Consider the following 57,671-nt stretch of genomic DNA (forward strand, 5'->3'; position numbering starts at 1 on the left):
TTCCGTTTCGACTGCGCCGGAAGTGGGGCGAATTATAGACTTCTAAAATTCGCCGTCAACCCCTACTTGAAAATTTATTCAGATTTCAACGCGATACGCGCAAATGCCTTCTTGCCCGCCTGACAAACGTGAGTCGTGCCCAGTACATATATAAAGGAACGATCAACCACTTCACCATCAACTCGCACACCACCAGAAGCCAACAGGTCGCGTGCAGCCGCCGAGTTCTTCACCAGGCCTGCCTTATTAAGGACAGCAGCAATCGGCATATCCTCAGCGGAAGTCAGCTCGATCTCTGGCAGATCATCCGGCAGCTCACCATCCTTCATACGGTTACCCGCAGCGCGATGAGCATTGGCTGCCGCTTCCTCACCATGGAAGCGCGCAACAATCTCTTCCGCCAACTTGATCTTGATGTCGCGCGGGTTAGCACCTGCCTTTACATCTGCACGGAAAGCATTGATCTCATCCATTGACCGAAAGCTGAGCAGTTCGAAGTAACGCCACATCAATGCATCCGGGATCGAAACCAGCTTGCCGTACATGACACCTGGCGCTTCCTGGATACCGACGTAGTTGCCCAACGATTTGGACATCTTCTTCACACCATCCAGACCTTCAAGCAACGGCATGGTCAGAATGCACTGCGCCTCCTGACCATAACCACGCTGCAGTTCACGCCCCATCAGCAGGTTGAACTTCTGATCAGTACCACCCAACTCGACATCCGCGCGCAAAGCAACCGAGTCATAACCCTGAACCAGCGGATAGAGGAACTCATGGATAGCGATTGGCTGATTGGTGGTATAGCGCTTGTCGAAGTCATCGCGCTCGAGCATGCGAGCGACGGTGTATTGCGAAGTCAGGCGAATGAAGTCCGCAGGCCCCATCTGATCCATCCAGGTGGAGTTGAACGCAACTTCGGTTTTGGCCGGATCAAGAATTTTGAATACCTGAGACTTATAAGTCTCGGCATTTTCCAGAACCTGCTCACGAGTCAAAGGTGGACGCGTGGCGCTCTTGCCGCTCGGATCACCGATCATCCCGGTGAAGTCACCTATAAGGAAGATCACCTGATGCCCCAGCTCCTGGAACTGACGCAGCTTATTAATAAGCACGGTATGACCCAGGTGCAGGTCCGGAGCGGTTGGATCGAAACCAGCCTTGATACGCAGCGGCTGGCCGCGCTTGAGCTTCTCGATCAGCTCGGACTCGACCAACAGTTCTTCCGCACCACGTTTAATCAGCGCTAGCTGCTCTTCAACCGACTTCATAACAGACCCGCAAGGCTCAGATTCAAAGGGAACCAACCATACAAGATCGCGCACCAATTACAAGTTTTGCCCGGCGCACGGACACCAATCTACAGACAGGGCGTCTGTAGACTTGCTTCGGGGATGATTTGGTTATATTTTATACAGTTATTTCATCTTCATCATGTCATTCATCTTTTCCAATTCATCTTTTTTCAAAGTCAAAATTACTTATGACCACTGAACCGTCTAAAGCGCCACCGCTTTACCCGAAGACCCACCTGCTCGCAGCAAGTGGAATCGCCGCCCTTCTCAGCCTGGCGCTCCTGGTATTCCCTTCCAGTGATGTTGAAGCCAAAAAGACGACCCTGAGCCTTGAACTGGAAAATCCTGCTGAACAACTGACACAAGATCAAGACGCTGCTGATGCGGCTCAAGCCACAAGTGAGCCAGTCGCTTCGCCATTTGCCCAGATCGAAAACGCTGAAGAAAACACGCCGAAAACCGCTGAAGCCGCACCCGCGCCGGCTCCAGTCGCCGAAAAACCAAAGGCTCCCGGCCATCGGGAAGTGATCGTTGCCAAGGGCGACACGCTGTCCACCCTGTTTGAAAAGGTTGGTCTGCCATCTGCTGCTGTGCATGAGGTACTGGCCAGTGACAAACAAGCCAAGCAGTTCAGCCAGCTCAAGCACGGCCAGAAACTTGAATTCGAAGTGAACCCACAAGGCCAACTGACCAGCCTGCACAGCAAGGTCAGTGATGTAGAAACCATCACCCTGACCAAGAATGACAAGGGTTATGCGTTCAACCGGGCCACCGCAAAACCTACCGTTCGCACCGCTTATGTACACGGCGTCATCAATAGCTCGCTGTCACAATCCGCCGCTCGCGCCGGTCTCTCCCACAGCATGACCATGGATATGGCCAGCGTCTTCGGCTACGACGTTGATTTCGCCCAGGACATCCGCCAGGGTGACGAATTCGATGTGATCTACGAGCAGAAGGTAGTCAACGGCAAGGCAGTCGGCACTGGTCCTATTCTTTCCGCGCGCTTCACCAACCGCGGCAAGACCTACACAGCCGTGCGTTACACCAACAAGCAAGGCAACAGCAGCTATTACACTGCCGATGGCAACAGCATGCGCAAGGCGTTCATCCGGACTCCGGTGGACTTTGCCCGCATCAGCTCGAAGTTCTCCATGGGCCGCAAACACCCGATCCTCAACAAGATCCGCGCCCATAAAGGCGTCGATTACGCAGCGCCGCGCGGTACGCCAATCAAGGCCGCCGGTGACGGTAAAGTACTGCTGGCCGGTCGCCGCGGCGGCTACGGCAACACCGTGATCATTCAGCACGGCAACACCTACCGTACGCTCTACGGCCACATGCAGGGCTTCGCCAAAGGCGTGAAGACCGGCGGTACCGTCAAACAGGGTCAAGTGATCGGTTATATCGGCACTACCGGCCTGTCCACCGGTCCGCACTTGCACTATGAGTTCCAGGTCAACGGCGTTCACGTCGACCCTCTGGGCCAGAAGCTGCCTATGGCCGACCCGATTGCCAAGTCCGAACGTGCCCGCTTCCTTGCACAGAGCCAGCCGCTGATGGCGCGCATGGACCAAGAGAAGGCCACCATGCTGGCTTCGAGCAAGCGTTAAGCCATGGCCCTCTATATCGGTGTGATGTCCGGCACCAGCCTCGATGGACTGGACATCGCGCTGATCGAACAGACCCCGGCGATCAAGCTGATCGCCACACACTACATTCCCATGCCTGACTCCCTGCGCACTGAGCTCTTGAGCTTGTGCGCCAGCGGCCCTGACGAGATTGCCCGCTCGGCGATTGCCCAGCAACATTGGGTGAGACTCGCGGCGCAGGGTATCCACACCCTGCTCGACCAACAGCGACTCAAGCCTGAAGCCATTCGCGCCATCGGCAGCCATGGCCAAACCATTCGTCATGAGCCCGCCCGTGGCTTCACCGTGCAGATCGGCAACCCTGCGCTGCTTACGGAGCTGACCGGTATCACTGTCGTCAGTGATTTCCGTAGCCGCGATGTCGCAGCCGGCGGCCAAGGTGCCCCGTTAGTGCCTGCCTTCCACGAGGCTTTGTTCGAAGAGCGTACCGGTAACCGTGCGGTCTTGAATGTCGGCGGTTTCAGCAATCTCAGTCTGATTGAGCCGACCAGGCCTGTAGCCGGTTTCGACTGCGGCCCAGGGAATGTGCTGATGGATGCCTGGATTCACCAGCAACGTGGCGAGAACTATGATCGCAACGGCCAATGGGCAGCCACTGGCAATGTCGAACCCGCGCTGTTGAAAGCCATGATCAGAGACCCGTTCTTCGTGACAAAAGGCCCGAAGAGCACTGGGCGCGAAGTGTTCAACCTGCCTTGGCTGGAACACCACCTATCAAAGTTACCGGTTTTTGCGGCTGAAAACGTCCAGGCTACGCTGCTGGAGTTGACGGTACTGACCATCGTCGAGTCGCTGCAAAGTGCTCAAGCCGATACCCAGGAAATGTTGGTCTGTGGTGGTGGCGCGCACAATGCCACACTGATGAAACGCCTGGCAGATCTACTGCCAAACGCAGTCGTTGCCAGCACTGCCAGCCATGGCGTTGATCCAGACTGGGTCGAGGCCATGGCCTTCGCCTGGCTGGCACATTGCTGCCTCGAAGGCATAGCCGCGAACCGTCCAAGTGTCACCGGCGCCAAAGGCCTGCGCGTACTCGGCGCGATCTACCCTAACTAAGCAAAACGCAGACAACAAAAAACGCCGTAGAACCGTAAGGCTCTGCGGCGTTTTGTTGTGTGCAGCGCGGTGCGATCAGATCGAGAACGAAGAGCCGCAACCACAGGTCGTGGTGGCGTTCGGGTTCTTGATCACGAAGCGCGAACCTTCCAGACCTTCCTGGTAGTCGACTTCGGCACCGGCCAGGTACTGGAAGCTCATCGGATCAACCACCAGACTCACGCCTTCGCGCTCGACGATGGTGTCGTCTTCGGCTACATCTTCATCGAAGGTGAAACCGTACTGAAACCCTGAACAACCGCCGCCCGTAACGAATACGCGCAGCTTCAAGCGATCATTCCCCTCTTCATCGACCAGGCTCTTCACCTTGTGCGCAGCACCTTGGGTGAATTGCAAAGCCGTGGGGGTGAAGGATTCGACGCTCATGCTGACTATCTCCCGGCGTTACGCCGCCATAATGCGTGATGACGCGCATTATCCGCTTGTCCTAGAAAATCGGTCAACTATTGTTACGGTATATCAATAAACCGACCAACTGCCCAGAATGCAAAAAGGCCCGTCTGACGGGCCTTTTTGCTGTGTTGCCGAAAGTGTTACGGCAGCATACCGGCGTGGGACAAACCGAAGCGCTCGTCCAGTCCGAACAGGATGTTCATGTTCTGCACCGCCTGGCCCGACGCCCCCTTGACCAAATTGTCGATCACCGACAACACCACCACCAGATCGCCATCCTGCGGACGGTGAACCGCAATGCGGCAGACGTTGGCGCCGCGAACACTGCGGGTTTCCGGATGGCTGCCGGCCGGCATCACATCGACGAACGGCTCGTTGGCATAACGCTTTTCGAACAGCGCCTGCAGATCCACCGAGCGATCAACCACGGTCGCGTAGAGCGTGGAGTGAATGCCACGGATCATTGGCGTCAGGTGTGGAACGAAGGTCAGGCCGACGTCCTTACCGGCGGCGCGACGCAGGCCCTGGCGAATTTCCGGCAGGTGACGATGACCTTTCACCGCGTAAGCCTTCATGCTTTCCGATGTCTCGGAGTACAGCGAGCCTACCGCTGCGCCACGACCGGCACCGCTGACACCGGATTTGCAGTCGGCGATCAGACGCGAAGTATCGGCCAGACCCGCTTCCAGAAGCGGCAGGAAACCCAGTTGCGTAGCGGTTGGATAGCAACCCGGAACGGCAATCAGGCGTGCCTTCTTGATCTGCTCGCGATTGACTTCGGGCAAACCGTAGACCGCTTCGTCCAGCAGCGCGGGGGCGCCGTGCGACTGACCGTACCACTTGGCCCACTCTTCAGCGTCCTGCAGACGAAAATCCGCCGACAGGTCGATGACCTTGGTGCCCGCCGCCAGCAGTTCGCCGGCCAGAGCATGAGCTACGCCGTGCGGGGTGGCGAAAAACACCACGTCGCAAGCACCCAGGGTCTTGATGTCCGGCATGCTGAATGCCAGGCCATCGTAGTGGCCGCGCAGGTTCGGATACATGTCAGCCACGGCCAGACCGGCCTCGGATCGAGAAGTGATCACAACCACTTCTGCCTGCGGATGCTGTGCCAACAGACGCAGCAGTTCGACACCGGTGTAACCCGTGCCGCCGACGATACCGACCTTGACCATAAACCTGCCCTCAACGAACCCACTGGAAAGCCGTCGATAATAGGGGCCGCGCGCGCCTGCGACAACCGTCAAGGTGACGTGCGGACGCTCAAGCCTCTACTATCCCGGCTACCGTGAACCTGGGAATAACCAAAAATGCTCTATCTATGGATCAAAGCGTTTCATATCGTCAGCGTCGTGTGCTGGTTTGCCGGGCTGTTCTACCTGCCGCGGCTGTTCGTTTATCACGCGCAAAGTGAAGACGCGATCAGCAAGGAACGCTTCAGCCTCATGGAACGCAAGCTGTATCGCGGCATCATGGGCCCGGCGATGATCGCTACGCTGATCTTCGGCGGCTGGCTGATCTACCTCAATCCGGGCATCTTCAGCATGGGCGGCTGGATTCACGCCAAGCTGACCCTGGTGGTCTTGCTGATCGGCTATCACCACATGTGCGGCGCGCAGGTAAAACGTTTCGCCCGTGGCGAGAACACCCGCAGCCATGTCTTTTATCGCTGGTTCAATGAAGTGCCGGTTCTGATATTGCTGGCTATCGTAATTCTGGTCGTGGTCAAGCCGTTCTAACTTCAACAGGCACCACACTTCGGGGGATTTCCAATGTCGCTGCCCGCTCTGCTCGAACAACGTCTGCGTCTGCCCGTCGTGGCGGCGCCGATGTTCCTGATTTCCAACCCGGAGCTGGTGCTAGCCTGCTGCCGCAACGGCGTGGTCGGCAGCTTTCCAGCCCTGAACCAGCGTGAAAGCAGCGGCTTCAAAGCCTGGCTGGAACAGATCGAGGCCGAACTGGCGACACTCGACAATCCGGCACCGTATGCGGTGAACCTGATCGTCCACAGCAGCAACCCGCGCCTGCAGGCGGACTTGAACATCTGCGTCGAACACAAGGTGCCGATTGTCATCACCAGCCTCGGCGCGGTGAAGGAACTGGTCGACGCGGTTCACAGTTATGGCGGCCTGGTTTTCCACGATGTGACCACGCGCCGCCATGCCGAGAAAGCCGCCGAAGCCGGGGTCGACGGTTTGATCGCGGTTGCGGCCGGCGCTGGCGGCCACGCCGGCACCTGGAGCCCGTTTGCACTGATCGCCGAGATCCGCGAATTCTTCGATAAAACCCTGCTGCTTGCAGGATGCCTTAACCACGGCCATGAAATTCTTGCCGCACAGTTGCTCGGTGCCGATCTGGCCTACTTCGGCACGCGATTTATCGGCACCACCGAAAGCCATGCGCCTGACGCCTACAAGCAGATGCTGCTGACTGCCAAAGCGACGGACATCATTCATACTCCTGCGGTCTCAGGCGTACCGGCCAGCTTCATGCGCCAGAGTCTGGAGGCAGCGGGTTTCGACATGGCCGCGCTGCAAGGCAAGGGCGAAGTCAATTTCGGCGACAAGCTCAAGCCGATCAACGATGAAGCCAAAGCCTGGAAAACCGTGTGGTCCGCCGGTCAGGGCGTAGGGCAAATCGACGACCTGCCGAGTGTGGATCAGTTGATCGCCCGGCTCGACGCGCAATACCGTCAGGCACTGGAACGCGCAGCGCAGTTGCAGAAACGCTGGCCACGCTGAGAAAAACCAGGCCAGTCGCCGACCGACTGGCCTTACAATTCGACCTTCAATTCATTCGCGACAAGGATGCCTCGGCCATGAGCGAACCCCGTTACAAGATTGTTTTCGACGGTGCTCTACAGCCCGGTGTCGATATCAACACTGCCAAGCTCAATCTGGCAGCCCTGTTCAAAAGCGATGTGGCCGCCATCGAACGCCTGTTCAATGGCAACACCATCGCCCTCAAGCACGACCTGTCCCACAGTGACGCCCAGACCTATCTGCAAGCACTGAGCAAGACCGGGATCGACGCGCGGATCGAAAGCGAAACGGCGATCGAGCTGAACCTGGCGGACGTGCACGAACATCCGTCCGCTGCTGCCGAACCGGACTCCCCCTACGCACCACCGCGCGCCAACGTTGGCGAGCACCTGCCGGCGTTCGCTGCGCTCAAGCCATTCAGTGTCGAAGGACGGATCGGTCGCCTGCGCTTCCTCGCATGGACGATGGTGCTGAGCCTGGTGACCCTGCCGATCGTTGGCGTATTCGCACTGATCGCCTTGGGACTTGTCAGCGGCGACTCCACCAGCGGCCTGATCATCGGCGGGATTTTTGCGGTCTTCCTGTTCCTCGGTTTCATCATTGTCAGCATCCTGTTCAGCGTGCAGCGCCTGCACGACATCGGCTGGTCCGGCTGGTTATGGCTGCTGAACCTGGTGCCCTTCGTGGGCAGCTTCTTCCCGCTGGTGATCATGGTCGTACCCGGCAACACCGGCGCCAACCGCTACGGCCCGCCACCGCCCCCCAACAGCACCGCGGTCAAGGTGCTGTGCTCGCTGTGGATCGTGTTCTTCGCGCTGGTATTTGCCGGCGGCATGCTGGGCGGCATCTCGGCCATTCAGCAGGAATATGAGACCAACCTTGAGAGCAGCTATGAAAGCGGTTCGGTCACCACCGATGAAGTCGAGATCGAGACCACACCCGCGGCGAATTCGGTGGACGATGCAGCCGAAGCGGCTCCGGCCCCTGTAGACTCTGCGAAAGAATGAACAACGTTCCCCGCCGTGACACCTGCGTCGCTGGCGCGGAGCTGTTGCGATGGAGAATTGCATGACCCGTTACGCTCTGATCACTGGCGCCTCCAGCGGCATCGGCCTGGCCATGGCCGAAGCCCTGGCCCGGCGCGGCCGCAGCCTGATTCTGGTGGCCCGACAGCGTGATCAGCTGGAAAGTATCGCAATCGAACTGACCCAGCGCTTTGGCGTGGAGGTCTTGTTCCGTGCCTGCGACCTCGGCGAGCCTTTGCGCCTGTCCGGCTTCCTGCTGGAACTGGAAGAAGGCGACCGACAGATCGATCTGTTGGTCAACTGCGCCGGCATCGGCACCTGCGGCCCGTTTCTGGCGCAGGACTGGATGACCGAGCAGGACCTGATCGAAGTGAACATCCTCGCCCTCACCCGCCTGTGCCACGCCATTGGCAACAGCATGGCGTTGCAGGGCGGTGGGCAGATTCTCAACGTCGCCTCGATGGCGGCGTTCAATCCCGGTCCGTGGATGAGCACCTACTACGCCAGCAAGGCTTACGTATTGCACTTCTCCGAAGCGCTGCGGGTTGAGCTCAAACAGAGCGCGGTCAAGGTCTCGGTGCTCTGCCCCGGCCCGACCCGCACCGCGTTTTTCCGCACCGCGCAGCTCAACAGCGACAAATTCAAGGACAGCAAGCTACTGATGAGTCCTGAGGAAGTCGCGCTGTACACCGTGCGCGCACTGGAGAAAAACCGCGCAATCATCATTCCGGGACGCCGCAACCGCTGGCTCGCCTTCCTGCCGCGCCTCGGTTCACGCTGGCTCAATCGCACCATCGTCGGCATGGTCAACAAGGCTTACTGCCCGCGCTGAACTGTCCTACGGCAAAACACTGGGCGGGGTCATTTCCCATGAGTACACTCAGGCCAGCCCACACAACGGAGAAAACAGCAGTGGATACTCTGTTCACCAAGATCATCAACCGGGAGATCCCGGCCAAGATCATCTACGAGGACGACCAGGTTCTGGCGTTCCACGACATCGCCCCACAGGCACCGGTGCATTTTCTGGTGATCCCGAAGAAACCGGTGCGCACCCTCAATGACCTGACCGAGGACGACAAGGCACTGGCCGGGCACATTCTGTTCACTGCTCAGCGCCTGGCGCTGGAACTGGGCTGCGAGGAAGGTTTCCGGGTGGTAATGAACTGCAATGAAAAAGGTGGGCAGACCGTCTATCACATTCATATGCACGTACTGGGTCAGCGCCAGATGAACTGGCCACCGGGCTGATTCAGCGGAAATCCTGTGGGAGCGGGCTTGCTCGCGAAGCGGATTGTCTGGCAATGAGATTTTGAATGTGCCGGCGTCTTCGCGAGCAAGCCCACTCCCACCCAGAGCATGAACGCACGCCCCCCTATACCGTGCGGCAAATGACCCAGCGCAAACCTTCCCCGGCCGATTCGGTTAAACTGGCGGTCGAGATTTTTCCCGGAGGTCAGCATGACTACCCAACGTCACTACTCGCCGATTGACCGTCTTCTGCTGCAAGCCGATGCCGCGATGCGTACCCTGCTGCCCTTCAGCGGCCAGCCTTACCGCCCGTCGCCAGCGATCGTGCAGCCTGAAGTGCAAATGAGCGACGAGGACACCCGTCACGTTGCCGGCCTGATGCGCATCAACCATACCGGTGAAGTCTGCGCCCAGGCGCTGTACCAAGGGCAGGCGCTGACCGCCAAGTTGCCGCAGGTGCGTGCCGCCATGGAGCACGCTGCCGAAGAAGAAATTGATCACTTGGTGTGGTGCGAACAGCGCATCCATCAACTGGGCAGCCACACCAGCGTGCTCAACCCACTGTTCTACGGCATGTCGTTCGGCATTGGCGCGGTGGCCGGCCTGATCAGCGACAAGGTCAGCCTCGGTTTCGTCGCGGCCACCGAGCATCAGGTGTGCAAGCACTTGAACGAGCACCTTGAGCAATTGCCGGCCGAAGACGAGAAGTCCCGGGCGATTCTGCAGCAGATGCGCATCGATGAAGAACATCATGCGGAGAGTGCGCTGGATGCCGGTGGTTTCCGTTTTCCGGCGCCGGTGAAATTCGGGATGAGTCTGTTGGCCAAGGTGATGACCAAGAGCACCTACAGGATCTGAATTTGGCGCTGTCTGGCGCAACCCCTACAGGTTCTGCATTTCGGCAATAAAAAAGGCGACTACCGCAAAGTAGTCGCCTTTTTTGTGCGTTGAAAGCTTACGCCGGCATATTGCGTGCGTAGAAGATTTCGAGCATTTCGTGCTTCACCCGCTCGGTCACCTGAGCGCGTTGCTCAGGGGACAGGTTGCTGGTGGCGTCGCCGAACAGGTAGTTATCCAGTTCGAAGTTCTTCAGCAGCATTTTGGTGTGGAACAGGTTTTCCTGGTACACGTTCACGTCGGTCATCTGGTACGCGTCGCGGGTGTCTTCGGAAAGGTAGTTCTGGATCGAGTTGATCTCGTGATCGATGAAGTGCTTGTTGCCTTCAACGTCACGGGTGAAGCCGCGCACACGGTAGTCCACAGTCACGATGTCCGAATCGAACTGGTGAATGAGGAAGTTGAGCGCTTTAAGCGGTGAAATGACACCACAGGTCGACACGTCAATGTCCACACGGAACGTCGCAATACCGGCGTCCGGATGGATTTCCGGGTAGGTGTGCACCGTGATGTGGCTCTTGTCGAGGTGGGCAAGGATGATTTCGGGCAATGGACCCGGGGACTCTTCGATCTGGCTGTCAGTCGGGGTCACCGGCTCTTCCGAGATCAGAATCGTGACGCTGGCACCCTGAGGCTCATAGTTCTGACTGGCAATGTTCAGAATGTTGGCACCAATGATTTCGACAACTTCCGTGAGGATCTGCGTCAGGCGTTCGGCGTTGTACTCTTGATTGATGTACTCGACGTAAGCCTGCTGGTCTTGCGGGGTTTCCGCGTAGCAGATGTCATAGATGTTGAAGCTCAAGGTCTTTGTCAGGTTATTGAACCCGTGGAGCTTGAGTTTGCTTTTCACCGTTAAAAACTCTCTATGTATGCGGCGCAGCCGCGTGATCAAGCATGCCCGTCAAGTGCGAACAACGCACCTGCGTAGGACGGTTAACACCTCTTCGCGATGGCGATTTTGGTTATCTGTTCAGGCGGATGACCCGTCGGTTGACCGATCACTGCCCTGAAAAAAGTGGCGCATTATGCAGACGTCAGCGAGGGATCGCCAGAGTCTGCACTGCTTTTATGATAGTTGAATGTCGGTTCAACCGAGTTCGACGATTTCATAATCGTGAGTGATCGCCACGCCGGCCGCGCCGAGCATGATCGAGGCCGAGCAATACTTCTCTGCAGACAGTTCGATGGCGCGTTTGACCTGGGCTTCCTTCAGGCCACGACCCTTGACCACGAAGTGCATGTGGATCTTGGTAAACACCTTCGGATCTTCGGTTGCACGCTCGGCTTCGAGGAAGGCTTCGCAGCTCTCAACCGCCTGACGCGACTTCTTGAGGATGCTGACCACGTCGAAGTTGCTGCAACCGCCAACGCCCAACAGGAGCATTTCCATCGGGCGAACCCCTAGATTACGACCACCGGCGTCCGGCGGACCGTCCATGACCACGACATGACCGCTACCGGATTCGCCGAGGAACATGGCTTCGCCAGCCCATTGGATGCGTGCCTTCATCGCCAAGACTCCACTGTAGAAAAAAGGGTCGCCAGCTTAGCACAGGCCTTTGCTTTGACAGCGCACGCCGCTCTTAGGACGGAGGCCTTTGCAACGTAGGTAATTTCTCGAATTTTCGACGAAGTGTCTGGTAAGCTGGCGCCAATTCGCTGGCGCCAATTGTCAGCCTGTGTAGCGACCACCTTCAGCGCCTCATAAAAAAATCAAACATCACCGTGCAGTCTTTTCGGGATACAACCATGGTTGCTATTACCCCCACACCCAAAATCAAGAACCTCGACAAGCTGTTGTTGCATTGCCAGCGCCGTCGCCATGCGGCCAAGAGCAACATCATCTGCGCCGGCGATCGCTCGGACACGCTGTACTTCATCATCAAGGGTTCGGTCACCATCCTGATTGAGGACGACGACGGTCGCGAAATGATCATCGCCTACCTCAATGCCGGAGATTTCTTCGGTGAGCTGGGCCTGTTCGAACAAGCTGGCCAGGAACAGGAGCGCAGTGCCTGGGTGCGGGCCAAGGTCGAATGCGAAATCGCTGAAATCAGTTATGTGAAGTTCCGCGAATTGTCGCAGCAGGATCCAGACATTCTTTACGTCCTCAGCGGACAAATCGCACAACGTCTGCGCAATACCACGCGCAAAGTGGGCGACCTGGCGTTCTTCGACGTCACCGGTCGCGTGGCTCGCTGCCTGCTGGAACTGTGCAAACAACCCGACGCTATGACCCACCCGGACGGCATGCAGATCAAGGTAACCCGTCAGGAAATCGGGCGGATTGTCGGTTGTTCGCGGGAGATGGTCGGTCGCGTGCTCAAGGATCTGGAAGAACGCAACCTGGTCGATGTGAAAGGCAAGACCATGGTGGTCTTCGGTACCCGCTAAGCGCGCACCGTCAGGCGCTGTAGACCTGCGCCAGCATCAAACGAAACAGCTCAGCAAGACGCGCCAGTGCATTTGGCGCGGCGAACTTCTCGTGCAGGGCGATATGGCTTTCGGCACGCACTCGCTGCTCCAGTCCGCAAGCCTCATTGAAGCGATTGACCGCTGCGACCATCGACTCGCGCTCGTTAGCCACCAGCATCGCCCCGTGCACCAGACCCACCGGGCGCTGACCGCCCTGACTCTGGCGCCAGCGCTGGGCCGTACCGACCATCTTGCGCCCGTCGAGGTTGACGTTGAAACGACCGTCGCAGAATGCACCGTCGATTTCACCCAAGGACGACGTGCCGCCCAGTTCATCCAGCAACTCGCGGATCGGATCACACAGACGCCGGTAACCGGTTTCGATGCGGTTCAGATCGCCTTCGCTGCGAGGCGGAGCATAGACCAGAGCGATGTTGATGGTTGAAGCCGATTGCGGGACCGGTTCGCCGCCTGTTTCACGCAACAGCACCGGCCAGCCGGCAGCGGCGGAGACTTCGCAGGCATGCTCAAAACCGGGCAGGCGGTTGAGGCGGCGCGGCATGACCAGCGCGCGATCGCTGGGTTGCCAGAACAGCAGGTCGAATTCGGCGTTACCAGCGCAGACCGAGGCCAGCAAATCCTGTTCGGCTTGCAGGCCGGCTTCGATGGTGAGGGAGGCAGGGATCATAAGGTTTCCGTAGGACGTTCAGTCTGAGGTGAATCTTATGTCGTCATCGCGAGCAGGCTCACTCCTACAGGGGGAACGCATTCCAAGTGTAGGAGTGAGCCTGCTCGCAATGGCGTCTACTCGGTCTGACCGAGTCAGTCGAGGGTCGAACCGCTGACCGGAACGCCACGCTCCGGGAAGAACAGGCGTTGCAGCTCGGTGCCCGGGCTTTCGGCACGCATGAACGCCTCGCCCACCAGGAACGCGTAGACGTCGCTGATTTCCATCAGTTCGACATCGGCGCGGTTGAGGATGCCGCTCTCGGTGATCACCAGACGATCGCGCGGGATGCGCGGCAGCAGGTCGAGGGTGGTTTCCAGGCTGACGTCGAAGGTGTGCAGATTGCGGTTGTTGACCCCGACCAGTGGCGTGTCGAGGGTTTTCAGCGCACGCTCCAGCTCATCACCGTCGTGCACTTCCACCAGCACGTCAAGACCGACGCCTTTGGCGACCGAAGCCAGCTCGGCCATTTTCACGTCATCCAGTGCGGAGACGATCAACAGCACGCAGTCGGCGCCCAGCGCGCGGGCTTCGACGATCTGGTACGGATCGATCATGAAGTCCTTGCGGATCACCGGCAACTTGCACGCGGCGCGGGCCTGTTGCAGGTAAGCATCAGCGCCCTGGAAGTAATCGATGTCGGTCAGCACCGACAGGCAGGTCGCCCCGCCCTTCTCGTAGCTCCTGGCGATGTCGGCGGGCACGAAGTTCTCGCGGATCACACCTTTGCTCGGCGAAGCCTTCTTGATTTCAGCGATCACCGCCGGTTGTTTCTTCTTGGCCTGCGCCAGCAATGCCTGGGCAAAACCACGGGGTGCATCGGCCGCCTTGGCCAGACTTTCCAGCTCGCTCAGGCTGACGCGAGCGCTACGTTCGGCGACCTCCTGGACTTTGCGCGCCAGAATGTTTTCCAGAACCGTCGGTACACTCATCCCTCATTCTCCACTTTGAATACCGCGGTAAAGGCACCCAACTCTTCGAGTTTCTCCCGAGCGAGACCGGTGTGCAGGGCGTCGTGCGCAAGCGCCACGCCTTCTTTCAAACTTGAGGCCAGGTCGGCAGCGTACAGTGCGGCACCGGCATTGAGCACAATCATTTCAGCAGCTTTCTGGCCGTTTTCGGTTTTGCGCTTGCCCAGTGCATCGCGGATCAGCGCCAGCGACGCTTCCGGACCGTCAACCGACAGGCCATGCAGGCTCTGGCTCTTCATGCCCAGATCTTCCGGCTCGACCCAATACTCAGTGATCTCGTTGTTCTTCAGCTCGGCGACATACGTCGGCGCGGCCAGGCTGAACTCGTCCAGACCGTCTTTGGAATGCACCACCAGCACGTGTTTGCTGCCCAGGCGCTGCAAGACTTCGGCCAATGGCCGGCACAAGGCCTGGGTGAACACGCCCACCACCTGATGTTTCACACCGGCCGGATTCGTAAGCGGGCCGAGCATGTTGAACAGCGTACGCAGGCCGAGATCGCGGCGCGGGCCGGCGGCGTACTTCATGGCTTTGTGATGGGTCTGGGCAAACATGAAACCGATGCCGACGTTGTCGATGCAACGGGCAACCTGCACCGGCGTCAGGTTCAGGTAGATGCCGGCGGCTTCCAGCAAGTCGGCGCTGCCGCTCTTGCCCGATACCGCGCGGTTGCCGTGCTTGGCCACTGTGCAACCGGCGGCTGCGACAACAAAGGAAGAAGCGGTCGACACGTTGAAGATGTTCGCGCCGTCACCGCCGGTGCCGACCACGTCGACTACGCCGTCGAGAGTTTTGAGTTCGACCTGATCTGCCAGCTCACGCATCACCGACACGGCGCCGACGATTTCGTCGATGCTCTCGCTCTTCATGCGCATGGCCATCATGAACGCGCCAATCTGCGCGTCGGTGCATTGGCCCGTCATGATTTCGCGCATCACGTCGCGCATTTCTTCGGTGCTGAGGTCGAGGTGTTCGACGATACGGCTCAGGGCTGTCTTGATATTCATGGAAAGTCCTTAGCACGTGCCGCCGGTTTGTTTGAGGAAGTTGGCAAACAGTTCATGGCCCTGCTCAGTCAGGATCGACTCGGGGTGGAACTGTACGCCCTCAATGTTCAGGGTCTTGTGACGCAGGCCCATGATTTCGTCGACGCTGCCGTCATCGTGCTGGGTCCACGCCGTTAGCTCCAGGCAATCGGGCAAAGTATCGTGTTTGACGATCAGCGAGTGGTAGCGGGTAACCGTCAGCGGATGATTCAGACCGGCAAAAACGCCCTTGTCCTCGTGGAATACCGGACTAGTCTTACCGTGCATCACCTGACGGGCACGCACCACATCGCCGCCGAAGGCCTGACCGATGGACTGATGGCCCAGGCAAACGCCGAGGATCGGCAGTTTGCCGGCGAAGTGCTTGATGGCTTCGATGGAGATGCCGGCTTCGGTCGGTGTGCACGGACCTGGGGAAACCACGATGCGCTCCGGGTTGAGCGCTTCGATTTCGGCGATGGTCAATTCGTCGTTGCGCACGACTTTGACCTCGGCACCCAGCTCGCCGAGGTATTGCACAACGTTGTAAGTAAAGGAGTCGTAGTTGTCGATCATCAGCAACATGGCGTTTCGAACCTCTTGAATTCTGACTTGAAGACAGCCTTCAGATGACTTGCCCGCAGGGCGCTGCACGATGTCGGACGCGGGGATGCGCGTCGGCACAGCGGGATATCAAACGGGCAAGGAAGGCAAAGCGATACAGATCCGGCGGGGCCGGCAGAAAAGATTCAGGCGCGCCAACGCCAGCGGGCGTGTGCCTTGATGACTTGATCCAGAAGTTTGCTGGTGATCAACACGGGGAAGGTCTCGTTCATACGTTCCAGCACAGTAACTTAGCTGGGCAGAGCGTGCAATATGGCGGGGTCGGCAGGGGGTCAAACTTTAGGAGGGTTCACGACCGATGGCAAAAGGCCGGAAGTTTTTGGTACTGTCGTTTCGTTCACCTACAACAATAAATAAACGGACTTGCTCATGATCAAACAGACGTTGTTTGTACCGCTTGCCGGATGCCTGCTCGCCATTGCATGCGCCCAGGCCTACGCAGCACCCGCGCCCTATTCCAATTTCATCGTCTTCGGCGACAGCCTGAATGATGCCGGGACCTTCAAGGACACTGGCGGCCCGGCCGGCGCCACGCAGCGCTACACCAACCGCACCGGCCCGCTGTACAAGGATGGCACTGGCGAAAACCGCGACCTCAACGCCACGCAGATTATCGGCGGCAAACTGGGTTTCAGCCCGGATCAGACGGCGTCCTCGTCCTCGGCCGTGCGTGCCGGTGAGGGTCTGGCGGATGGCAACAACTGGGCGGTGGGTGGCTACCGCACTGACCAGATTCTCGACTCGATCACCACGCAATCGGCCACCGGTGAGCGCACCCGCAGCGGTTACCTGCCCTCGAATGGCTTGCGCGCCGATCCGAATGCGCTGTATTACCTGTCCGGTGGCGGTAACGACTTCCTCCAGGGCCGCGTGCTCAGCCTCGATCAGGCCAGCGCGGCGGCAGATCGCCTGGCCGACAGCGTCCGTACGCTGCAAGGTGCCGGCGCCAAATACATCATGGTCTGGCTGCTGCCGGACATCGGGCTGACCCCGGCGATCAACGGCTCGCCGCTGCAGGGCTTCACCTCGCAGCTCAGCGCCCAGTTCAACACTGAGCTGGTCAGTCAGTTGCAAGGCATCAGCGCCGAAATCATTCCGCTGAACATTCCGGTGTTGCTCAAAGAGGCCTTCGCCAACCCGGCGCAATTCGGCCTCGCGGCAGACCAGAACCTCACGGCCACCTGCTTCAGCGGCGACAGTTGCACGGAGAACGCCAAATACGGCATCAACAGCGCCACTCCCGATCCGACCAAGCTGATCTACAACGATGCGGTGCACCCGACCGAAGCCGGCCAGCGCTTGATTGCCGACTACGCCTATTCGCTGCTGGCGGCACCGTGGGAACTGACCCTGCTGCCGGAAATGGCCCAGGGTTCGTTACGCGCGCATCAGGATGAACTGCGCAACCAATGGCTCGCCGACTGGGAAAACTGGCAAGGCATCGGCCAATGGCGGGCGATTGTCGCCGGGGGCGGCCAACATCAGGATTTCGACGGTCAACACAGCGCAGCCAGTGCCGACGGCAACGGCTATAACCTGAACATCGGCGGCAGCTATCGCGTCAACGAAGCCTGGCGTGTCGGTTTGGCCGCAGGTTTCTATAACCAGAAACTCGAAGCCGGCGACGCCGACTCGGAATACAAACTCAACTCTTACATGGGCACTGCGTTCGCCCAGTATCAGCAAAACCGCTGGTGGGGCGATCTGGCGATGACCGCCGGCAAACTCGACTACGACAGCCTCAAGCGTAAGTTTCAGCTCGGGGTAAACGAGCGCGGGGAGAAAGGCGATACCGACGGCTATGTGCTGGCGATCAGCGGGCGCATCGGCTACGACATCGCACAGCAGGCCAGCAGTCCGTGGCACCTGTCGCCGTTCGTCAGCGCCGATTTTGGCAAGACCGAAGTGGATGGTTACTCGGAAAAAGGCGTGGACTCCACAGCACTGACCTTCGATGACCAGTCACGCAACTCGCGACGTCTGGGCCTGGGTATCCAGGGCAAGTACCAGATCACCGCGCAGACCGAAGTGTTCGGCGAGTTCGCTCACGAGCGTGAGTACAACGACGATCGGCAGGACCTGACCATCAACCTCAACAGCCTGCCGGGCAACCGTTTCACCCTCGAAGGCTACGAGCCGCAAACCAACCTCAATCGCCTGAACCTGGGCGTGAGCCACAAACTCACGCAGGACCTGGCCCTGCGCGCCAGCTACAACGTGCGCAAGGATGATGACTTTACCCAGCAGGGGGTTAACGTCGGGGTCAGCCTCGACTTCTGATTGACAGGCATAAAAAACGCGGCGCCCTTACAGGCGCCGCGTTTTTTTATGGCTAAACACAAGGCCCGCTCCCACAGAGGCGGATGGTGTGGGCTCAGTTTTCCGGGGTCTGCTCGGCCAGGGCCACGGCGCGGAACATCGCGCGGCGCTTGTTCAGGGTTTCTTCCCATTCCAACGCTGGCACCGAGTCGGCAACGATGCCGCCACCGGCCTGCACGTGCAGTTCACCGTTCTTGATCACGGCGGTGCGAATCGCAATCGCGGTGTCCATGTTGCCGTTCCAGGCGAAGTAACCGACCGCACCGCCATACACGCCACGCTTGACTGGTTCCAGCTCGTCGATGATTTCCATCGCACGGATCTTCGGTGCACCGGACAAGGTACCCGCCGGCAGAATCGCTCGCAGCGCATCCATCGCCGTCAGTCCTTCTTTCAACTGACCGGTGACGTTGGAAACGATGTGCATCACGTTGGAATAGCGCTCGATGACCATCTTCTCGGTGAGTTTCACCGAGCCGATTTCCGAAACCCGCCCGGTGTCGTTACGACCGAGGTCGATCAACATCAAGTGCTCGGCAATCTCTTTATCGTCCGACAGCAGGTCTTCTTCCAGCGCCAGATCTGCTTCTTCGGTGGCGCCACGCGGACGCGTGCCGGCAATCGGGCGCACAGTGATCAGGTTGTCTTCGACCCGCACCAGCACTTCCGGCGAACTGCCGACGACATGGAAGTCGCCGAAGTTGAAGAAGTACATGTACGGCGTCGGGTTGAAGCAACGCAGTGCGCGGTACAGATCGATCGGCGCTGCCTTGAAGTCGATCGACATGCGCTGCGACGGCACGACCTGCATGCAGTCACCCGCGAGGATGTATTCCTTGATGGTGTCGACGGCTTTTTCGTAATCGCTCTGGGTGAAACTGGAACGGAACAGCGGATCAGCCGACTGCTGTTTGCTGAAGTCCAGACCACGGCGCGGGGTGATCGGCTGGCGCAGTTTCTCCAGCAGTTCCTGCAATTGCGCCTGGCCTTGCTCGTAAGCATCCGCTTGCGCCGGGTCGGCCAGCACGATCGCGTGCATCTTGCCGGCGAGGTTGTCGAACACCACCACCGCATCGGACACCATCAGCAGAATGTCCGGCACGCCCAGCGGATCCGGGTTCGGGCATTTGCCCAGACGCTTCTCGACATAGCGCACGCAGTCATAACCGAAGTAACCGACCAGGCCACCGTTGAAACGCGGCAGACCGGCGATGGTCGGCACGTTGTAACGGGTCTTGAAGGTTTCGACGAAGGCCAGCGGGTCTTCGACGTCATGGCTTTCGGTCTCGACGCCGTCGACGGTGATGCTCACGTGGTGGTCGTGAACCCGCAGCACGGTGCGGCATGGCAGGCCGATGATCGAGTAACGGCCCCATTTCTCGCCGCCCTGCACCGATTCGAGCAGATAGGAGTTGGGCTGGTCAGCCAGTTTCAGGTAGATCGACAGCGGTGTGTCGAAGTCAGCCAGAGTTTCGCAGGCCAACGGAATGCGGTTGTAGCCGTCAGCGGCCAAGCGCAGGAATTCTTCGCGGATCATGAGGTGCCTCGTGGTGTGAGGTGCTAACAGTCAGGTATGCAAACGCGCCGGCGAGCCGGCCAGGAATCAGTCAGGCGCGCCAACGCCAGCGGGCCAGGGCCTTGATGACTTTCATCCAGAGTTTGCGGGTGACCACCACGATGGCGTTTCCAGAATGGGATTGAGAAGCGTCGGCCAACGTTATCTCAGCGGCTGTACCGAGGCAACCGGGAATTAGCTTGCGCAGATCGTCGATCACCAGCGCCGGAGATTCCTCGGCAATCGGCCGGCCGTGGTTGTAGCCGTAACTCAGCGCCACGCATTTGACCCCTGCTGCTTTCGCCGCCAGCACGTCGCTGCGCGAATCGCCGACGAACAGCGATTGCGAGGCCGGGATGTTGGCCATTTTCATCACGAAGAACAGCGCGGCCGGATCAGGTTTCTTCTGCGGCAGGGTGTCGCCGCCGATGATCCACTTGAAGTAGCGGCCGATCTTCATCTGATCCAGCAGCGGCGCGACAAAGCGCTCCGGCTTGTTGGTGATCAGCGCCATCGCCACGCCCTGCTTGTGCAACCACTTGAGGGTGTCACGCACACCGGGATAGACCACAGTCAGCTCATGGCTCGCGCCGTAGGCTTCCATGAACACTTCCAGTGCGTGCTCGGCTTCAACGTCATCCACAGCAGAATGATCGATGCCGCCGGCCAACGCCCGGCGCACCAGCACCGGTGCGCCGTTGCCGACCCACTCGCGCACCGACTCGATGCCGGCAGGCTTGCGGCCGAGGGAGAGCAGCATGGTGTCCACCGCCGCCGCCAGGTCGGGAACCGAGTCGATCAGCGTGCCATCCAGATCGAACATCACCAACCGTGGCAGTTGCCCCGGGAACAGCTGCTCAAAACCACTCATGGGAGCGCCAGCGCCAGTTCGGAACGCATCTTGTCGATGACTTCCTGATAATTCGGCGCATTGAAGATCGCCGAGCCGGCGACGAAGGTGTCAGCACCAGCGGCCGCGATTTCGCGGATGTTGTTGACGTTGACGCCGCCGTCGATTTCCAGACGGATGTCGCGACCCGAAGCATCGATGATTGCCCGCGCTTCGCGCAGTTTGTCGAGGGTGCCAGGAATGAACTTCTGCCCGCCGAAGCCTGGGTTTACGCTCATCAGCAAGACCATGTCGACCTTGTCGATCACGTACTTGAGCACGTCCAGCGGGGTCGCCGGGTTGAACACCAGGCCAGATTTGCAGCCGCCTTCACGGATCAGTTGCAGCGAGCGATCGACGTGCAACGTGGCTTCCGGGTGGAAGGTGATGTAAGTCGCGCCGGCCTCAATGAAGTCTCCGACGATGCGATCCACGGGGCTGACCATCAGGTGTGCGTCGATCGGCGCGGTGACGCCGTACTTGCGCAGCGCCGCGCAGACCATCGGACCGATGGTCAGGTTTGGCACATAGTGGTTGTCCATGACATCGAAGTGAACGAAGTCCGCACCGGCGGCCAGAACATTGTCCACTTCTTCGCCGAGGCGGGCGAAGTCGGCGGAGAGAATCGACGGAGCAATTACGAAGGGCTGCATGACGCACCTTTTCTGAGCTAAATCACGATGGCGCGCATTGTAGCCTCATGCTTGGGCGCGCGCACCGTGACCGCGATGATTGGGTTGTGCCATGAGCGCTGACCGAGCACGCCTCAGTAAGCCGCGCGGTAGATCTTCTCGATATCGGCAGCGCTGAGTTTGCGCGGGTTATTGCGCATCAGACGCTCGATCCCCGCGGCTTCCACGGCCATGGCCGGGATTGCCTCCTCGGGTACACCGAAACTGCGCAGCCCGGCCGGAATCTCCACCGCCGCACACAGTTCGCTCATCGCCTGCACGGCTTTGTCCGCCGCCTCCGTGGCACTCAGGTGAGCGGTCTTGACCCCCATGGCTTCAGCAATATCCTGCATGCGCTCGACGCAGGCCATCTTGTTCCAGGTCATGACATACGGCAGCAGCAACGCGTTACTCACGCCATGGGCGATGTTGAAACGCCCGCCCAGCGGATACGCCAGCGCATGCACCGCGCCGACACCCGCGTTGCCGAACGCCATGCCGGCCATCAGGCTGGCGGTGGCCATGTCTTCGCGGGCTTGCAGGTTGCCGCCGTTGGCGTACGCCTTGGGCAGCGCTTTGGCGATCAGTTTGATGGCGCCGATGGCGAGGGAATCGGTGATCGGCGAGGCATTCACCGACAGATAGGATTCGATGGCATGCACCAGCGCATCGACGCCACTGGCGGCAGTGACGCTGCGCGGGCAGGTCAGGGTCATCTGCGGACTGACCAACGCGACGTCGGGTAATAGAAAATCGCTGACGATGCCTTTCTTCAACTGGGCAACTTTGTCCGAGAGGATCGCCACATTGGTCACTTCCGAACCGGTGCCAGCGGTGGTCGGGATGGCGATCAGCGGCGGGCCTTTGCGCGGCACCTGATCGACGCCGAACAGGTCCTCCAGCGCGCCGTGATAACCGGCGTAGGCGGCGACACTTTTGGCGATGTCGATGGCACTGCCGCCACCGAGGCCGATCAAGCCGTCATGCCCGCCTTCTCGGTAAACACGCATGCAGTCTTCGACGATGGCAATTGCCGGGTCCGGCAGCACGCGGTCGAAAATCTCGTACTCGCGCCCGCCCAATTGGCACAGCGCCAGCTCCACGGTGCCGGATTTGACCAGCGCGGCGTCGGTGACGATCAGCGGGTTGTCGATATCCAGACGCGTGAGCTCCGCCGCCAGTTGCTCGATGGCCCCGGCGCCGGTGATCAGTTTGTGAGCGATTTTGAACTGGGACAGACTCATCGTGCGCAGCCTCTTATAAGTGTGGGAGCTGAGCACAAGCGTAGCTGAGGGTTTGGGGTTGTCTGCCATTCACTGCATGAATGACCCAACCTCTGAACACACCAAAAATCATTGTAGGAGTGAGCCTGCTCGCGATGACGGACTGACATCCACCAATGATGTCGACTGAAAGTCCGCAATCGCGAGCAGGCTCACTCCTACAGGGGAATACGCTAGACCTGGGCGGTACGCAGTTTTTCGCTACGCCCGCGTAGCCATTCCAGGGTCAGCAGCAGAATCACCGAAAAGGCGATCAGCAGCGTTGCCGCCGCCGCGATGGTCGGGCTGAGGTTCTCGCGAATCCCGCTGAACATCTGCCGTGGCAACGTCGCTTGCTCGGGACCTGCAAGGAACAACGTCACTACCACCTCATCAAACGAAGTCGCAAAGGCGAACAGCGCCCCGGAAATCACCCCCGGTGCAATCAGCGGCAAAGTCACACGACGGAACGCGGTCAATGGCGATGCACCAAGACTCGCCGCCGCCCGCACCAGATTGTGATTAAACCCCTGCAACGTCGCCGACACAGTGATGATCACGAACGGCACCCCCAAAACCGCGTGGACCACGATCAACGAGAAGAAACTGTTGCCCAGCCCCAGCGGCGCGAAGAACAGATAACTCGCCACGCCAATGATCACCACCGGCACCACCATCGGCGAAATCACCAGCGCCATCACCAGCGATTTGCCGGGGAAGTCGCCACGGGTCAGGCCGATCGCGGCCAATGTGCCGAAGACCATCGCCAGCACCGTCGCGGCGGGGGCGACGATGATGCTGTTCTTCAGCGAGCGCATCCATTCGGCCGAGGCGAAGAAGTCCTGATACCAGTGCAGGGAAAAGCCCTGCAGCGGATACACCAGGAAACTGCCCGAGTTGAACGACAGCGGCACGATCACCAGCACCGGCAGAATCAGGAACAGCAGGATCAGGCCGCAGAGAATCCGCAAGCTGTAGAACCACACCCGTTCGATGGGCGACATGTAAGGACTCAGCATTTCAAATTCCCCTTAGCTCAGGCGCAGGCGACTGGCGCCCACCAGCCAGCTGTAGATCAGATACAGCACCACGGTCGCCAGCAGCAGCAAGCCGCCGAGCGCAGTGGCCATGCCCCAGTTGATGCTGGTGTTGGTGTAGAACGCGACGAAGTAGCTGACCATTTGATCGTTCGGGCTGCCGAGCAGCGCCGGGGTGATGTAGTAGCCGATGGCGAGGATGAACACCAACAGGCAACCGGCGCCGACGCCGGCATAGGTCTGCGGGAAGTACACCCGCCAGAAACTGGCGAAGGGGTGGCAGCCCAGCGAGATGGCGGCGCGCATGTAGGTCGGCGAGATGCCTTTCATCACACTGTAGATCGGCAGAATCATGAACGGCAGCAGGATGTGCACCATCGAGATGTACACCCCGGTGCGGTTGAACACCAACTCCAGCGGCTTGTCGATGATGCCCATCGCCATCAGCGCGCTGTTGATCAGCCCGCCCGATTGCAGCAGTACGATCCACGCTGCGACCCGTACCAGAATCGAGGTCCAGAACGGCAGCAGCACCAGAATCATCAGCAGGTTGCTCTGGCGCGACGGCAGGTTCGCCAGCAGGTACGCCAGTGGATACGCGAGGAACAGGCAGATCACGGTGATGATCAGGCCCATCCAGAAAGTGCGCGCAAAGATGTCGAGGTAGATCGCCTGATCCGGAGTGGCCGGGGCCAGTTCGCCGAGGTCGTCGATGCGGTGATCGACCGCTGCCAGCAGGTAATACGGGGTGATGCTGCTGGTGTTGCGTTTGACCGCCTGCCAATAGGCCGGATCGCCCCAGCGCTCATCGAGGCCTTCGAGTGCTTCTTTATAAGAGGCCGGTTCGCTGGTGAACGGCAGCGCCCGGGCAGTTTTGGTCAGCAGGCTGCGATAGCCGGCCAACTCCATGTTCAAGCGCTTGGACAAGTCGCCCAGCGTCTGGTTTTTGCGGGCTTCGGCAAGGTCTTCGCCCGCCGCTTTGTACACCGGTTCAGCGGGCAGGCCGCGACCGTCCCAACTGGCGATGGCCGCCACGGTGCGTGGCATGCCGCCGACCACTTCCGGGTTACCGACGCTTTTGTAGAGCAGCGCCACGATTGGCACCAGGAACACCAGCAACAGAAACAGCACCAGCGGCGCAATCAACGCCTGGGCCTTCCAGCGGTTGACCCGCTCGGCGCGCTTGAGCTTCTGCTTCAAGGTGGGGCTGGCGCCCTCGTTCAGGGGAACGGCGATGGCCATGACGTACTCCGCAAATCTTTGATCGTTACAGAGGTGGCGAACCACCTCTGTTATTGATTGCTACACATGATCGTTCCCACGCTCCGCGTGGGAATGAATCCAGTGACGCTCTGCGTCACACAGGGACGCGGAGCGTCCCGGGCGGCATTCCCACGCAGAGCGTGGGAACGCTCATCCGGAAAGCCGTCGGCCCGTATGCTCGGGTTATTTCGCCGCCCAGGAATTGAAGCGCTGTTCCAGTTGCTCGCCGTTGTCAGCCCAGAAGCTGACGTCGATCTGCACCTGGTTGGCGATGTTTTCCGGGGTGGTCGGCATGTCTTTCAGCACGTCCTTGCTCAGCAGCGGTACTGCTTGAGTGTTGGCCGGGCCGTAGGCGATGTTTTCCGAGTAGGTCTTCTGCTGCTGCGGCTGAACCGAGTAGGCGATGAATTTCTTCGCCGCTTCAGCGCGCGCCTTGTCCAGACCTTTCGGGATGGCCCACGCGTCGAAGTCGTAGATACCGCCGTTCCACACCACTTTCAGGTTGGATTCTTTCTGCACCGCGGCGATACGACCGTTGTAGGCCGAGCTCATGACCACGTCACCGGAAGCGAGGTACTGCGGCGGTTGCGCGCCGGCTTCCCACCACTGGATGCTTGGCTTGAGTTCATCGAGTTTCTTGAACGCACGGTCCTGGCCATCCTTGCCGGCCAGCACTTTGTAGACGTCTTTCGGCGCCACACCATCGGCCATCAAAGCGAATTCCAGGGTGTACTTGGCGCCTTTGCGCAGGCCACGTTTGCCCGGGAATTTCTTGGTGTCCCAGAAATCGGCCCAACTGGTCGGCGCGGTTTTCAGCTTGTCGGCGTTGTAGGCCAGCACGGTCGACCAGACGAAGAAGCCCACGCCGCACGGCTGGATCGCCCCCTTGACGTAATCTTCGGACTTGCCGAACAGCGCCGGGTCCAGCGGTTCGAACATGTCTTCATCGCAGCCACGGGCCAGTTCCGGCGACTCGACTTCCACCAGGTCCCACGACACGCTCTTGGTGTCGACCATGGCTTTGACCTTGGCCATTTCACCGTTGTATTCGCCGGCGACGATCTTGCCATTGCCCGCCGCTTCCCACGGTGCATAGAAGGCTTTGACTTGCGCCGCCTTGTTCGCCCCGCCAAACGACACCACAGTCAAATCCGGGCCAGCGGCCATTGCGCTGGCCGCACCCATCAGGCCCAGGGTCAGGGCGGTGAACTTCAGGGATCTCAACATTTATTGTTCTCTCCACGTGCAGGGTTGGTGTTGGTATTGCGGGGGCGATCAGTTCGCCTCTAACAGCGGGTCAAGTGCACGAACGTGCTCGACCTGCCAGCCAAGCGGTACCACGTCCCCGACCGCGAGCGCTGGATCGAGCTCGGCAATCGGCTGTTTCACGAAGAAGTCGGTCTTGCCGCAGACTTCCAGACGCACCCGGACGTGGTCGCCCAGATAGATGAATTCCGCCACCCTCCCTGAGAAGCGGTTGACGCATTGATCGCTCGAGCCATTGAGGCTGACGCGCTCCGGACGAATCGACAGGGTCACCGGTTCGCCGGTCTGGCCGACGTTGACCGCCAGCGCCTCGACCTTCTCGCCACGGCCCAGCTCGACCACGCAGCGCTCACCGCTCTGGCTGAGCAGGCGACCGTTGAGGCGGTTGTTCTCACCGATGAAGTTGGCGACGAAGGTGTTTTTCGGTTCTTCGTAAAGGGTGCGCGGTGGGGCGATCTGCTGGATCTCGCCCTGGTGGAACACGGCCACTCGGTCGGACATGGTCAGCGCTTCGCCCTGGTCGTGGGTCACATAGACCACGGTCACGCCGAGGCGCTGGTGCAGGTGTTTGATCTCCATCTGCATGTGTTCACGCAGTTGTTTGTCGAGAGCGCCGAGGGGTTCGTCCATCAAAACCAGTTGCGGTTCGAACACCAGTGCCCGGGCCAGCGCCACCCGCTGTTGCTGACCACCGGACAGTTGCGCCGGATAACGCGAGGCGAAGGCGTCGAGCTGGACCATGCTGAGGACTTTCTTGACCTTGTCGCTGACGTCGCTTTTGTTCAGGCCACGCACGGTCAGCGGGAAGGCGAGGTTTTCGGCGACGGTCATGTGCGGGAACAACGCGTAGTTCTGGAACACCATGCCGATGTCACGCTTGTGCGGCGGCACGTTGTTGATTGCGCGACCGGCCAGGAGGATTTCGCCGGCGGTCGGCGTTTCGAACCCGGCGAGCATCATCAGGCTGGTGGTCTTGCCGGAGCCGGATGGCCCGAGCAGGGTCAGGAACTCGCCTTTGCGAATGTCCAGGTTGAGGTCTTTGACGATCAGGTTCTCGCCGTCGTAGCTCTTCTGCACTCCACGAAAGCTGACCAGCACGTCACTGGCCCCTGCGTTTGATTCGACCTGGCTCATACCCACACCTTTGTTATTGGTAACTGCTGTGGATTAAGCCTAGTGGCTGGCGCCAGCCGCGCAAATCGGGGCGCAGGAGAGAATCGCCTCAGCCGGATGGAAGGTTGGGGGTAGGGATTGCCCTACAAGGATGGCGCGATTGGGTAAGCCGCCGACAGGTGTGGAACCGCAAGCCGCAAGAACAGGCGAAAGCGTCTGTCGTAAATGGATATGACCTCCATCCTGAGCACGGTGGAGATCTTATGTGGGAGGGGGCTTGCTCCCGAATGCGGCGGGTCATCCAACTTATTCAGCGACTGACACAGCGCATTCGGGAGCAAGCCCCCTCCCACAGCTTTTGATTGCGGTGTGGCTCAGAGAAGTTTGTGTTCCATCGCGTACTTCACCAACTCGGCCAGCGAGGTGATGTTGAGCTTCTGCATCAGCCGCGCCTTGTGGGTGCTGATGGTCTTGCTGCTCAGGGCCAGTTGCTGGGCGATGTCGTTGACGTTGGCGCCCTGGGCCAGACGCTCGAACACCGAGAACTCGCGCTCGGACAGCAGCGAATGCAATGGACGGGTGTCGGTCAGGCCGACTTCAAAGACCATCCGGTCGGCCAGCTCCGGGTCAATGTAGCGCCCGCCGGCGGCGACTTTACGAATGGCGGTCAGCAGCAACGCAGGATCGCTGTCCTTGGTCGCGTAACCCGCTGCACCCACCTTCAGCGCGCGGGCAGCCATCTGCGCTTCATCGTGCATCGACAGCACCAGAATCGCCGGCGGATTGTTCAGCGCGCGGATCCGCGGGATCGCCTCCAGACCGTTGACCCCAGGCATCGAGATGTCCAGCAGCACCACCTCGCACGGCACACTGCGCAGGGTTTCCAGCAACTGCTCGCCATTGCTCGCCTCGCCCACCACTTGCAGATCCTTGGCCAGGCCGATCAATTGCTTGATCCCTTCACGGACGATGGTGTGGTCTTCGGCTACCAGTACACGGATCACGTTCTTCTCCATTGTTCTTCTTCAGCGTCAGGATCATTCGCGAGCAGGCTCGCTCCCACAGGGAAATGCATTCCAATGTGGGAGCGAGCCTGCTCGCGAAGAGGCCAGCATCAACACCACAAAAATCAGACCTCGGTCACCGGCACCCGCACCACCAGACTCGTGCCCTCCCCCGGCTCACTCTCAAGCAGCAAGCGCCCGCCCATGATCAGCACGCGCTCGCGCATGCCCACCAGGCCAAAGGAAGTCGGCCGATCGGTGGCGGCGACGAAACCTACGCCATCATCACTGACCGTCAGACACAATTCATCGCCTTCCAGCACCAGCGTCAGTTCCACAGTATGCGCCTGGGCATGGCGCATCACATTGGTCAGCGCCTCCTGCAAAATCCGGAACAGCCCGATCGCCTTGGCATCGCTGAGCGCCGGCAGATTGTCCGGCACCTGCACCAGACACGGAATCTGCGTACGCGCTTCAAACCGCCGTGCCTGCCACTCAATCGCCGAGGCGATCCCGGCATCGAGAATCGGCGGACGCAGCGCCGTCGCCACGTCGCGCACCAGCTGAAACAACTGGGCGATCAGGCGTTTCATGCTGTTCAACCGCTCGTTCAGCCCCGGGTCGAGTTGCGCATAGGCCAGCTCGCACATCGAGGTTTCCAGTTTCAGCACCGTGAGCATTTGCCCCAGCTCATCGTGCACTTCCCGGGCAATGCGCGCCTTCTCTTCTTCACGCACGCTCTCAAGGTGCGCCGACAGCTCGCGCAGTTGCTCGCGGGACGCGGCCAGTTCCAGTTCGATGCGCTTGCTTTCGCTGATGTCCCAGACAATACCGTCCCAGACATAGGCACCGTCCTCCAGTTGCCGGGTGATCGCCTTGATCTCGGCCCAGCGCTGTTCACCCTGACGGGTGAGGATACGGCCCTGCCACGACCAGTCGCTGTCGGTGTCCAGCGCTTGATCCTGGGTCTGGTGATAACTGGCCTTGTCGTCGGGGTGCACCAGACTGCGCAGGCCCATGTCACGGTGCGCGATGGCGGCCGGTGCGTAACCGACCAGGCTCTCGCTGCCCTCACTGATGTAGGCGAAATCGATCTGCCCGGTCACCGGCGCGCGTTCGAGGCGGAACACCAGCCCCGGCACGTTGGCGGCGATGCCCTGCAGGCGCGCTTCACTTTCCTGCAAGGCGGCCAGCGCGCGGCGGCGCTCGGTGACGTCGGTGAGATAAACCACCAGGTACTCGCTGTCGCGAAACCGCAGGAAACTCAGCGAGACGTCCGCCGGCAGGACGCTGCCATTGGCGCGCACGCAACTGGTTTCAAAGCTCAGCGGCCCTTCTTCACTGGCCCGTGCGCGTTTCCACAGGTTGAGCCAGCGGTCCATGTGCAGGCCGGGTTCGAAATCGATCAGCGGTCGTTCGATGAGCGCGCCCTGTGGATAACCGAGCATGCTTTCCGCCGCGCGGTTGGCGTAGCGCACATGGCTGTCCCAATTGACCCAGAGAATGCCGACGGTGCTTTGGTCGATGGAAAACTGCGTCAGGCGCAGAGCCTCTTCGCTGGCTGCGCGCAGCGCGATGTCTTCGCGCGCTGCCAGTAATCGATGTTCAAGGCTGTGCTGCTGACGCCGCTGCCACCAGACGATGGCGATGCAACTGAGCAGCAACACGGCAAACAGCAGGCTGAGGTTCTGCCAGAACCCCGGCGACTCCGACAGACGCGGATACTTGGGTTGCAGCCATTGCGTGTGCAGGCGCTCCAGATCCTTGGCCGGGATCGCCCGCAAGGCGCTTTCGACAATCGCGGCCAGCTCCGGCCAGTCGCGCCGCGTGGCGACCCGCAACAGTTGCGGCAGCCCGATATCACCGACCACCACCAACCCGGCGAACTCAGGTTCCGCGGACAACCGCCCGAGCTGCGCTTCATCTATCACGGCGTAGGACGCCTGCTGACTCAGCAGCAATTGCAGCGCCTGACGCTCCAGCGGCACACCCTGCAGATTCAGGTGAGGATAATTGCTGCGCAAATAATCGGCGGTGGCGCTGGGCATGCGCACGGCGACGCGGGCCAGGCTGTCGACTTTCTCCAGCTCCACCACACCGCTGCTCTTCTGGTCGCTGACCACCAGTTGCGGCACACGCATGTAAGGATCGGAAAACAACCACAGACGCAGTGCACCCGGGGTCTGGGTCAGGCCCGGGGCGATGTCGATTTCGCCGTCGCGGGCAGCCTCTTCCAGTTGCGCCAGATCCTGAAAGTTGCGCCAGCTCAGCTCGACGTTCAACGTCTTGGCCAGTGACTTCATCAGTTCGACGTTGGCCCCGGACAGTCGCTGCAGGCGCCGATCGTATTGCGCGTACGGCGCCTGCAGGACCAGACCGACGCGCAGCTCACGGTGCTGCGCCAGCCACTGCTGCTCGCTGAACGTCAACGACGCGCCGTGCGCTGCCGGCGCAGACGCCGCCCAGCCCATCAAGGGAAAACACAACCAGCCGATAACCCACAGGCAGCAAAAACGCATCATTGAAGTCTCGTACACTGACAAATTCTGACCAACCCATTAGGCTGCCGGGATACTTTTCTGGCCTGGAATAACCGATGCCCTCTGTCTACCGCCTGGCAATGCCAGCATTGTGCCTGTCGCTGATCCTGCCTTGTGCGTTTTCCGTCGAAGCTGCCGACCCGGCGCCCGCCTCCACGGCCGAGCAACCGGCCGCCGAAAAACCGGCTGAACGCCAGCCACTGCTTGAGCGTAGTCAGGAAGAGGCCGCGGCACTCGAACGCAAAGTCCCGGCGCAAGAGCAACAACAATTGCAGGCCGGCGCCGACACCTTCCTCGCGCTGTGGAAACCGGCCAACACCGCCGAGCCAAAAGGTGCGGTGATTATCGTCCCCGGCGCTGGCGAAACGGCTGACTGGCCGCAAGTCATCGGCCCGCTGCGACGCAAACTGCCCGACGTCGAGTGGAGCAGCCTGAGTATCACCTTGCCCGACCTGCAAAGCGATGCCATCGCACCGCGAGTGATTGCAGCCCCGGCAGCACCGAAAGTCCCTGAAAGCGGCAGCAAGGATTCCACCACCGCGCAACCGATCGAGCAGGCCGCAGGTGGTGAAGCGGACGTTGCAGATCAAGTGGTTGCCGAAACCAGCGAAGAGCAAGCCAAGGCTGACGCCGAACGCATCTTCGCCCGTATCGACGCCGCGATTGGCTACGCCGAACAGCAAAGTGCCCGGCACATCGTGGTGCTGGGGCACGGCACTGGCGCTTATTGGGCGGCGCGGTTTCTGAGCGAGCGGCAGACAGCCCAGGTGGAAAAGTTCGTCATGGTCGACGCCCAGGCACCGGCCAAGGCCCAACCGCAACTGGCCGAGCTGACGCCGACATTGAAGCTGCCGACGGCCGACATTTTCTACATGGACAAGTCGCTGGACCGCAACGCAGCACTGGAGCGCATGCAGGCCAGCAAGCGCTTGAAGACCTCGGCATTCAGCCAGGTGGCGCTCAAGGCGTTGCCGGACAACAAGGCCGAGCAGGAACAACTGTTTCGTCGGGTTCGCGGTTGGTTGAATCCGCAGAAGACTGACTGACAGACCGAGTCGCCCCATTCGCGAGCAAGCCCGCTGCCACCCTGATCGAGTTCCACCAGTTGGAATGCGATCAGGGTGGAAGCGGGCTTGCTCGCGAAGAGGCCCTCATCAACAACTCATCTCTATCGATCAGCGAAAATCCCGCCGCGCCCGAATCAGGGTAAACGCGTTGTGCAGCTCGCGGGTTTTCTCGGTCGCCTCACGCACCTGTTCCGGCGTCGCACCGCTGCCGGCAATCTTGTCCGGATGATGACGGCTGAGCAGGCGCCGGTACGCTCGCTTGATCTGCGCCGGTTCGCTGGTTGCCGACACACCAAGCAGGCGCATCGCTTCCTGATAGCTCACCGCCGCACTGACAATAGGGCGCTTGTTCGGCTCGTAATCACTGGCCAGCGCCTGTATCTGGTGCGTTGTCCAACCCAGCCACTTGCCCCACTGCGCCAACAGTTCACGCTCACTGACGCCCGCGCGGCCGTCGGCCCAGACCATCCGCCAGCAGGCACGCAACACGCCTTCGGCCGCATGGGGCTGGGCACTCAGGCGCCGCAGATAACCGCGCAAGCGGTCACCGCCGGACTTGCCGCGATTGAACGCGGCGATCGCCCGACGCCGCGCCGGCTCGCTCATTTCCAGAGCGTTCATTTCATTGCGCGCCTGCTGGATATGGCCGTCCGTCACCCGTCCATCGCTCTTGGCCAGACGCCCGAGCAAGACGAACAGCAGTTCGTCGTTGCGCAGCATCGGCCGTCCACCAAGTTTTTCCCGCAGATGTCCCCAGCTCTGCAAATGCAGGCGCCGATCCAGCGCTTGCCCCAACAACGCCCCAAGCATGGCCCCCGGAATGCTGGCAATGGCAAAACCCGCTCCGGCTCCAATCAGAGTCCCTGGCCACAACATATCAACGACTCGCTTTTATCAATGCTTCAGCTTCGGCCAGACGCTCATGCGTACCGACATCGACCCAGTGACCCTTCAGGCGCTCGCCCGTGACCTGTCCTTCTGCCATCGCGTTGCGCAGCAGCGGCGCAAGCTTGAACGCGCCGTCCGTGCAGCCATCGAACAATTGCGGATGCAGGACCGCGATGCCGCTGTAGGTCAGGGTTGGCGCGTCCGGCTGGCCATCGATCACCTGACCGTTGGCCAAGGTGAAATCGCCGTTCGGGTGATGCGCCGGGTTGTCCGCCAGCACCAGGTGGGCCAGACCGTTGATCGGTTGATGCAGCACGCTGAAGTCATAGTCGGTCCAGATATCACCGTTGACCACCAAAAACGCGTCATCACCGAGCAACGGCAAGGCCCGGAAAATCCCGCCACCGGTTTCCAGCGGCTCGCCTTCCGGCGAGTACTGGATGCTCACGCCGTACTTCGAGCCGTCGCCCAGATAGTCCTCGATCTGCTGACCGAGCCAGGCATGGTTGATCACGACTTCGCTGAAACCGGCCGCCGCCAGCGCGCGCAGGTGATATTCGATCAATGGCACGCCGCCGGCACGCACCAGCGGTTTAGGGGTGGTCAGGGTCAGCGGGCGCATGCGCTCGCCCTTGCCTGCCGCCAGAATCATTGCCTTCATGCCGTCACTCCGCCACGCAGACTGGCGAACAACGCCTGCAGATCCGCCAGTTCAGGACGACGCGCGATCACCGCTTCTATATAGGCAAAGAAACGCGGCACGTCGGCCAGATAACGCGGCTTGCCATCGCGATGGCAGATGCGGGCAAAAATGCCGATGACTTTCAGGTGACGCTGCACGCCCATCAGGTCGCTGGCACGCAGGAAGTCTTCGAAGTCAGGCTGCACTGGAATGTTCAGCGCCGAGGCTTGCTCCCAGTAACGTTGCAGCCAGCCGCGCACGCGCTCTTCAGGCCAACTGAGGAAGGCGTCCTTGAACAGGCAGGTCACGTCGTAGGTCACCGGGCCGTAGACCGCATCCTGGAAATCCAGCACGCCGGGATTCGGCTCGCTGAGCATCAGGTTGCGCGGCATGTAGTCGCGGTGCACCAGCACTTTCGGTTGGGCCAGGGCGCTGTCGATCAACAGATCACTGATCTGCTGCCATTGTTGTTGCTGAGCCGCGTCGAACTCCACGCCGAGTTCACGTTTCACGTACCACTCGGGGAACAGTTCCAGCTCGCGACGCAGCAGCGCGACGTCGTAACTCGGCAGCGGTGCCACCATCGGCAATTGCTGAAAAGCCAGCAGAGCCTGCAGGGCATCGCTGAACAACGCGTCGGCATTTTCGCTGTCGATCACGTCCAGATAGGTCTTGTTGCCCAGGTCATTGAGCAAAAGAAATCCGCGTTCGAGGTCTTCGGCATAAATTTTCGGCACGTTAATTCCGGATTTCGCCAGCAAAAAGGCGATATCCACGAACGGTTTGCAGTTTTCCTGAGGGGGCGGCGCGTCCATCACGACGAAGCTGCGGCCCTCTCCTTCCCAGCGGAAATAACGCCGGAAACTCGCGTCACTGCTGGCCGCGGTCAACGTGGCCGGGGGCACGGTGCCCCAGCCCTGATCCGCAAACAGGATTGCCAACTGCTCATCGAGCCAAACTTTCAGGTGTTGCAAGCGTACATCTTGGTCAGGCATTGCAAGGGTCTCCGACGGCGCTAGCCGTCAAGCGGGTCATGCTTTATTATCCAGCATCTTTTTCAGACCATCGAGAGGCGTGCGGCCCACACCGCGGGCAGATGGCACGCAGGAAGCCCGGACTAATAAGATGGCATTGAAATCCCCCGCGTTTCGTAAAAAATTTCCGTTGTTGGTAACCGGCAGTCTGCTGGCTATGCAACCTCTGGCCAGTCAATTCGTTGTTGCCGCCGAGCAGTATGACTGCGCCGTCTCGGCAACGGGTGGCTGGGCGTGTGCGCCCAAGGCGCCGGCCGCTGCATTGCCGCCGCGTCCGGTGCATGACGGCAGCGCTGTCAGCGCCGCCGGCGAAGCCCCGGCCCAGAACGGTTCCACTTCCGACACCGGCGCCAAGCCTGTGCTGGTCACCGAAGCCAAGGGCCGCGGCCTGAAATCCCGTAGCGAAGACTACAGTCACCTCGACTGGGTTCCGCGCGAGAAGCTCACCGCCGCCCAATTGGCCGAGACCGGTCCTTACTGCTCTGGTTCCTATATCGAACCGATTCGTCCTGGCATGAATGACAAGACGAATAAAAGTGACGCACCGACCTTTATCGGCGCCAAGGCCTCGCGCTACAACACCGAAGATCAGGTGGGTACGCTGGCCGGCGACGTGGTGCTGCGTCAGGGCAGCATGCAGGTCGAGTCCGACGAGGCCAGCCTGTATCAGGCCGAGAGCCGCGCCGAACTCAACGGCGACGTACGCATCCGCGACAACGGCGCGCTGATCGTCGGCGACCACGCCGATGTGCAGCTCGACACCGGTGAAGCCAAGGTCGACAACGCCGAATACGTGATGCACAAATCGCGCATCCGCGGTAACGCGCTGTACGCCAAGCGCGCCGAAAACGCGATCATCCGCTTGAAGGACGGCACGTACACCACGTGCGAACCGAACAGCAACGCGTGGCAGCTCAAGGGCAACAACATCACCCTGAACCCGGCCACCGGCTTCGGTACCGCGACCAACGTGACGCTGCGGGTCAAGGACATTCCGATCCTGTACACGCCGTACATCTACTTCCCGATCGACGACCGTCGCCAGTCGGGCTTCCTGCCGCCTACCATCGGCACCGGCAGCGATACCGGCTTCACGCTGGTCACCCCGTACTACTTCAACCTGGCGCCAAACTACGACGCCACGTTGTACCCGCGTTACATGAGCAAGCGCGGCATGCTGGTCGAAGGCGAGTTCCGCTACCTGACCAAGACCAGCGAAGGTCAGTTCGGTGCGGCGTATCTGAACGACGAAGATACCGATCGCAGCAAGCAGACCGACTACGAAAAGAATCGCTACATGTACAACTGGCAGCACAAGGGTGGTCTCGACTCCCGTGTGATGACTCAGGTTGACTACACCAAGATCAGCGATCCGTACTACTTCCAGGACCTGACCACCGATCAGATCGGTGTGAAGAGCGCCGACTACGTGAATCAGCAGGGTTCGGTGACCTACCGTGGCGACAGCTATACCGCTCGCTTGAACGCTCAGCAGTACCAACTGGCTACTGTTTCGAACATCACGCCGTACGGTCGACTGCCGCAGATCACCTTCAATGGTCAACTGCCATATCACCCGGAAGGTTTGAACTTCGATTACGAGACCGAAATCGTCCGTTTCGATCGTGATCTGCAGAATGGCAACTTCGTAAATGAAGACGGCACTACTGCCCCGCGCCTCGATACCAATATTCAGGGTCTGGCGCGCGCCAACGGTGATCGCCTGAACCTGAAACCAGGTGTCAGCCTGCCGATGAACTGGACCTATGGCTTCCTCAAGCCATCGCTCAAGTACCAGTACACCCAGTACCAACTGGATCTGGACGGTACCGGCAAGTCGCAGATTGCTGCGCAAAACGCTGAGCAGAACAAACTCAACGGCACCTTCGACAGCAACCAGAGCCGTGGCGTACCGATCGCCAGCGTCGACAGCGGCCTGTACTTCGACCGCAACACGTCGTACTTCGGCAAGAACTATCGCCAGACCCTGGAACCGCGTCTGTTCTACCTGTATGTACCCAAGGTCGATCAGGAAGACATTCCGGTATTCGATACCAGTGAATACACCTTCAACTACGCGTCGCTGTTCCGTGACAACCGTTTCTCCGGCTCCGACCGTGTCGGCGACGAGAACAAGCTGTCGCTGGGTGTGACCAGCCGCTGGATCGAGGACGACGGTTTCGAGCGTCAACGCATCAGCGTCGGTCAGGCTTACTACTTCAAGGATCGTGAAGTACAACTGCCGGGCATCGCATTCAAGGATCGCAAAGACGCCCAGGCCGACGTATCGCCGTACGCACTGGAATACGAATACCGCTGGAACCGTGACTGGCGTACCACTGCCGACTACAACTGGGACCCGGACAGCCGCAGCCCGCGTTCCGGCAGCGCGATGTTCCACTACCAGCCTGAAGACAACCCGAACAAGGTGGTCAACGTCGGCTATCGCTATCGCAATGACCAGGTTCGTTTCGACCAGAACACCGGTAAATGGTCGGTGGGTGGCGGTGACTACGGCACCCCGGGCCAGCCTGGCTACGTGAAGGACTACTACAAGATCGAGCAGCACGACTTCTCGGTCATCTGGCCGATCGTTCCGCAGTGGAGCGCCATCAGCCGCTGGCAGTACGACTACAACCGCAACCGTACGCTGGAAGCCTTCGGTGGTTTCGAATACGACAACTGCTGCTGGAAACTGCGCCTGATCAACCGTTACTGGGTCAGCTATGACGAGTTCAGTCAGAACGCCCCGGAAAACGAAAAAGGCGACCACGGCGTCTTCCTCCAAATTGTTCTGAAGGGACTCGGCGGCCTGACTGGCGCCAAGGTAGAGAGCTTCCTCGACAAAGGCATCCAAGGTTATCGTCAACGTGAAGACCAAGCTTTCTGATTGTCTGCGCCCGCTGCTGCTGGGCGCGTTGTTCCTGGGTACTGCGGCCAACGCCGCAGTACAGTCCATCGATAAAGTGGTCGCGATCGTTGATAACGACGTGGTCATGCAGAGCCAACTGGACCAGCGTGTCCACGAAGTTCAGCAGACCATTGCCAAGCGTGGCGGCGGCATGCCGCCTCCGGGCGTGCTGGATCAACAGGTGCTCGAACGCCTGATCGTCGAAAACCTGCAACTGCAGATCGGCGAGCGTTCCGGCATCCGCATTACCGATGAAGAGCTGAACCAGGCTGTCGGCACTATTGCCCAGCGCAACAACATGACCGTGGATCAATTCCGCGCCGCCCTGGCTCACGACGGTCTGAACTATGACGACGCTCGTGACCAGATCAAACGCGAAATGATCATCAGCCGTGTACGTCAGCGTCGCGTGGCAGAACGCATTCAGGTCTCCGAGCAGGAAGTGAAGAACTTCCTCGCTTCCGACCTGGGCAAGATGCAGCTGTCCGAAGAACTGCACCTGGCCAATATTCTGATCCCGACCCCGGAAAGCGCCAGCTCTGAAGCGATTCAAAGTGCCGCACGCCAGGCGATGGAGGTTTACCAGCAGCTCAAGCAAGGCGCTGACTTCGGCCAGATGGCCGTGGCCAAGTCCGGCAGCGACAACGCACTGGAAGGCGGCGACATGGGCTGGCGTAAAGCCGCGCAACTGCCACCGCCGTTCGACCGCGAGTTGAGCAGCATGGCCGTTGGCGACATCACCCAACCTGCACGCACCCCGGGTGGTTTTATCATCCTTAAAGTGCTGGCAAAGCGTGGTGGCGAAAGCCAGATGAGCGACGAAGTCCATGTACGCCACATTTTGGTCAAGCCAAGTCCGATTCGTGACGAAGCCAAGACCAAGGCACTGGTTCAATCGCTGTATGAGCGCATTCTGGCGGGCGAAGATTTTGCCACTCTGGCGAAAAGCTACTCCGAAGATCCGGGCTCGGCGCTCAACGGTGGTGATCTGACCTGGATCGATCCGAACGCACTGGTACCGGAATTCCGTGAAGTCATGAACAAGACCCCACAAGGTCAACTGTCCAAGCCATTCCAGACCCAATACGGCTGGCATGTCCTGGAAGTCCTTGGTCGTCGCGCTACCGACAGCACCGAAAAAGCCCGCGAGCAACAGGCAATGACTGTTCTACGTAACAAGAAATACGATGAAGAGCTGCAGAACTGGCTGCGTCAGATTCGTGAAGAAGCCTACGTAGAAATCAAACTCCCTGGCGCAGACCAGGCAGCGCAGTGAAACCCAAGCGTTTCGCGCTGACACCCGGCGAACCAGCCGGCATCGGTCCCGACCTGTGCCTGCTGCTCGCCTCGCAAGCCCAGCCACATCCCCTGATTGCCATCACCAGCCGCGACCTGCTCCTTGAGCGGGCCGCGCAGCTGGGGCTGGCTGTCAACTTGCTGGACGTCGGGCCGGATCACTGGCCGGATGCTCCGGCGCCTGCCAACAGCCTTTACGTCTGGGATACGCCGCTCAGCGCCCCCGTGGTCGCCGGGCAACTGGACAAGGCCAACGCCGCGTTCGTCCTTGAAACCCTGACCCGCGCCGGCAACGGCTGCCTGAACGGCGATTTCGCCGGGATGATCACTGCGCCCGTACACAAGGGCGTGATCAACGAATCCGGCATCCCGTTCTCCGGGCACACGGAATTTCTCGCTGACCTGACCCACACCGCCCAAGTGGTGATGATGCTCGCCACCCGCGGTTTGCGCGTGGCACTGGTCACCACCCACCTGCCCCTGCGCGAGATTGCCGACGCAATCACACCAGAACGGCTGGAACGCGTGACGCGGATCCTGCACAGCGACCTGCAAAACAAATTCGGCATCGCCCAACCACGCATTCTGGTCTGCGGACTCAATCCGCACGCCGGTGAAGGCGGACACCTGGGCCATGAAGAAATCGACATCATTGAACCGACATTAGAGCGCCTGCGCGGCGAGGGTATGGACCTTCGTGGCCCGCTGCCTGCCGACACTCTGTTTACCCCCAAATATCTGGAGCGCTGCGACGCAGTGCTGGCGATGTACCACGACCAGGGCCTGCCCGTGCTGAAGTACAAAGGCTTCGGCGCCGCAGTCAACGTGACCCTCGGCCTGCCGATCATCCGCACTTCGGTCGATCACGGCACCGCCCTGGATCTGGCCGGTAGCGGCAAGATCGACACCGGCAGCCTGCAGGTCGCCCTGGAAACCGCCTACCAGATGGCCGAGACCCGTTTATGACCGAGCAATACCAACACAAGGCGCGCAAACGCTTTGGCCAGAACTTTCTGCACGATGCCGGCGTCATCGACCGCATCCTGCGCTCCATCAGCGCCAAGCCTGACGACCGCCTGCTGGAAATCGGCCCCGGCCAGGGCGCACTGACCGCCGGCCTGCTCAACTCCGGCGCGCAACTCGACGTGGTGGAACTGGACAAGGACCTGATCCCGATCCTCAACCAGCAGTTCGCCGGCAAGAGCAACTTCAACCTGCACCAGGGCGACGCGCTGAAGTTCGACTTCAATACGCTGAATGCCGCACCGAACAGCCTGCGCGTGGTCGGCAACCTGCCGTACAACATCTCCACGCCATTGATTTTTCACCTGCTGAACAACGCCGGCATCATTCGCGACATGCACTTCATGTTGCAGAAGGAAGTGGTCGAGCGTCTGGCGGCGGGCCCGGGTGGCGGTGACTGGGGTCGCCTGTCGATCATGGTTCAGTACCACTGCCGCGTAGAGCACCTGTTCAACGTGGGGCCGGGCGCGTTCAACCCGCCGCCGAAAGTCGACTCGGCTATCGTCCGTCTGGTGCCGCACGCAGTACTGCCGCACCCGGCCAAGGATCATCGCCTGCTGGAACGCGTCGTTCGCGAAGCCTTCAACCAGCGCCGCAAGACCCTGCGCAATACCCTCAAGCAATTGATGACCGCCGCCGAGATCGAAGCCGCCGGTGTCGATGGCAGCCTGCGTCCCGAGCAACTGGACCTGGCCGCGTTCGTGCGCCTGGCCGACAAGCTCAGCGAACAAGCCCCCGCCGCCGACTGACAGGCGATGAACGCTATCGGGCAGGACGCCACTCTGGTTTACTGCCCGATACTTGCCTAGACTGATTCCCCATCAGCTACGCCTCGCGTTCCGCTTTGCTTAAGGCCCTTTTGCATGTCCGATCCTCGCTATCAGGTCGATGTCAGTGTCGTCACCCACTATCTGGCAGACCAATCGCAACCCGAGCACGACCGCTTCGCCTTCGCCTACACCATCACCGTGCAGAACAACGGCGAGCAGCCCGCGCGCCTGATGTCGCGACACTGGGTGATCACCGACGGTGACGGCCATGTCGAAGAGGTTCGCGGTGCAGGCGTCGTCGGCCAGCAACCGCTGATCGACGCCGGCAAAAGCCACACCTACAGCAGCGGTACGGTCATGACCACCAAGGTCGGCACCATGCAGGGCACCTACGAAATGGTCGCCACCGATGGCAAACATTTCGACGCAATCATCAAGCCCTTCCGCCTCGCCGTGCCCGGAGCCCTGCACTGATGACGACGTACGCCGTGGGCGATCTGCAAGGCTGCCTTGAACCGCTCAAGTGCCTGCTCAGGCAAGTGGCGTTCGACCCGGCGCACGATCGGCTCTGGCTGGTCGGCGATCTGGTCAACCGTGGCCCGCAATCGCTGGAGACCCTGCGTTTTCTCTATGGCATGCGCGACTCGCTGGTCTGCGTGCTCGGCAACCATGACCTGCACCTGCTGGCTGTCAGCAGGCACGTCGAGCGTCTGAAAAAGTCCGACACCCTGCGCGAGATCCTCGAAGCCCCCGACGGCCCTGCACTGCTTGAATGGCTGCGCCAGCAAAAGCTGGTGCACTACGATGAGCAGCGCGATGTCGTCATGGTCCACGCCGGCATCCCGCCGCAATGGTCGCTGCGTCGCGCCTTGAAGTGCGCTGACGAAGTGGAAACGGCTTTGCGTGATGACAATCTGCTTCCGGTGTTTCTTGACGGCATGTACGGCAATGAACCCGCCAAATGGGACAACGATCTCAAAGGCGTCACCCGCCTGCGCGTGATCACCAACTATTTCACCCGTATGCGTTTCTGCACCGCCGACGGCAAGCTCGACCTCAAAAGCAAGGAAGGCCTCGATACCGCACCGCCAGGTTACAAACCGTGGTTCCAGCACAAAGAGCGCAAGACCCGCGGTCTGCGCATCATTTTCGGCCACTGGGCCGCGCTGGAAGGCGATGTCCACGAACCCGGCATCTCGGCACTGGACACCGGTTGTGTCTGGGGCGGCAGCCTGACCCTGATGAACGTCGACAGCGGCGAGCGCGTGTCGTGCAAATGCGATGAACACGGTGGCCTTGCACCAACCGTCGCACCACTTATCCCCGAAACGTCGCCAGTCAGCGCCCCGCGTTAGACTGCACATTCTGCCGAGCTACAGGAACCCGCCATGAGCGAATTCAAACGAATCCCCCCGGAACAGGCCCAGGCCCTGCGTGAGCAAGGTGCCGTGGTAGTCGATGTCCGCGACCCTGCGACTTTTGCCGCCCTGCATATCACTGGTTCGAAGCATCTGGACAACCACTCACTGCACGCTTTCATTCAAGGCGCCGATCTCGATGCACCGACTGTTGTCGTCTGCTACCACGGCAATTCCAGCCAGGGTGCGGCGGCCTACCTGATCAGTCAGGGCTTCTCCGACGTCTACAGCATGGACGGCGGCTTTGAGTTATGGCGTACGACTTATCCGTCGAAAACCGCGCAAGGCACCACCGAATAATTTTTTTGTCACGTGCAGGCCCCGGCTGCCGTGGGCCTGCGCGCGGCAGACGAACGGTCTGCCACACATAATTACGTATCTCGCCTTTACCTCCCGAATTCCCAACTATCCTTAAGCCCAGGCCATCCAAAACAGGGGAGAGCCGGTACACCGGCGCACGGGTCATCGGGAGTGACTTTCAAGGTTGTCGACCGCGAAAGTGTTCTGGGGGGTAAACAAGCGGCCACCGCGGCTGCTTGCCAGCATCGACTGAGTGATCCGGCGTCGGCTCCACGTATCGAGCGAGGTGACGTCATGAGTATCTTTAGCCACTTCCAACAACGCTTCGAGTCCACACGCCAGGAAGAACTCTCGCTGCAGGAGTACCTGGAGCTGTGCAAAAAGGACCGCAGCGCTTACGTTTCCGCCGCCGAGCGTCTATTGATGGCAATTGGCGAACCCGAGCTGCTCGACACATCGACCAACTCGCGGCTGTCGCGGATCTTCTCCAACAAGGTGATTCGTCGCTATCCGGCCTTTGAAGACTTCCACGGGATGGAAGAATGCATCGACCAGATCGTCTCGTATTTCCGCCATGCCGCCCAAGGCCTGGAAGAGAAGAAACAGATCCTCTATCTGCTCGGCCCCGTCGGTGGCGGTAAATCGTCGCTGGCCGAGAAGCTGAAACAGCTGATGGAAAAAGTGCCCTTCTACGCGATCAAGGGCTCACCGGTATTCGAATCCCCTCTGGGTCTGTTCAACGCCACCGAAGATGGCGCGATTCTCGAGGAAGACTTCGGCATCCCACGGCGCTACCTGAACACCATCATGTCGCCCTGGGCGACCAAACGCCTGGCCGAATTCGGCGGCGACATCAGCCAGTTCCGCGTGGTCAAGCTGTATCCGTCGATCCTCAACCAGATCGCCGTGGCCAAGACCGAACCGGGTGATGAGAACAACCAGGACATCTCGGCACTGGTCGGCAAGGTCGACATCCGCAAACTCGAGGAATACCCACAGAACGACGCCGACGCCTACAGCTACTCCGGTGCGCTGTGCCGGGCCAACCAGGGGCTGATGGAATTCGTCGAAATGTTCAAGGCACCGATCAAGGTGCTGCACCCGTTGCTGACCGCTACCCAGGAAGGCAACTACAACAGTACCGAAGGCCTGGGGGCGATTCCGTTTACCGGGATTCTGCTCGCTCACTCCAACGAATCGGAGTGGCACACCTTCCGTAACAACAAGAACAACGAAGCGTTCATCGACCGGATCTACATCGTCAAGGTGCCGTACTGCCTGCGGGTCAGCGACGAAGTGAAGATCTACGACAAGCTGCTGTTCAACAGCTCCCTGGCCAAGGCCCACTGCGCACCCGACACCCTGAAGATGCTGGCGCAGTTCACCGTGCTCTCACGCCTCAAGGAGCCGGAAAACTCCAATATCTATTCGAAAATGCGCGTCTACGACGGGGAAAACCTCAAGGACACCGATCCGAAGGCCAAATCGATCCAGGAATACCGCGACTCGGCCGGCGTCGACGAGGGCATGAACGGTCTGTCGACCCGCTTCGCGTTCAAGATCCTGTCCAAAGTGTTCAACTTCGATCCGCATGAAATCGCCGCCAACCCGGTGCACCTGCTCTATGTGCTGGAACAGCAGATCGAACAGGAACAGTTCCAGGCCGAGACCCGCGAACGCTACCTGCGCTACCTCAAGGAATACCTGGCACCGCGTTATATCGAATTCATCGGCAAGGAGATCCAGACCGCGTACCTGGAGTCTTACAGCGAGTACGGTCAGAACATCTTCGACCGCTACGTGCTGTATGCGGACTTCTGGATTCAGGATCAGGAATATCGCGATCCGGAAACCGGCGAGATTCTCAACCGCGTGGCATTGAACGAAGAACTGGAGAAAATCGAAAAACCGGCCGGCATCAGCAATCCGAAGGATTTCCGCAACGAAATCGTCAACTTCGTATTACGGGCCCGGGCCAACAACAACGGCAAGAACCCGACCTGGCTCAGCTACGAAAAACTGCGGGTGGTCATCGAGAAGAAAATGTTCTCGAACACCGAGGACCTGCTGCCAGTCATCAGCTTCAATGCCAAGGCCAGCAAAGAGGATCAACAGAAACACAACGACTTCGTTACTCGAATGGTCGAACGCGGCTACACCGACAAACAGGTACGACTGCTGTCCGAGTGGTATCTGCGGGTCAGAAAATCACAGTAAACCGCGGCCGGTCAGACCGGTTGTCGTCAGCCCGAGGCCTGTGCGCGAATTTTCTGCTACACAGGCCTCTGGAAGGTGTTCGCAAGTCGGTAGCGAGGTACAGGCAGCATCCAGAGCGCTTGGGGGAGCGTGTACGCCCCTTGGCATTCGGTTCCATGCTGCATGACCGCTCGCCCCTTTGCAGGACAGCTTCTAAGGAGCAGTCATGAGCTATGTGATCGACCGACGTCTCAATGGCAAGAACAAGAGCACGGTGAACCGTCAGCGTTTCCTGCGGCGTTACCGTGATCACATCAAGAAGGCTGTCGAAGAGGCGGTCAGCCGGCGTTCCATCACTGACATGGAACATGGCGAACAGATCAGCATTCCCGGTCGCGACATCGACGAACCGGTGCTTCACCACGGCCGCGGCGGCAAGCAGACCGTGGTTCACCCCGGCAACAAGGAATTCACCGCCGGCGAACACATCGCCAGGCCACCCGGGGGTGGCGGCGGACGCGGGCCGGGCAAGGCTGGCAACTCCGGCGAGGGCATGGACGAATTCGTCTTCCAGATCACCCAGGAAGAGTTCCTCGAATTCATGTTCGAAGACCTCGAACTGCCCAACCTGGTAAAACGCAATCTGAGCGGCACCGATACCTTCAAGACCGTGCGCGCCGGGATCAGCAACGAAGGCAATCCGTCGCGGATCAACATCATCCGCACCCTGCGCTCGGCCCACGCACGGCGCATTGCGCTGTCCGGCAGCAGCCGTGCCAAGCTGCGCGAAGCCAAAGAGGAACTCGCGCGACTCAAACGTGAAGAACCAGACAACTTCGGTGATATTCAGGAAATTGAAGCGGAAATCGAGCGGCTCAGCGCGCGCATCCATCGCGTGCCGTTTCTCGATACCTTCGACCTCAAGTACAACCTGCTGATCAAGCAACCCAACCCCAGTTCCAAGGCTGTCATGTTCTGCCTGATGGACGTTTCCGGCTCCATGACCCAGGCGACCAAGGACATCGCCAAACGCTTTTTCATCCTGCTGTACCTGTTCCTCAAGCGGAACTACGACAAGATCGACGTCGTGTTCATCCGCCACCACACCAGCGCCCGGGAAGTAGACGAAGAAGAGTTCTTCTATTCACGGGAAACCGGCGGCACCATCGTTTCCAGCGCACTGAAACTGATGCAGGAGATCATGGCCGAGCGCTATCCAAGCAACGAGTGGAACATCTATGCCGCGCAAGCCTCCGACGGCGACAACTGGAACGATGACTCGCCGATCTGCCGCGACATCCTGATCAATCAGATCATGCCGTTTGTGCAGTACTACACTTATGTGGAGATCACCCCACGCGAACATCAGGCCCTCTGGTACGAATACGAACGCATCGCCGAAGCCTTTTCCGACACGTTTGCCCAGCAGCAGCTGGTCTCGGCCGGGGATATTTATCCGGTCTTCCGTGAACTCTTCCAGCGCAGGTTAGTGACATGACCGCCAAAGAGCAGAAACGCCAACCCATTTCCACCGGCTCCGAATGGACGTTCGAGCTGATTCAGGCCTATGACCGCGAGATCAGCCGGCTCGCCGATCGCTACGCGCTGGATACCTATCCCAACCAGATCGAAGTGATCACCGCCGAACAGATGATGGATGCCTATGCTTCAGTGGGCATGCCGCTGGGCTACCACCACTGGTCCTACGGCAAACACTTCCTCAGCACCGAGAAATCCTACAGTCGCGGGCAGATGGGGCTGGCCTACGAGATTGTGATCAACTCGGACCCGTGCATCGCCTACCTGATGGAAGAAAACACCATCTGCATGCAGGCGCTGGTGGTGGCTCACGCGTGCTACGGCCATAACAGCTTCTTCAAGGGCAACTACCTGTTCCGCACCTGGACCGACGCCAGTTCGATCATCGATTACCTGGTGTTCGCCAAGCAGTACATCATGCAGTGCGAGGAACGCCACGGTATCGATGCGGTGGAGGACCTGCTCGACTCCTGCCACGCCTTGATGAACTACGGCGTCGACCGCTACAAACGCCCGTATCCGATTTCCGCCGAAGAAGAGCGCCGGCGGCAGAAGGATCGCGAAGAACACCTGCAGAAGCAGATCAATGATCTGTGGCGCACCATCCCCAAAGGCGCGGACAAATATAGCGACAAGGACAACGCACGCTTCCCGGCCGAACCGCAGGAAAACATCCTGTATTTCATCGAGAAACATGCCCCGCTGCTGGAGCCGTGGCAGCGGGAAATCGTGCGGATCGTGCGCAAGATCGCCCAGTATTTCTATCCACAACGCCAGACCCAGGTGATGAACGAAGGCTGGGCCACGTTCTGGCACTACACGCTGATGAACGATCTGTATGACGAAGGCCTGGTGACTGACGGATTCATGATGGAATTCCTCACTTCGCACACCAGCGTAGTGTTCCAGCCGGGTTTCGACAGCCCCTACTACAGCGGCATCAACCCTTACGCACTGGGCTTTGCGATGTACCGCGATATCCGGCGCATGTGCGAAGAACCTACCGAGGAAGACCACCGCTGGTTCCCGGACATCGCCGGTACCGACTGGCTCTCCACGATCAAGTTCGCCATGAGCAGTTTCAAGGATGAGAGCTTCATCCTGCAGTACCTGTCACCGAAAGTGATCCGCGATCTGAAGCTGTTCAGCATCCTCGATGACGACCAGAAGGACGACCTGCTGGTGCCGGCGATCCACGACGAAACCGGTTACCGGATCATCCGTGAAACCCTGGCCGCGCAATACAACCTCGGCAATCGCGAACCAAACGTGCAGATCTATAGCATCGACCGGCGCGGCGACCGCTCGCTGACCCTGCGCCATCAGCAACATGACCGCAAACCACTGGGTGACTCAACCGACGAGGTACTGAAGCATCTGCACCGGCTGTGGGGCTTCGACATTCATCTGGAAACCCTGCAGGGTGATCAGATCATGAAAACCCACCACGTACCACCACGCAATGAACACAGTGAAGGGGATTACGGCAGGCTTGATCTGGCCGTCATTCATCTTTGATCCGGTTTTGGCCTCCGAAAGTCCGGCGCAAGGGTTATCCTGTCGGGCCTACGGAGGTTTTTTATGCAGATTTACAAGGTCGGCGGCGCGGTACGTGATCGCTTGCTCGGACTACCGGTTACCGATATCGATTGGGTGGTGGTCGGGACCACGACAGAAGAGATGCTCGCCCAGGGATTTCGCCCGGTCGGCGCAGATTTTCCGGTGTTTCTTCATCCCAAAACTGGCGAGGAGTACGCCCTTGCCCGCACCGAGCGCAAAAGCGGTCGCGGTTATGGTGGCTTCACTTTTCACGCCAGCCCCGAAGTTACCCTTGAAGAAGACCTCATTCGCCGTGACCTGACGATCAACGCGATGGCCGAGGACCGCCAGCAGAATCTGACCGATCCCTATCACGGCCAACGCGACCTCGAAAATCGAATCCTGCGCCACGTTTCCCCGGCGTTTGCCGAAGATCCCCTCCGTGTATTGCGCGTTGCGCGCTTTGCCGCTCGCTATGCCGGGCTGGGTTTCACCGTCGCTCCAGAGACCCTCGAACTGATGACTCAGCTCAGCGAGTCCGGCGAACTGCAAGCCTTGACCGCCGAGCGCAGCTGGAAAGAGATTTCGCGCGCGCTGATGGAGGATCAGCCACAGGTGTTCATCCAGGTGTTGCGTGACTGCGGCGCCTTGAAGGTCTTGATGCCGGAGGTGGACGCACTGTTCGGCGTGCCGCAGCCGGAGGCCCATCACCCGGAAATCGACAGCGGCATCCACACCCTGAGCGTGCTGGAACAAGCGGCACTGCACAAACAGCCACTGACCGTGCGCTGGGCCTGCCTGCTGCACGACCTCGGCAAAGGCCTGACCCCGGAAGAAGAGTGGCCACGACACATCGCCCATGAGCATAAAGGACTGAAGTTGATCAAAGCGGTCAACGAACGCTTCAAGGCGCCGAAGGATTGCCAGGAACTGGCACTGCTGGTCGGCCAGTACCACACCCACGGCCACCGGGCTCTGGAGCTGAAGGCGTCGACCTTGCTGGAGTTACTGCAAAGCTTCGACGTTTATCGCCGTCCGCAGCGTTTTGAAGAATTCATCGTTGCCTGCGAGATGGATGCTCGCGGACGCAAGGGACTGGAGCAGCGCAGTTATCCACAGGCGGATTATCTGCGCGGCGCGGCCAAGGCTGCGCGCAGTGTGGCAGTGCAGCCGCTGCTGGAGAAGGGATTCAAAGGGCCGGAACTGGGCGAAGCGCTGAAGCGCGAGCGACTGAAAGCGCTGAAGATCTATAAAGACACGGCGTCAGTCTGAAAAGCTTCGCGAGCAAACCCGCTCCCACAAGGGGAATGCATTCCAAATGTGGGAGCGGGCTTGCTCGCGAAGGCGGCAGTCAACTCAACGAAGATCCGAAGGCGTGAGTTGCCGCCCGCGCCATTCAAACCCAACCGGCGCCAGCACCTGATCAATCTGCGCCTCGGCCCACAGTGTCGCGAAACTTTTTCCCGCCCCCGGATGCACCCGATCCGGCGCAATCAGCGACAGCGGCCACAGCACAAAAGCGTTTTTCAGAATTTCGGCACGCGGCAGAATCAAACCGTCGAAGTTACCCGTCAGGTCGCCGTACAAGAGCACATCGATATCCAGCGGCAACCCCTTGCGGTCCGGTGCATAGCGACCGTTATCGGCCTCGATGAATTTCAGGCGTCGATCCAGTTCCATCAACGGCAGATCGGTATACGCCGAGACCACGAAGTTGAAGAACGGTCCGCTCTTGATTCCCACCGGCTGACTCTCGAACACCGCCGAACAGCGGATATCCACCAGAAACGTCGCCAAAGCGTCGAGCCCGGCGCGCAAATGGGTTTCGCGCTCGATATTGCTACCGAGCCCGAGGTACACCTGAGTCAGCGACATCCGCGCTCGATCTCCACACCCACGCCACCCTTGGCTGCCGGCACGGCGCCAGGCTTGGTCAGCTTCAGGCGAACCCAGGTGATCTTGAATTCGGCCATCAGCACTTCGACCAGTCGCTCGGCGAAGGTCTCGACCAGTTGGAACTGCGCCTGCTCGGCAAAGGCCTGGATGCGCGTGGAAACACTGGCGTAATCGAGCGCCAGGGTCAGGTCGTCACCGGCCGCAGCCGGGCGATTATCCCAGGCGAAGCTCAGATCAAGACGCAGACACTGTCGGATGCCGCGCTCCCAGTCGTAGGCACCGATCACGGTGTCGACTTCCAGGCCCTCGATAAACACTCTGTCCAAGCACTTTTCTCCGCTGCACGACAAGGGCGCAATGCGCCGTTAGAATCAGGGCGTCCTCGCCCGGAATAGTTAGCATGTTTTGGTTACTGGCGACTCTCGCCTACCTGCTCGGCTCTCTGTCCTTCGCCATTTTGCTCAGCCGCCTGACCGGAAACCCGGATCCGCGAATGAGTGGCTCGGGTAATGCCGGCGCCACCAACATGCTGCGCGTGGCCGGTCGCAAACTCGCGATCCTGACCCTGCTGGGTGATCTGTGCAAAGGCCTTCTGCCGGTGCTGATCGCAGCGGCCATGGGCCTTTCGCTGCAGGATCAGGCCTGGATCGGCGTGTGCGCCGTGATCGGTCACCTGTTCCCGCTGTATTTCCGTTTTCGCGGCGGCAAAGGCGTCGCCACGGCTGCCGGCATGCTGCTGGGCCTGTATCCGCCCGCCGCCTTGCTGGCGGTGTGCGCCTGGCTGCTGACGTTCTACCTGACCCGCACCAGCTCACTGGCGGCGCTGATCGCCACACCCCTGACCCTGCCATTGCTGGCCTGGCAGGAGCCGGAGGCGCTGCTGCCGATGAGCGCGTTGACGCTATTGATCGTCTGGCGCCACCGCGGCAATCTACGCGACCTGTTTGCCGGGCGCGAACGGCATTTTTAAATACCGCCCATGAACGCCGCTCATCACAGCGCCGACAACTGCTCCATCGGCCAGCGCGCCTGCACGCTGATCGCCAGACTTTCCTGCTGACCGGCCTGCAAACGCTGGCAACCGGCAAACGCGATCATCGCGCCATTGTCGGTGCAGAACTCGGGACGGGCGTAAAACACATCGCCCTTCATGTCGCCGAGCATCTTTTCCAGCGAAACACGCAACGCCTTGTTGGCGCTGACGCCGCCAGCGATCACCAGACGCTTCATGCCCGCCTGTTTCAGGGCACGCTTGCACTTGATGGTCAAAGTCTCCACCACGGCCTGCTGGAACGCCAGCGCGATGTCGCAACGGGCTTGCTCGCTGTCGTCCCCGGCGCTGACACATTGCTGCCAAGTGTTAAGAGCGAAGGTCTTGAGGCCGCTGAAGCTGAAATCCAGACCCGGGCGATCACACATCGGACGCGGGAAAGTGAAACGTCCTGCAACGCCCTTCTCCGCCAACTTGGCGATTTCCGGTCCGCCCGGATAATTGAGGCCCATCATTTTCGCAGTCTTGTCGAACGCTTCGCCGGCAGCATCGTCGAGGGTCTCGCCGAGCAGACTGTATTGGCCGATGCCATCGACCTGAACCAGCTGCGTATGACCACCGGAAACCAACAAAGCGACGAACGGGAATTCAGGCGGTTTCGGCTCCAGCATCGGTGCCAGCAAGTGGCCTTCCATGTGGTGCACGCCGAGCGCCGGAATGCCCCAGGCAAACGCCAGCGCCTGGGCGCAGGAAGCACCGACCAGCAGCGCCCCGACCAGGCCAGGACCTGCGGTATAGGCGATGGCGTCGATCTCGGTCGGCACGCAGTCGGCTTCGGCCAACACCTGACGAATCAAGGGCAGCATGCGTTTGACGTGGTCACGCGAGGCCAGCTCCGGTACCACACCGCCATAGGCGCGGTGCAGGTCGATCTGGCTGAACAGCGCGTCGGCCAGCAGGCCGCGTTCACTGTCATATAATGCGACGCCGGTTTCGTCGCAGGAGGTTTCTAATCCCAGTACTAGCATGGGTTTGCGCCTTGTTTAGGCTGAATTCGAAGGCGCGCATAATAGTCGCCGCGTGATGCCCCGACCAGCGGTTTTCGATCAGAGGCTTTGCATTCCGAGCGATGAGGGGTTAACATCCGCAACCCTTAAAAACCGACGTCTTCAAGTGCTCTTTTGCCGCGAGGATGTTGACCCCGGTAATGAATGAAGGTAGCTCTGGATGCCAGCCGTCAAAGTTAAAGAGAACGAACCCTTCGACGTAGCTCTGCGTCGTTTCAAGCGCTCCTGCGAAAAAGCCGGTGTACTGGCTGAAGTTCGTAGCCGCGAATTTTACGAGAAGCCAACTTCTGAGCGTAAGCGCAAAGCAGCAGCCGCTGTTAAGCGTCACGCCAAGAAAGTTCAGCGCGAACAGCGCCGCGCCGTTCGTCTGTACTAATACACAGACGATCGTAGCAAGCTTCTTGCCTAAGCCCGGCCCTCAGCCGGGCTAATGGCATTTGCGTAAAACGCTTGATGCTTCACCGTCGAAGCCGCACACGCGACCGAGACAAAATCGCTTCACCGCGTCAGGCCTGGCTCTTTTGCCAGCGGTGCACGTCTTTTCTGACGAGCCTTTCAAGGCTACTGACGAGCACACCCACTGATTCCTCTCACGACGATCAGCCCAAGGCACCTGCATGCGTGCCCGCTTTATTGAGCTATCCGAGGCCATTCATCGGCCGCCAGCGGATTCAGCGCAACACTTTCAAATAGTCGAAAACTGATGAGTACTAACGTCAGTGGATTTTCGGCAGATACACTTCCCGACAGCGATCACGCAACCGACCACGGTCGAGCCGCCCATTGTGCGCGCCTCATTCAAGACCTGCGTCCAGCCGCCCTTCGCATCGGACTCATTACAGCACAGACGAGAACGCCATGGCCGGGCTGATTCCCCAGAGCTTTATTGACGACCTCCTGAACCGCACCGACATCGTCGATGTGGTCAGCTCGCGCGTGCAACTGAAAAAGGCCGGCAAGAACTACACCGCCTGCTGCCCGTTCCATAAAGAGAAAACCCCGTCGTTCAGCGTCAGCCCCGACAAGCAGTTCTATTACTGCTTCGGCTGCGGTGCCGGCGGCAACGCCCTGGGCTTTCTCATGGACCACGACAACCTGGACTTCCCCCAGGCCGTCGAAGATCTGGCCAAAGCCGCCGGAATGGAAATCCCCCGCGAAGAAAGTGGCCGCCCGCACAAACCGCGGCAGCCGACCGATTCGCCGCTGTACCCACTACTGACCGCCGCCGCCGACTTTTACCGGCAGGCACTCAAGAGCCATCCCGCGCGCAAGGCCGCCGTGGATTACCTCAAGGGCCGCGGACTGACCGGCGAAATCGCCCGGGACTTCGGTCTCGGCTTCGCGCCGCCGGGCTGGGACAACCTGTTCAAACACTTGAGCAGCGACACCTTGCAACAGAAAGCCATGATCGACGCCGGCCTGCTGATCGAGAACGCCGAAACCGGCAAACGCTATGACCGCTTCCGCGATCGCGTGATGTTCCCGATCCGTGACACTCGTGGCCGGATCATCGCTTTCGGTGGCCGGGTACTCGGCGACGACAAGCCGAAATACCTGAACTCGCCGGAAACCCCGGTCTTCCATAAAGGCCAGGAACTCTACGGCCTCTATGAAGCCCGCAAGAACAACCGCAACCTCGACGAAATCATCGTCGTCGAGGGTTACATGGACGTCATCGCTCTGGCCCAACAAGGCCTGAAAAATGCCGTCGCAACGCTGGGTACCGCGACCAGCGAAGAACATTTGAAACGTCTGTTTCGCGTCGTGCCGAACGTATTGTTCTGCTTCGACGGCGACCAGGCCGGTCGCAACGCCGCCTGGCGCGCGCTGGAAGCGACACTTCCGTGTCTGCAGGACGGGCGCCGCGCACGCTTCCTGTTTCTGCCCGAAGGCGAAGACCCGGACACCTTGGTGCGCGCCGAAGGCACTGATGCCTTCAAGGCTCGAATCAATCAGCATGCACAGCCGCTGGCGGACTATTTTTTCCAGCAACTGACCGAAGAAGCCGATCCGCGCTCGCTCGAGGGCAAGGCTCACATGGCCACCCTCGCCGCACCGTTGATCGACAAAGTGCCCGGAGCCAATCTGCGCATCCTGATGCGTCAGCGCCTGACCGAAATCACCGGCCTGAGCAGCGAAACCGTCAGTCAGCTCGCGCAAAGTGCGCCACAGGAAGCGCCGCCGGCTTACGATCCGGGCATCGATTACGACGCAATGCCGGACTACAGCGACTACCATCAGCCGCAGGCACAGGACATGTATGTGCCGCAGCAGGAGTGGACGCCGAAAAAACCCGGCGCCGGCGGCAAGAAGTGGGACAAGAAACCCTGGGACAAGAACGGCAAGCGTGGCGGCGATCGCGATCAACAACGCCCGCGGACGCCGATTGGCGTCGAATCGCCGACCCTGACCGCCCTGCGCACCTTGCTTCATCACCCGCAACTGGCCGAGCACGTCGAGGACGCCGGGCACATCGCGGACGAAAATCAGACCAACGCCCAGTTGCTTGTGGCGCTGCTCGAAGCCGTACAGAAGAATCCCAAGCTAAACTCATTTCAGTTGATCGCGCGATGGCACGGCACTGAACAGGGTCGCTTGCTTAAAGCACTCGCGGAAAAGGAGTGGCTGATTGATGGAGAAAACCTTGAACAACAGTTTTTCGACACCATTACTAGCTTGTCAGCCCGCCAACGCGAGCGAAATCTGGAACAGTTACTCAGGAAAGCGCGTCAAAGCGAACTGAGCATCGAAGAGAAAAATCAACTGCGCGACCTTCTAAGTCGCAATGTTTCCGCATCAAACCCGACCTCAACTGGCGCGTGAGGTCATAGCTCAGGTATAATCCTCGGCTTGTTTTTTGCCCGCCAAGACCTTCAGTGGATAGGGTGTTATGTCCGGAAAAGCGCAACAGCAGTCTCGTATTATTGAGTTGATCAAACTGGGTCGTGAGCAGAAGTATCTGACTTACGCCGAGGTCAACGACCACCTGCCCGAGGATATTTCAGATCCTGAGCAGGTGGAAGACATCATCCGCATGATTAACGACATGGGGATCCCCGTACACGAGAGTGCTCCGGATGCGGACGCCCTTATGTTGGCCGACGCCGATACCGACGAGGCCGCTGCGGAAGAAGCAGCCGCTGCGTTGGCAGCGGTGGAGACCGATATCGGTCGCACCACTGACCCAGTGCGCATGTACATGCGTGAAATGGGTACGGTCGAGCTTCTGACTCGTGAAGGCGAAATCGAAATCGCCAAGCGTATCGAAGAGGGCATCCGTGAAGTGATGAGCGCTATCGCGCACTTCCCTGGCACGGTTGACCACATTCTCTCCGAGTACACTCGTGTTACCACCGAGGGTGGTCGCCTGTCCGACGTTCTGAGCGGTTACATCGACCCGGACGACGGCATTGCGCCGCCGGCTGCCGAAGTGCCACCGCCGATCGACGCCAAAGCCGCCAAGGCTGACGACGACACCGACGACGATGACGCCGAATCTTCGGATGACGAAGAAGAAGCCGAAAGCGGTCCGGATCCGGTCATCGCTGCCCAGCGTTTTGGTGCTGTGGCCGACCAGATGGAAGTCACCCGCAAGGCCCTGAAAAAGCACGGGCGCAACAACAAGGCAACGATTGCCGAGTTGCTGGCCCTGGCTGAGCTGTTCATGCCGATCAAACTGGTGCCGAAGCAATTCGAAGCCCTGGTCGAGCGTGTTCGCAGTGCCCTGGATCGTCTGCGTCAGCAAGAGCGCGCGATCATGCAACTGTGCGTACGTGATGCACGTATGCCACGCGCCGATTTCCTGCGTCAGTTCCCGGGCAACGAAGTCGACGAAAGCTGGTCCGACGCCCTGGCCAAAGGCAAGAGCAAATACGCCGAAGCCATTGGTCGCGTACAGCCGGATATCATCCGTTGCCAGCAGAAACTGATCGCGCTGGAAACCGAGACCGGTCTGACCATCGCAGAAATCAAGGACATCAACCGTCGCATGTCGATCGGTGAGGCCAAGGCCCGCCGCGCGAAGAAAGAGATGGTTGAAGCCAACTTGCGTCTGGTGATCTCGATCGCCAAAAAGTACACCAACCGCGGCCTGCAATTCCTCGATCTGATCCAGGAAGGCAACATCGGTCTGATGAAAGCGGTGGACAAGTTCGAATACCGTCGTGGTTACAAGTTCTCGACTTATGCCACCTGGTGGATCCGTCAGGCGATCACTCGCTCGATCGCCGACCAGGCCCGCACCATCCGTATTCCGGTGCACATGATCGAGACGATCAACAAGCTCAACCGCATTTCCCGCCAGATGCTGCAGGAAATGGGTCGCGAACCGACCCCGGAAGAGCTGGGTGAACGCATGGAAATGCCTGAGGACAAGATCCGCAAGGTATTGAAGATCGCTAAAGAACCGATCTCCATGGAAACCCCGATCGGTGATGACGAAGACTCTCATCTGGGTGACTTCATCGAAGACTCGACCATGCAGTCGCCAATCGATGTTGCAACCGTTGAAAGCCTGAAAGAAGCGACTCGCGAAGTGCTGTCCGGCCTCACTGCCCGTGAAGCCAAGGTACTGCGCATGCGTTTCGGTATCGACATGAACACCGACCACACACTCGAAGAAGTGGGCAAACAGTTTGACGTAACGCGTGAGCGGATCCGTCAGATCGAAGCCAAGGCGCTGCGCAAGCTGCGCCACCCGACGCGAAGCGAGCATCTGCGCTCCTTCCTCGACGAGTGATACCAGAACCCCCGGCCCAGGCCGGGGGTTTTGTTTATAGAGCAGATTAAATCCCCCGCACCGCCCCTCCCCCGCATACCCCGTCTACACTCGAAACTATGAATCCCGTGCCCTAACGAGACGGTTATGCCCAGACTGGCGCCCGTGCTTTTCTTGCTGTCACTGATGATCTGGACCGCAACGGCTAACGCGCTGACTCTGACCGATGAAGAACGTAGCTGGCTCGCGGCTCACCCGGACTTGCGCCTGGGTGTCGACGCCTCGTGGCCGCCGTTCGAGTTCCGCGATGAACAGAATCGCTATCAAGGCCTGGCCGCGGATTACATCGACGTCATCCGCCAGCGTCTGGCGGTCAAACTCACCCCGATCGAACCATCGAGCTGGACCGAAGTGCTGGCTCAGGTGAAAGCCGGCAAGATCGATCTGCTGCCGGGGATCATGTCCACACCCGAGCGCCAGAGCTATCTGTCGTTCACCCGCCCCTACCTCGACTTCCCGATTGTGATCCTCGCCCACATCGGCGGCGCACAGCCACGCAAAATCGAAGACTTGTACGGCCTGAAGATCGCCGTAGTAGAGAACTACGCCCCCCACGAACTCCTGCGCACCCATCATCCCGACCTGAATCTGGTGGCGATGCCCAATGTCAGCTCGGCACTCCAGGCCCTGGCCACCGATGAGGTGGACGCCGTGGTCGGCGATCTCGCCTCCAGCGTCTGGAGCCTGCGCCAACTCAAGCTCGACGGTTTATACGTGAGCGGCGAAACGCCGTATCGCTACCAGTTGGCAATGGGCGTGCCCCGCGACAACAAAATGCTGGTAGGCATTCTGGACAAAGTCCTGGCGGACATGAGCCCGGAGGAAATCAGCAGCATTCAGGAACACTGGGTCGGCAATGTCCTGGACCATCGGACATTTTGGTCGGACCTGCTGATTTACGGTCTGCCGGGCCTGTTATTGCTGGTGATCATCCTGGGGGTGGTCATTCGCATCAACCGCCGCCTGAGCTCGGAAATTGCCCGGCGCGTCGACCTCGAACAGGAATTGCGCAGCAGCGAATATCACTATCGCGGCCTGGTGGAGAGCCTGTCGGCCATCGCCTGGGAAGCGCGCATGAGCGACTTCACTTACAGCTATGTGTCGCCCCATGCCGAGGATTTGCTCGGTTATCCACAGGCGCATTGGCTGATCCCCGGTTTCTGGCGCAACATCATCCACCCCGCCGACCTGACCCGTGC

General features: G+C 59.9%; 52 protein-coding genes (1 of these 52 running past the window's edge). 27 read left to right on the forward strand and 25 right to left on the reverse strand.

The window, feature by feature from the left end; all coding sequences use genetic code 11:
• Positions 1–74 precede the first annotated feature (74 nt).
• Positions 75–1,274 carry a tyrosine--tRNA ligase gene (tyrS, locus tag PseAD21_RS13945; RefSeq protein ID WP_102356203.1) on the reverse strand — a complete coding sequence of 400 codons (1,200 nt, stop codon included), beginning with the start codon at positions 1,272–1,274 and terminating at the stop codon, positions 75–77.
• Positions 1,275–1,486: 212 nt separating this feature from the next.
• On the opposite strand from tyrS, the gene PseAD21_RS13955 reads away from it, so the two are divergent.
• Both PseAD21_RS13955 and PseAD21_RS13960 read left to right on the forward strand, forming a co-directional pair.
• Complete coding sequence (locus PseAD21_RS13955; RefSeq protein WP_102356204.1) at positions 1,487–2,911, forward strand: peptidoglycan DD-metalloendopeptidase family protein; 1,425 nt, start codon at positions 1,487–1,489, stop codon at positions 2,909–2,911.
• A 3-nt stretch (positions 2,912–2,914) separates the two neighbouring features.
• Positions 2,915–4,006 (forward strand): anhydro-N-acetylmuramic acid kinase, encoded by a 1,092-nt coding sequence (locus PseAD21_RS13960; RefSeq protein WP_102356205.1) that lies wholly within the window; start codon positions 2,915–2,917, stop codon positions 4,004–4,006.
• 75 nt (positions 4,007–4,081) lie between these two features.
• On the opposite strand, the gene erpA is transcribed toward PseAD21_RS13960, so the two are convergent.
• Together erpA and argC are read right to left on the reverse strand one after the other, a co-directional pair.
• On the reverse strand, positions 4,082–4,432 hold the full coding sequence (gene erpA / locus PseAD21_RS13965; RefSeq protein WP_003228776.1) for an iron-sulfur cluster insertion protein ErpA: 351 nt from the start codon (positions 4,430–4,432) through the stop codon (positions 4,082–4,084).
• A 167-nt stretch (positions 4,433–4,599) separates the two neighbouring features.
• On the reverse strand, positions 4,600–5,634 hold the full coding sequence (argC, locus tag PseAD21_RS13970) for an N-acetyl-gamma-glutamyl-phosphate reductase (protein ID WP_102356206.1): 1,035 nt from the start codon (positions 5,632–5,634) through the stop codon (positions 4,600–4,602).
• Positions 5,635–5,769: 135 nt separating this feature from the next.
• Between argC and hemJ the strand changes: the two genes are divergently transcribed.
• From hemJ to coq7, 6 genes are all read left to right on the forward strand, one after another.
• Positions 5,770–6,198: a protoporphyrinogen oxidase HemJ gene (hemJ, locus tag PseAD21_RS13975; RefSeq protein WP_027610742.1), complete on the forward strand. Its 429-nt coding sequence runs from the start codon at positions 5,770–5,772 to the stop codon at positions 6,196–6,198.
• Between the two features lie 33 nt (positions 6,199–6,231).
• Positions 6,232–7,200 (forward strand): nitronate monooxygenase family protein, encoded by a 969-nt coding sequence (locus PseAD21_RS13980; protein ID WP_102356207.1) that lies wholly within the window; start codon positions 6,232–6,234, stop codon positions 7,198–7,200.
• A gap of 77 nt (positions 7,201–7,277) precedes the next feature.
• A complete protein-coding gene (locus PseAD21_RS13985) occupies positions 7,278–8,228 on the forward strand; it encodes a DUF805 domain-containing protein (RefSeq protein ID WP_102356208.1) in 951 nt (316 codons plus the stop codon).
• Between the two features lie 61 nt (positions 8,229–8,289).
• Positions 8,290–9,078 carry an SDR family oxidoreductase gene (locus PseAD21_RS13990; RefSeq protein WP_102356209.1) on the forward strand — a complete coding sequence of 263 codons (789 nt, stop codon included), beginning with the start codon at positions 8,290–8,292 and terminating at the stop codon, positions 9,076–9,078.
• Between the two features lie 80 nt (positions 9,079–9,158).
• Positions 9,159–9,497, forward strand: coding sequence for a histidine triad nucleotide-binding protein (locus PseAD21_RS13995; protein ID WP_003228789.1), 339 nt, complete (start codon positions 9,159–9,161; stop codon positions 9,495–9,497).
• Positions 9,498–9,707: 210 nt separating this feature from the next.
• Entirely contained in the window at positions 9,708–10,355 is a 648-nt protein-coding gene (gene coq7, locus PseAD21_RS14000; protein ID WP_041070133.1) for a 2-polyprenyl-3-methyl-6-methoxy-1,4-benzoquinone monooxygenase, read from the forward strand.
• A gap of 97 nt (positions 10,356–10,452) precedes the next feature.
• Here the strand turns inward: coq7 and speD are convergent, their stop codons facing one another.
• Both speD and PseAD21_RS14010 read right to left on the reverse strand, forming a co-directional pair.
• Positions 10,453–11,247: an adenosylmethionine decarboxylase gene (gene speD, locus PseAD21_RS14005; RefSeq protein ID WP_025113535.1), complete on the reverse strand. Its 795-nt coding sequence runs from the start codon at positions 11,245–11,247 to the stop codon at positions 10,453–10,455.
• Between the two features lie 237 nt (positions 11,248–11,484).
• On the reverse strand, positions 11,485–11,907 hold the full coding sequence (locus PseAD21_RS14010; protein ID WP_003228794.1) for an OsmC family protein: 423 nt from the start codon (positions 11,905–11,907) through the stop codon (positions 11,485–11,487).
• A gap of 239 nt (positions 11,908–12,146) precedes the next feature.
• Between PseAD21_RS14010 and crp the strand changes: the two genes are divergently transcribed.
• Positions 12,147–12,791 (forward strand): cAMP-activated global transcriptional regulator CRP, encoded by a 645-nt coding sequence (gene crp, locus PseAD21_RS14015; RefSeq protein WP_102356210.1) that lies wholly within the window; start codon positions 12,147–12,149, stop codon positions 12,789–12,791.
• Positions 12,792–12,801: 10 nt separating this feature from the next.
• Here crp and PseAD21_RS14020 read toward each other — a convergent pair whose 3' ends face one another.
• From PseAD21_RS14020 to PseAD21_RS14035, 4 genes are all read right to left on the reverse strand, one after another.
• Positions 12,802–13,500 carry a lipoate--protein ligase family protein gene (locus PseAD21_RS14020; protein ID WP_102356211.1) on the reverse strand — a complete coding sequence of 233 codons (699 nt, stop codon included), beginning with the start codon at positions 13,498–13,500 and terminating at the stop codon, positions 12,802–12,804.
• A gap of 134 nt (positions 13,501–13,634) precedes the next feature.
• Positions 13,635–14,471: an indole-3-glycerol phosphate synthase TrpC gene (gene trpC / locus PseAD21_RS14025; protein WP_102356212.1), complete on the reverse strand. Its 837-nt coding sequence runs from the start codon at positions 14,469–14,471 to the stop codon at positions 13,635–13,637.
• Positions 14,468–15,517 carry an anthranilate phosphoribosyltransferase gene (gene trpD / locus PseAD21_RS14030; RefSeq protein ID WP_102356213.1) on the reverse strand — a complete coding sequence of 350 codons (1,050 nt, stop codon included), beginning with the start codon at positions 15,515–15,517 and terminating at the stop codon, positions 14,468–14,470. Before trpD ends, trpC begins: the two co-directional genes overlap by 4 nt.
• Positions 15,518–15,526: 9 nt before the next feature.
• Positions 15,527–16,120: an aminodeoxychorismate/anthranilate synthase component II gene (locus PseAD21_RS14035; RefSeq protein WP_102356214.1), complete on the reverse strand. Its 594-nt coding sequence runs from the start codon at positions 16,118–16,120 to the stop codon at positions 15,527–15,529.
• A gap of 408 nt (positions 16,121–16,528) precedes the next feature.
• Between PseAD21_RS14035 and estP the strand changes: the two genes are divergently transcribed.
• A complete protein-coding gene (estP, locus tag PseAD21_RS14040; RefSeq protein ID WP_102356215.1) occupies positions 16,529–18,439 on the forward strand; it encodes an esterase EstP in 1,911 nt (636 codons plus the stop codon).
• Positions 18,440–18,533: 94 nt separating this feature from the next.
• Here the strand turns inward: estP and trpE are convergent, their stop codons facing one another.
• The 10 genes from trpE to PseAD21_RS14090 form a co-directional block, all read right to left on the reverse strand.
• Entirely contained in the window at positions 18,534–20,015 is a 1,482-nt protein-coding gene (trpE, locus tag PseAD21_RS14045; protein ID WP_102356216.1) for an anthranilate synthase component I, read from the reverse strand.
• Between the two features lie 70 nt (positions 20,016–20,085).
• Positions 20,086–20,904, reverse strand: coding sequence for a phosphoglycolate phosphatase (locus tag PseAD21_RS14050; RefSeq protein ID WP_102356217.1), 819 nt, complete (start codon positions 20,902–20,904; stop codon positions 20,086–20,088).
• Positions 20,901–21,575 (reverse strand): ribulose-phosphate 3-epimerase, encoded by a 675-nt coding sequence (gene rpe, locus PseAD21_RS14055; protein ID WP_102356218.1) that lies wholly within the window; start codon positions 21,573–21,575, stop codon positions 20,901–20,903. The genes PseAD21_RS14050 and rpe overlap by 4 nt, the downstream gene beginning before the upstream one ends.
• A 113-nt stretch (positions 21,576–21,688) precedes the next feature.
• Positions 21,689–22,837: an iron-containing alcohol dehydrogenase gene (locus PseAD21_RS14060; RefSeq protein ID WP_102356219.1), complete on the reverse strand. Its 1,149-nt coding sequence runs from the start codon at positions 22,835–22,837 to the stop codon at positions 21,689–21,691.
• A 212-nt stretch (positions 22,838–23,049) separates the two neighbouring features.
• Positions 23,050–23,874 (reverse strand): ABC transporter permease, encoded by an 825-nt coding sequence (locus PseAD21_RS14065; RefSeq protein ID WP_102356220.1) that lies wholly within the window; start codon positions 23,872–23,874, stop codon positions 23,050–23,052.
• A gap of 12 nt (positions 23,875–23,886) precedes the next feature.
• Positions 23,887–25,134: an ABC transporter permease gene (locus PseAD21_RS14070; protein ID WP_025113555.1), complete on the reverse strand. Its 1,248-nt coding sequence runs from the start codon at positions 25,132–25,134 to the stop codon at positions 23,887–23,889.
• A 204-nt stretch (positions 25,135–25,338) separates the two neighbouring features.
• The gene (locus PseAD21_RS14075) at positions 25,339–26,382 is read right to left on the reverse strand and encodes an ABC transporter substrate-binding protein (RefSeq protein WP_025113554.1); all 1,044 of its coding nucleotides are present in this window, start codon (positions 26,380–26,382) and stop codon (positions 25,339–25,341) included.
• Positions 26,383–26,430: 48 nt separating this feature from the next.
• Positions 26,431–27,555 (reverse strand): ABC transporter ATP-binding protein, encoded by a 1,125-nt coding sequence (locus PseAD21_RS14080; RefSeq protein WP_102356221.1) that lies wholly within the window; start codon positions 27,553–27,555, stop codon positions 26,431–26,433.
• A gap of 353 nt (positions 27,556–27,908) precedes the next feature.
• Entirely contained in the window at positions 27,909–28,550 is a 642-nt protein-coding gene (locus PseAD21_RS14085; RefSeq protein WP_177327384.1) for a response regulator transcription factor, read from the reverse strand.
• Between the two features lie 113 nt (positions 28,551–28,663).
• Positions 28,664–31,060, reverse strand: coding sequence for a PAS domain S-box protein (locus tag PseAD21_RS14090; protein WP_102356222.1), 2,397 nt, complete (start codon positions 31,058–31,060; stop codon positions 28,664–28,666).
• Between the two features lie 74 nt (positions 31,061–31,134).
• Here PseAD21_RS14090 and PseAD21_RS14095 point away from each other — a divergent pair, with 74 nt between their 5' ends.
• A complete protein-coding gene (locus PseAD21_RS14095; RefSeq protein WP_102356223.1) occupies positions 31,135–32,124 on the forward strand; it encodes an alpha/beta hydrolase family protein in 990 nt (329 codons plus the stop codon).
• A 129-nt stretch (positions 32,125–32,253) separates the two neighbouring features.
• On the opposite strand, the gene PseAD21_RS14100 is transcribed toward PseAD21_RS14095, so the two are convergent.
• From PseAD21_RS14100 to PseAD21_RS14110, 3 genes are read right to left on the reverse strand one after another with little or no spacing between them, the layout of a single operon-like run.
• Positions 32,254–33,021, reverse strand: coding sequence for a TerB family tellurite resistance protein (locus tag PseAD21_RS14100; protein ID WP_102356224.1), 768 nt, complete (start codon positions 33,019–33,021; stop codon positions 32,254–32,256).
• A gap of 1 nt (position 33,022) precedes the next feature.
• On the reverse strand, positions 33,023–33,694 hold the full coding sequence (gene murU, locus PseAD21_RS14105) for an N-acetylmuramate alpha-1-phosphate uridylyltransferase MurU (RefSeq protein ID WP_102356225.1): 672 nt from the start codon (positions 33,692–33,694) through the stop codon (positions 33,023–33,025).
• Positions 33,691–34,710: an aminoglycoside phosphotransferase family protein gene (locus PseAD21_RS14110; RefSeq protein ID WP_102356226.1), complete on the reverse strand. Its 1,020-nt coding sequence runs from the start codon at positions 34,708–34,710 to the stop codon at positions 33,691–33,693. The genes murU and PseAD21_RS14110 overlap by 4 nt, the downstream gene beginning before the upstream one ends.
• A gap of 130 nt (positions 34,711–34,840) precedes the next feature.
• Here PseAD21_RS14110 and PseAD21_RS14115 point away from each other — a divergent pair, with 130 nt between their 5' ends.
• From PseAD21_RS14115 to PseAD21_RS14165, 11 genes are all read left to right on the forward strand, one after another.
• Complete coding sequence (locus PseAD21_RS14115) at positions 34,841–37,639, forward strand: LPS-assembly protein LptD (RefSeq protein WP_102356227.1); 2,799 nt, start codon at positions 34,841–34,843, stop codon at positions 37,637–37,639.
• The gene (surA, locus tag PseAD21_RS14120) at positions 37,620–38,936 is read left to right on the forward strand and encodes a peptidylprolyl isomerase SurA (RefSeq protein WP_102356228.1); all 1,317 of its coding nucleotides are present in this window, start codon (positions 37,620–37,622) and stop codon (positions 38,934–38,936) included. The genes PseAD21_RS14115 and surA overlap by 20 nt, the downstream gene beginning before the upstream one ends.
• Positions 38,933–39,922: a 4-hydroxythreonine-4-phosphate dehydrogenase PdxA gene (pdxA, locus tag PseAD21_RS14125; protein WP_102356229.1), complete on the forward strand. Its 990-nt coding sequence runs from the start codon at positions 38,933–38,935 to the stop codon at positions 39,920–39,922. The genes surA and pdxA overlap by 4 nt, the downstream gene beginning before the upstream one ends.
• Positions 39,919–40,728, forward strand: coding sequence for a 16S rRNA (adenine(1518)-N(6)/adenine(1519)-N(6))-dimethyltransferase RsmA (rsmA, locus tag PseAD21_RS14130; RefSeq protein WP_102356230.1), 810 nt, complete (start codon positions 39,919–39,921; stop codon positions 40,726–40,728). The genes pdxA and rsmA overlap by 4 nt, the downstream gene beginning before the upstream one ends.
• A gap of 114 nt (positions 40,729–40,842) precedes the next feature.
• Positions 40,843–41,223: a Co2+/Mg2+ efflux protein ApaG gene (gene apaG / locus PseAD21_RS14135; RefSeq protein WP_102356231.1), complete on the forward strand. Its 381-nt coding sequence runs from the start codon at positions 40,843–40,845 to the stop codon at positions 41,221–41,223.
• The gene (locus tag PseAD21_RS14140; RefSeq protein WP_102356232.1) at positions 41,223–42,104 is read left to right on the forward strand and encodes a symmetrical bis(5'-nucleosyl)-tetraphosphatase; all 882 of its coding nucleotides are present in this window, start codon (positions 41,223–41,225) and stop codon (positions 42,102–42,104) included. Before apaG ends, PseAD21_RS14140 begins: the two co-directional genes overlap by 1 nt.
• A 33-nt stretch (positions 42,105–42,137) precedes the next feature.
• Positions 42,138–42,467 (forward strand): thiosulfate sulfurtransferase GlpE, encoded by a 330-nt coding sequence (gene glpE / locus PseAD21_RS14145; RefSeq protein WP_102356233.1) that lies wholly within the window; start codon positions 42,138–42,140, stop codon positions 42,465–42,467.
• 294 nt (positions 42,468–42,761) lie between these two features.
• Entirely contained in the window at positions 42,762–44,684 is a 1,923-nt protein-coding gene (locus PseAD21_RS14150; RefSeq protein WP_003228848.1) for a PrkA family serine protein kinase, read from the forward strand.
• Between the two features lie 205 nt (positions 44,685–44,889).
• Entirely contained in the window at positions 44,890–46,161 is a 1,272-nt protein-coding gene (locus PseAD21_RS14155; RefSeq protein ID WP_102356234.1) for a YeaH/YhbH family protein, read from the forward strand.
• The gene (locus PseAD21_RS14160) at positions 46,158–47,720 is read left to right on the forward strand and encodes a SpoVR family protein (protein WP_102356235.1); all 1,563 of its coding nucleotides are present in this window, start codon (positions 46,158–46,160) and stop codon (positions 47,718–47,720) included. The genes PseAD21_RS14155 and PseAD21_RS14160 overlap by 4 nt, the downstream gene beginning before the upstream one ends.
• 63 nt (positions 47,721–47,783) lie before the next feature.
• Positions 47,784–49,013, forward strand: coding sequence for a multifunctional CCA addition/repair protein (locus PseAD21_RS14165; protein ID WP_102356236.1), 1,230 nt, complete (start codon positions 47,784–47,786; stop codon positions 49,011–49,013).
• 84 nt (positions 49,014–49,097) lie between these two features.
• Here the strand turns inward: PseAD21_RS14165 and folK are convergent, their stop codons facing one another.
• Entirely contained in the window at positions 49,098–49,616 is a 519-nt protein-coding gene (gene folK, locus PseAD21_RS14170) for a 2-amino-4-hydroxy-6-hydroxymethyldihydropteridine diphosphokinase (protein WP_102356237.1), read from the reverse strand.
• Positions 49,607–49,963 carry a dihydroneopterin aldolase gene (gene folB, locus PseAD21_RS14175; RefSeq protein ID WP_016772885.1) on the reverse strand — a complete coding sequence of 119 codons (357 nt, stop codon included), beginning with the start codon at positions 49,961–49,963 and terminating at the stop codon, positions 49,607–49,609. Before folB ends, folK begins: the two co-directional genes overlap by 10 nt.
• A 74-nt stretch (positions 49,964–50,037) precedes the next feature.
• Between folB and plsY the strand changes: the two genes are divergently transcribed.
• Positions 50,038–50,607 (forward strand): glycerol-3-phosphate 1-O-acyltransferase PlsY, encoded by a 570-nt coding sequence (plsY, locus tag PseAD21_RS14180; RefSeq protein ID WP_102356238.1) that lies wholly within the window; start codon positions 50,038–50,040, stop codon positions 50,605–50,607.
• 23 nt (positions 50,608–50,630) lie between these two features.
• On the opposite strand, the gene tsaD is transcribed toward plsY, so the two are convergent.
• Positions 50,631–51,656: a tRNA (adenosine(37)-N6)-threonylcarbamoyltransferase complex transferase subunit TsaD gene (tsaD, locus tag PseAD21_RS14185; RefSeq protein WP_102356239.1), complete on the reverse strand. Its 1,026-nt coding sequence runs from the start codon at positions 51,654–51,656 to the stop codon at positions 50,631–50,633.
• A 199-nt stretch (positions 51,657–51,855) separates the two neighbouring features.
• Between tsaD and rpsU the strand changes: the two genes are divergently transcribed.
• The 4 genes from rpsU to PseAD21_RS14205 all read left to right on the forward strand — a co-directional run.
• Positions 51,856–52,071, forward strand: a complete 216-nt coding sequence (gene rpsU / locus PseAD21_RS14190; protein ID WP_002551877.1) for a 30S ribosomal protein S21 — start codon at positions 51,856–51,858, stop codon at positions 52,069–52,071.
• 482 nt (positions 52,072–52,553) lie between these two features.
• Complete coding sequence (gene dnaG, locus PseAD21_RS14195) at positions 52,554–54,518, forward strand: DNA primase (RefSeq protein ID WP_102356240.1); 1,965 nt, start codon at positions 52,554–52,556, stop codon at positions 54,516–54,518.
• 67 nt (positions 54,519–54,585) lie between these two features.
• A complete protein-coding gene (gene rpoD, locus PseAD21_RS14200; RefSeq protein WP_102356241.1) occupies positions 54,586–56,433 on the forward strand; it encodes an RNA polymerase sigma factor RpoD in 1,848 nt (615 codons plus the stop codon).
• A gap of 126 nt (positions 56,434–56,559) precedes the next feature.
• Positions 56,560–57,671, forward strand: the 5' portion of a protein-coding gene (locus PseAD21_RS14205; RefSeq protein WP_102356242.1) for a bifunctional diguanylate cyclase/phosphodiesterase. The gene runs 2,635 nt beyond the window's last position; the window shows 1,112 of its 3,747 coding nt (coding positions 1–1,112); the start codon lies at positions 56,560–56,562; its stop codon lies beyond the right edge, outside the window.

The sequence above is a fragment of the Pseudomonas sp. AD21 genome, assembly GCF_002878485.1.
Taxonomy (GTDB): Bacteria; Pseudomonadota; Gammaproteobacteria; order Pseudomonadales; family Pseudomonadaceae; genus Aquipseudomonas.

What these genes read in the sequence shown, in the direction of transcription:
- PseAD21_RS14075 (WP_025113554.1), bottom strand. Translation starts at nt 26,382, where the DNA reads ATGTTGAGATCCCTGAAGTTCACCGCCCTGACCCTGGGCCTGATGGGT.
- PseAD21_RS14115 (WP_102356227.1), top strand. Translation starts at nt 34,841, where the DNA reads ATGGCATTGAAATCCCCCGCGTTTCGTAAAAAATTTCCGTTGTTGGTA.
- PseAD21_RS14010 (WP_003228794.1), bottom strand. Translation starts at nt 11,907, where the DNA reads ATGAAGGCACGCATCCAATGGGCTGGCGAAGCCATGTTCCTCGGCGAA.
- murU (WP_102356225.1), bottom strand. Translation starts at nt 33,694, where the DNA reads ATGAAGGCAATGATTCTGGCGGCAGGCAAGGGCGAGCGCATGCGCCCG.
- trpD (WP_102356213.1), bottom strand. Translation starts at nt 15,517, where the DNA reads ATGAATATCAAGACAGCCCTGAGCCGTATCGTCGAACACCTCGACCTC.
- rpsU (WP_002551877.1), top strand. Translation starts at nt 51,856, where the DNA reads ATGCCAGCCGTCAAAGTTAAAGAGAACGAACCCTTCGACGTAGCTCTG.
- rsmA (WP_102356230.1), top strand. Translation starts at nt 39,919, where the DNA reads ATGACCGAGCAATACCAACACAAGGCGCGCAAACGCTTTGGCCAGAAC.
- PseAD21_RS14095 (WP_102356223.1), top strand. Translation starts at nt 31,135, where the DNA reads ATGCCCTCTGTCTACCGCCTGGCAATGCCAGCATTGTGCCTGTCGCTG.
- PseAD21_RS14110 (WP_102356226.1), bottom strand. Translation starts at nt 34,710, where the DNA reads ATGCCTGACCAAGATGTACGCTTGCAACACCTGAAAGTTTGGCTCGAT.
- hemJ (WP_027610742.1), top strand. Translation starts at nt 5,770, where the DNA reads ATGCTCTATCTATGGATCAAAGCGTTTCATATCGTCAGCGTCGTGTGC.
- PseAD21_RS13985 (WP_102356208.1), top strand. Translation starts at nt 7,278, where the DNA reads ATGAGCGAACCCCGTTACAAGATTGTTTTCGACGGTGCTCTACAGCCC.
- apaG (WP_102356231.1), top strand. Translation starts at nt 40,843, where the DNA reads ATGTCCGATCCTCGCTATCAGGTCGATGTCAGTGTCGTCACCCACTAT.
- trpC (WP_102356212.1), bottom strand. Translation starts at nt 14,471, where the DNA reads ATGAGTGTACCGACGGTTCTGGAAAACATTCTGGCGCGCAAAGTCCAG.
- PseAD21_RS14165 (WP_102356236.1), top strand. Translation starts at nt 47,784, where the DNA reads ATGCAGATTTACAAGGTCGGCGGCGCGGTACGTGATCGCTTGCTCGGA.
- coq7 (WP_041070133.1), top strand. Translation starts at nt 9,708, where the DNA reads ATGACTACCCAACGTCACTACTCGCCGATTGACCGTCTTCTGCTGCAA.
- PseAD21_RS13955 (WP_102356204.1), top strand. Translation starts at nt 1,487, where the DNA reads ATGACCACTGAACCGTCTAAAGCGCCACCGCTTTACCCGAAGACCCAC.
- PseAD21_RS14090 (WP_102356222.1), bottom strand. Translation starts at nt 31,060, where the DNA reads ATGATGCGTTTTTGCTGCCTGTGGGTTATCGGCTGGTTGTGTTTTCCC.
- PseAD21_RS14035 (WP_102356214.1), bottom strand. Translation starts at nt 16,120, where the DNA reads ATGTTGCTGATGATCGACAACTACGACTCCTTTACTTACAACGTTGTG.
- tsaD (WP_102356239.1), bottom strand. Translation starts at nt 51,656, where the DNA reads ATGCTAGTACTGGGATTAGAAACCTCCTGCGACGAAACCGGCGTCGCA.
- plsY (WP_102356238.1), top strand. Translation starts at nt 50,038, where the DNA reads ATGTTTTGGTTACTGGCGACTCTCGCCTACCTGCTCGGCTCTCTGTCC.
- PseAD21_RS14100 (WP_102356224.1), bottom strand. Translation starts at nt 33,021, where the DNA reads ATGTTGTGGCCAGGGACTCTGATTGGAGCCGGAGCGGGTTTTGCCATT.
- PseAD21_RS14080 (WP_102356221.1), bottom strand. Translation starts at nt 27,555, where the DNA reads ATGAGCCAGGTCGAATCAAACGCAGGGGCCAGTGACGTGCTGGTCAGC.
- tyrS (WP_102356203.1), bottom strand. Translation starts at nt 1,274, where the DNA reads ATGAAGTCGGTTGAAGAGCAGCTAGCGCTGATTAAACGTGGTGCGGAA.
- glpE (WP_102356233.1), top strand. Translation starts at nt 42,138, where the DNA reads ATGAGCGAATTCAAACGAATCCCCCCGGAACAGGCCCAGGCCCTGCGT.
- PseAD21_RS14020 (WP_102356211.1), bottom strand. Translation starts at nt 13,500, where the DNA reads ATGATCCCTGCCTCCCTCACCATCGAAGCCGGCCTGCAAGCCGAACAG.
- PseAD21_RS14140 (WP_102356232.1), top strand. Translation starts at nt 41,223, where the DNA reads ATGACGACGTACGCCGTGGGCGATCTGCAAGGCTGCCTTGAACCGCTC.
- PseAD21_RS14085 (WP_177327384.1), bottom strand. Translation starts at nt 28,550, where the DNA reads ATGGAGAAGAACGTGATCCGTGTACTGGTAGCCGAAGACCACACCATC.
- PseAD21_RS14160 (WP_102356235.1), top strand. Translation starts at nt 46,158, where the DNA reads ATGACCGCCAAAGAGCAGAAACGCCAACCCATTTCCACCGGCTCCGAA.
- estP (WP_102356215.1), top strand. Translation starts at nt 16,529, where the DNA reads ATGATCAAACAGACGTTGTTTGTACCGCTTGCCGGATGCCTGCTCGCC.
- PseAD21_RS14050 (WP_102356217.1), bottom strand. Translation starts at nt 20,904, where the DNA reads ATGAGTGGTTTTGAGCAGCTGTTCCCGGGGCAACTGCCACGGTTGGTG.
- rpe (WP_102356218.1), bottom strand. Translation starts at nt 21,575, where the DNA reads ATGCAGCCCTTCGTAATTGCTCCGTCGATTCTCTCCGCCGACTTCGCC.
- rpoD (WP_102356241.1), top strand. Translation starts at nt 54,586, where the DNA reads ATGTCCGGAAAAGCGCAACAGCAGTCTCGTATTATTGAGTTGATCAAA.
- PseAD21_RS14060 (WP_102356219.1), bottom strand. Translation starts at nt 22,837, where the DNA reads ATGAGTCTGTCCCAGTTCAAAATCGCTCACAAACTGATCACCGGCGCC.
- trpE (WP_102356216.1), bottom strand. Translation starts at nt 20,015, where the DNA reads ATGATCCGCGAAGAATTCCTGCGCTTGGCCGCTGACGGCTACAACCGC.
- PseAD21_RS14065 (WP_102356220.1), bottom strand. Translation starts at nt 23,874, where the DNA reads ATGCTGAGTCCTTACATGTCGCCCATCGAACGGGTGTGGTTCTACAGC.
- PseAD21_RS14150 (WP_003228848.1), top strand. Translation starts at nt 42,762, where the DNA reads ATGAGTATCTTTAGCCACTTCCAACAACGCTTCGAGTCCACACGCCAG.
- crp (WP_102356210.1), top strand. Translation starts at nt 12,147, where the DNA reads ATGGTTGCTATTACCCCCACACCCAAAATCAAGAACCTCGACAAGCTG.
- PseAD21_RS14070 (WP_025113555.1), bottom strand. Translation starts at nt 25,134, where the DNA reads ATGGCCATCGCCGTTCCCCTGAACGAGGGCGCCAGCCCCACCTTGAAG.
- PseAD21_RS13990 (WP_102356209.1), top strand. Translation starts at nt 8,290, where the DNA reads ATGACCCGTTACGCTCTGATCACTGGCGCCTCCAGCGGCATCGGCCTG.
- folK (WP_102356237.1), bottom strand. Translation starts at nt 49,616, where the DNA reads ATGTCGCTGACTCAGGTGTACCTCGGGCTCGGTAGCAATATCGAGCGC.
- erpA (WP_003228776.1), bottom strand. Translation starts at nt 4,432, where the DNA reads ATGAGCGTCGAATCCTTCACCCCCACGGCTTTGCAATTCACCCAAGGT.
- argC (WP_102356206.1), bottom strand. Translation starts at nt 5,634, where the DNA reads ATGGTCAAGGTCGGTATCGTCGGCGGCACGGGTTACACCGGTGTCGAA.
- dnaG (WP_102356240.1), top strand. Translation starts at nt 52,554, where the DNA reads ATGGCCGGGCTGATTCCCCAGAGCTTTATTGACGACCTCCTGAACCGC.
- PseAD21_RS13980 (WP_102356207.1), top strand. Translation starts at nt 6,232, where the DNA reads ATGTCGCTGCCCGCTCTGCTCGAACAACGTCTGCGTCTGCCCGTCGTG.
- PseAD21_RS14155 (WP_102356234.1), top strand. Translation starts at nt 44,890, where the DNA reads ATGAGCTATGTGATCGACCGACGTCTCAATGGCAAGAACAAGAGCACG.
- PseAD21_RS13960 (WP_102356205.1), top strand. Translation starts at nt 2,915, where the DNA reads ATGGCCCTCTATATCGGTGTGATGTCCGGCACCAGCCTCGATGGACTG.